The sequence below is a fragment of the Nonomuraea sp. NPDC000554 genome (genome assembly GCF_040300065.1).
Classification (GTDB): Bacteria; Actinomycetota; Actinomycetes; order Streptosporangiales; family Streptosporangiaceae; genus Nonomuraea.
The window spans coordinates 1-56,808 of the sequence record NZ_JBEPDC010000043.1; the positions used below are offsets into that span (position 1 = coordinate 1).

A 56,808-nucleotide genomic window follows, 5' to 3' on the forward strand; every position below is an offset into this window, starting at 1 on the left:
GCCCTGACCAGCAGCACGTCGCGGGCCGTCTCCGTGCCGAACGAGGTACGGAACGGCGCCACCAGGGGCATCGCGATCCGGCGCAGCTCAACTCCAGTGATCTTCACGCCGCCTCCAAGGTGCGCTTTTCGACAATGTAGTACTTCTTTCTGTGGAATCCCGTGACGGTGCGGCCTTCGGCCAGCAGCCCGCCCAGGACGTCCCGCATGGCGTGCCGCCACGCCTTGGCCGCTCCGGGATCGGACCTGCGCGACGCCTCGATGTCCTCGGGCACCGCCACGAGCACGGTCTCGCCGTCATCGGGCCTGACGGCCGGCCGCCCGTCCTCGTCCTCCAGCACCACCACCGCGCCCGTGGGCACCCGGCCGGCAGGCGGCTCCCGCCGCACCCGAGCCTTCACGTGCGGCGCGGACAGCGTCCAGACGGTGAGCAACCGGTCGGACTCGTCGCCCTGGTTGATCGCGTCGTCCATGACCCCGTAGAAGGCGGGCAGGTACTCGCGCGGCCGGGCTCCCAGCTTGGCCAGGTTGAAGTGCGCGTTGCGGCGCACCAGCGGGTCGTAGGTCCACGTGACGCGCTTCAGCCCGCGTTCCAGCGCCCACTCGCGCTGGTGCAGCTTGAGCGCGAAACCGATGCCGCGCCCGATGGCGGCCCCGGTGACGTGCGAGTGCAGCGTGGCGTCCGCTGCGAGGAAGGCCACCGACCCGCCGACAAGCCTGCCGTCGTCGAAGGCGCCGACCACGTAGTTGCCCGCGTGCGACAGCGCCCGCATCAGCTCCACCGTGACCGGCCGGCCGTCCGGCCCGAAGTGCCAGATGTCCTCGAACAGCGCGAGGACGTGCTCGAACTCCACGATCTCGCGCAGCTCCCTGATCGCGATCAACGGTCCTCCGGGGGGTGCTCGGGTGTCACCGCGACCGTATGCCACGGCGTGGCCGCCCCGATTCGTGCCGGCTCACCAAGAGCGGCCCCGTCTTCGTCGCGCAGCCCTACCGGCAGGAGGGCCGGACCCGTCCGACGTTCGCCGATGGCCGTCCCGATGCCGAAATGATCACGAAAGCGTGCCAGGTCGGGGACTCTCTTCCGTCCCGCTTGCCGGCCTGGCCATACTGGCGGGCCGTCATCAGCCCCCCGTTGCGAAGGTGTGCACCATGTACTCGCCGCCGTTACCACCGCTACCGCCGTTACGTCCGATACGCGGCATGGCCAACGTCGCTCTCGGCGCGCTGGCCCTCGACTGCCTCGTGGGCGTCGCCGCCGCCGTGATCGACCTGCGGGAAGTAGCGATCATCAACCGCGTCATCAACGACCCCGAATCCGTCAGCGACGCGGAGATCGACACGAGCGACACGATCTACGCCGCGTCAGGCATGGTGGAGACGGCGGTCTTCGTCGTGGCCGGCGTGGCGTTCCTGCTCTGGCTGTTCCGGGTCAGGGCGAACGCCGAGTTGCTGGCGCCCCAGGGGCACCGGCACCCCAAGTTCTGGCTGATCCTCGGCTGGGGAGTGCCCATCATCGCCTTCTGGTTCCCCAAGCAGATCGTCGACGACATCTGGGGCGCCTCCCAACGAGGCGGCGCCGACCGGCCATCCCGCTCCGGCCTGATCACCGCCTGGTGGGCGGCCTGGCTGATCAGCTCCTTGGTGTCCAGGGTGGTCGGCAGCCTGTTGCGCTGGGCCGACGACCTGGAAGGCATGGTCACCGCGGCCCAGTTCGACCTGGTGAGCATCGCGTTGTGGTTCGTCACCGCGGCGCTGGCGGCCGGGGTGATCCTCCGCATCACCAGCGCGCAGGAGCTGCGGCGGTTCGCCCCGTCGGCGAGCCCGCCCGCTGATCGCGGGTACTCCTCGGCGAGCAGCTGACCCGCCGCGGCGGAGCCGCCAGTGAGGGCGGCCGGCACGTCACGGGCTGCGCCGGATGATGTCGGTGGCCAGGACGATGCATCATGGACACCGGCACCGGTCTCCCTACAATGGCCAGGTGAACCACACGTTCCGGTGTTCGCCACCTCGGCCCCGACCATGGCGGAGATCCTCGACCGGGTCTCCCGAATGACGTGCTGAGCGCCGCCGGGCTGAGCGCCGAGGAGGAGGCCGCCTACCGGATCCTGGTCAGAACCGCCGGGGTCGAGCCCGCCGAGCTGGCACAAGAGCTCGGCATCGAGAGCGAGGCGGCGCGACGGGCGCTCGGCTCCCTGCTCGCCACGGGCCTGGCGCGAGCCGTCCCAGGAGAGCCCGACAGGTTCATCGCCGTCGCGCCCGACGTGGCGCTCGCGGCCCGGCTGCACAGGCGGCAGGAGGAGCTGGACCGGGCCAGGCAGGCCGTGGAGCAGCTCAGAGAGGAGTACCTGGCCCATTCACGGCGCCGCGAGGCCGCCGAGCTGATTGACGTGATCACCAGCAGGACGGCCCTGCGCGAGCAGTTGCGCCTGCTGCAGGACAACGCCCGCCACGAGGTCGTCAGCCTCTGCCGGGCCGGGCACGTGGCGATGTCCTCGCAGGAGAACACCGAGGAACTGGCCGCGCTCCGACGCGGGGTGGGCTACCGCGTCCTGTACGAACGCGCCCTGCTTGAGGAGCCAGGCATGCTGGTCAACCTCGCCGACGGGATCAAGCTGGGTGAGCAGGCGCGTGCCCTGCCCACCCTGCCGGTGCGGATGTTCATCGCCGACGGCGAGCTGGGCGTCCTCCCGCTGATCCAGCACGCCGGTGGGCTGACCCAGCTCACCGCGGCGCTGATCAGGCCGAGCAGCCTGCTGGACGCGCTCAAGGCGCTGTTCGAGAGCCTCTGGGAGCGGGCCACCCCCGTCAGTCACACCACGCCGGGCAGCCCGCTCGACTCCGACCACCTCTACCTGCTCTCGCTGCTGGTGGCGGGCGTGCCGGACAAGTCGATCGCCACGCAGCTGAAGGTGTCGCACCGGACCGTCCAGCGCCGGATCACCCACCTGATGGAGCAGGCCGGCGCCCAGACCAGAATGCAGCTGGCCTGGCACGCCGCCCGCGAGAACTGGCTGTGACGGTCAGTACGCTCTGATCACCGTCTGCCTAGGTGACCGGGCGGTGTCCGGCGTGCGCGAGCGTCACGTGCCGGAGGCGGGCTCGGGCACGTGACGGCGCGTTAGACGGCGGGTTGGACGGCGGCTTCCTGGCGGAGGGGGAAGTGGCAGGCGACCTGGTGGATGCCGCCCTGGAGCGGGGGTTCCGTGGCGCAGATGTCCTGGGCCACGGGGCAGCGGGTGCGGAAGCGGCAGCCGGTGGGCGGGTTGACGGCGCTGGGGAGTTCGCCGCGGATGGCCGTGCTCGGGGCGGGCGAGTGCGCAGGGTCCGGCGAGGGGACGGCGTCGATGAGCGCCTGGGTGTAAGGGTGGCGCGCGGCGCGGACCACCTCGCGGGCGGGCCCGACCTCGACCAGCTTGCCGAGGTACATCACGCCGATCCGGTCGGCCATGTAGTCGACCACCGACAGGTCGTGGCTGATGAACACGTACGACAGGCCGAGCTCGGTCTGCAGATCGCGCATGAGGTTGAGCACCTGCGCCTGGATGGACACGTCCAGCGCGCTGACCGGCTCGTCGGCCACGATGAGCCGGGGTTCCAGCGCCAGCGACCTGGCCAGCCCGATGCGCTGCAACTGCCCGCCGGAGAACTCGTGCGGGTAGCGTTCCAGCGCCCGCCGCGACAGCCCGACCTGGTCAAGCAGCTGGCTGATGCGGTTGCGGCGAGCCACGGAGTCGCCGACCTGCTGGATCTCCAGCGGTTCGGAGAGGATGGCGTCGATGCGCATGCGCGGGTTCATGGCCGCGTAGCTGTCCTGGAACATCAGCTGCACCTCGCGGTGCATGCGGTGGCGGGCGCGCCGGTCGAGGGCGGCGATGTCGGTGCCGTCGACGACGATCTGGCCGCCGGTGGGCGTCTCAAGCCCGGCGACCAGGCGGCCGACGGTGGACTTGCCGCAGCCGGACTCGCCCACGATGCCGAGCGTCTCGCCGGCCTTGACGTCGAAGGACACCCCGGCCACGGCCGAGACCCGGCCCGGGCTCCTGCCGAAGCCGTCACCGCCGGCCTCGTACTCCTTGACCAGTTCCCGCACTGACAGGATCGTGCCGGCCTTGTCGGTCACGACCCGAGGGGCCTCGGCCGAACCGGCGATCGTGACGGCCTCGGTGACGGGGTGCAGACAGGCGAACTGGTGCGCCTCCGCGGCATCGACGGCACTGCGGGCCTCGGCGGCAGCGGCGACGTCGGTGATGAGCCGGACGTCGGTGGTGCGGCATTCGTCGGTGGCGAAGCGGCAGCGCGGCGCGAAGCGGCATCCGGTCAGCGGCCGCGACAGGTCCGGCGGCAGCCCGGGAATGCTGTAGAGCCGCCCGTCGGCCGCCGACTCCGGCAGCGCGTTCATGAGCGCCTGGGTGTAGCGGTGGCGCGGCGAGCGGAACAGCTCGGCCGTGCCGGCCGTTTCCACCACCCGCCCGGCGTACATGACGGCGACCCGGTCGGCGCGGCTGGCGATCACTCCGAGGTCGTGGGTGACCAGGATGACCGCCATCTTGAACTCCTCGCGCAGGTCGTCGATGAGTTCGAGGATCTGGCGCTGGGTGGTGACGTCCAGTGCGGTGGTCGGCTCGTCGGCGATGAGCAGGCGCGGGGAGCGGATGAGCGCCATGGCGATGACCACGCGCTGGCGCATGCCGCCCGACAGCTGGTGCGGGTAGTTGTCGACGATTTTGTCGGGACGGGGCATGCCGACCCGACGCAGGATCTCGATGGCCCGCTCACGCGCCTCGGCCTTGCTCAGGCCCTGGTGCACGCGCAGGGGTTCGGCGACCTGGGCGCCGATGCGCATGGTGGGGTTGAGGGAGGTGAGCGGGTCCTGGAAGACCATGCCCATCTCCACGCCCCGCACCCGGCGCAGCTCTTCGGCGGGCAGCGAGCGCAGGTCGCGCCCGTCGAAGAGGATCTGCCCACCGACGACCTGGCCGCCGGGCGGCAGCAGCCCCATGATCGACAGTACGGTCATGGTCTTGCCGCTGCCCGACTCGCCCACGATGCCGAGCGTTTCGCCCTGTCGTACCTCCAGGTTGACCTGGTCGAGGGCGTGCACGGTGCCGCGCCGCAGCGCGATGTCGGTGTTGAGGTCGACAAGCCGCAACAAGCTCATTCGTATCGCTCCTGCTAGCGCCGCCGGAGGCGGACCTCGAAGACGTCCCTCAGCCCGTCGCCGATGAAGTTGAAGGCGAGCACGATGAGGATGATGGCGATTCCCGGCGGATACAGCAGCCACCAGTGGCCGCTGAAGGTGTCGGACAGCCCGTCGGAGAGCATGCCGCCCCAGTTGGCCGCGGGCGGCGGCACGCCCAAGCCCAGGAAGGACAGGTAGGCCACGTACAGGATCGCGTCGGCGATCTGGAAGGTGGCGTTGACGATCACGGTGCCGATCGCGTTGGGGATGATGTGCCTGCGTACGGCGCGTCCGCCGGTGCCGCCCATGCCGCGCATGGCCATGACGTACTCGCGGGTGCGCAGCGTGAGCGCCTCGCCGCGGACCAGGCGGGCCGGGCCGAGCCAGGCGAAGGCGCCGATGATGACGATGAGCATCGGCACGGTCGGCGTGACGATCGAGGCCATGAGCATGAACAGGAACAACGCCGGGATCGACATCATGGCGTCGACCACGCGCATCATGACCGCGTCCGCCCAGCCGCCGGCGAATCCGGCGATGGCGCCCCACACGGTGCCGACGACGGTGGCCAGCAGTCCGGCGGCCAGGCCGACCACGATGGAGGTCTGGCCGCCCACCATCAGGCGGCCGAGCTGGTCGTAGCCGACGCCGTCGGTGCCGAGCGGGTGGCCTGCCGTACCGGGGGACAGGAAGACCTTGGCCAGGTCGGTGTGCACCTGGTCGGTGTGGTAGAAGATCGGCCCGAGGAAGGAGAAGGCGGCCAGCAGGACGAAGATGGCCACGCCGACCAGGGCGAGCCGGTTCTCGCAGAACACCTCCAGGCCCTGGCGCCACATGGCGCGGACCGGTGCTTCGTCTTCCTGTACGGAGGTCGTGGTGGTCATGAGCGGCCCGCCTTGAGTCGCACGCGCGGGTCGACCGCGGCGTAGAGCACGTCGGCCACCAGCGCGCCGAGCACGGTGGCCACCGAGATCAGCAGCGTGACGCCGAGCAGGATCGGATAGTCGCGCTTGAGCGCCGACTGCCAGAACAGCAACCCCATGCCCGGGTAGTTGAACAGCCGCTCCACCACCAGGGCGCCGGAGAACAGCGCGGGCAGGTACATGCCGAGCAGGGTGATGATGGGGAACAGGCCGTTGCGCAGCGTGTGCCCGACAATCACCCGGCCCTCCGACAGGCCCTTGCTGCGGGCGGTGCGCACGTAGTTCTCGTTCAGGTTGTCGACCATGGACGAGCGCACGTAGCGGGAGTAGACCGCAACGGTGAGGATGGCCAGCGTGAGAGTGGGCAGCACCAATCCGGCCGGTTCGCCCAGCACCTCGGCCAGGGTGAAGCCCTGCGGCGCCTCGGGCGGCAGGATCGGCCAGACCTGCGAGAACAGGATGATCATCATGAGGCCCATGAAGAAGATCGGTGTGGCGTAGGCCAGCAGGGAGGCGGCGTTGATGGTGTAGTCGGGCCACTTGTTGCGGCGTACGGCCTGCACCACGCCCAGGGGGATGGCCACCACGACCGCCAGCAGGGTCGAGGCCAGCGACAGCAGCATGGTCTTGGGCAGGCGCTGGCCGATGGCCTCGGCCACCGACTGGTTGAGCTGGAAGGAGTAACCCAGATCGCCGCGGACCAGCCGCTGCAGGTACAGCGCGTACTGTTCCCACAGCGGCCGGTCGTATCCCATCTCGTGGTTGAAGGCGGCGATCTGTTCCAGCGTCGCTTCCTTGCCCAAGATCGCCCGCGCCGCGCCGCCTGGCAGGAAGTGCAGGATCACGAACGTGATCAGCGTCACCAGGATCACGATGACCAGGGCCTGGCCCAGGCGCATCAGGAGGTAGCGGGCCACCGGGTCAGCTCTTCCAGGACCAGTCTTGGAAGTACATCAGGTTCATCGGGTCCTGCGGGTCGACGCCCTGCAGACCTGACTTGTAGGCCGAGATCTGGTAGACGGGGTTGGGCATCCACAGCACCGGCAGGTCCTTGGCCAGGAAGTCGTTGTACTCCTGAAGGGCGCCGGCGTCGGCGGAGAACTGCGCCTTGTCGATGAGCTTGTCGGCCTCGGCGTTGGAGTAGCTGCCGAGGTTGACGGGAGCGTCGGTCTGGAACAGGCGCTCGCCGGAGGCGAAGGCCGGGTAGTACCAGCTGCCCTGGGAGCCGAAGTAGGACATGTCCCACGAGCACTTGGCGTCGGAGGGCTTGCAGGCCGGGGTGACCGCGACCGAGTCGGGCACCTCCTTGATGGCCAGCTGGATGCCGAGCTTGGCCATCTGCGACTTGATCTCGGCGAACATCTTGGACGTGGCGGTGAAGCCGGACTGGCTGGTGACGGTGAAGCTCAGCGGCGTGCCCGCGGCGATGCCGTCACCGCACTTGGCGGCGTCCTGGCAGGTGGTCTGCCCGTCGGGGACGACCTTCCAGCCGTTGGCCTCCAGCAGCTGCTTGGCCTTGGCCGGGTCGAAGCCGTAGGCGCAACCCTGGCCGGCGGGGGCGCCGGGCTTGGCCGGGACGGGGCCGCAGGTGGGGGCGGCCATGTCGGACCAGATGACCTTGCTGATGGTCGGCTGGTCGATGAGCATCTGCAGCGCCTGGCGCAGGTAGGGCTGCTTGAACAGCACGCCCGTCTTGGGGTTGTTGAAGTTGAGCGGCAGGTAGGTGATCGACCACCCGTACCAGGGGGAGATCTTGTAGTCCTTGGACTCCAGGTACGCCTTCTGCGACAGGTTGGCCGGCGGGATGTAGCCATAGTCGATCTGGCCGGCGCGCAGCACGTTGAACTCGGCGTCGTCGCCGGTGAACGGCCGCAGCACGATCTTGTTCAGCTTGGGCTTGTCGCTGCCGGAGTAGGTGTCCTGCTTGGCCAGGACGACCTCGCCGTTGGGGACGTAACTTGCCAGCTTCCACGGGCCGCTGTTGGTCTTCCACAGCGGGTTGGTGGCGTAGGACTTGGGGTCCTTGGCGGCGTCGGTCAGCTCGGTGAAGGTCTGCTTGGCGTCGCCCTTGTCCCAGGCGTGCTGGGGGATCGGGACGATGCGGTTGAGCTGGTTGTCGGCGAACCAGGCGGTGTTGTAGGCCTTCTTGGTGGTGAAGGAGAAGGTCTTGTCGTCCTTGACCTTGAACTCGGCGATGTTGTCGGGGAACCCGCCGGGCTTGTAGGAGGCCCACTTGTCCTTGTTGGCGGTGACCAGGTCCCACCAGAACTGGATGTCCTTGGTGGTGATGGGCTTGCCGTCGGACCAGGTGTTGTCCTTGAGCGTGATGGTCAGCGTCTTGCCGCCGTCGCTGACGGCCGGCGGCTGGGCCAGCGAGCGCTCGGTGTCGATGTTGTCGGCGCTGGCGCCATCGAGCTTGTAGGCGTACAGCTTGCGGTACAGGGCGGTGGAGAAGATCTCGTTCTCGCCCTGGGTGAAGCCAGGGGCCGAGATCGGCAGGATCCAGTTGGGCGTACGGAAGGCCACCGTGACGGTGTCCTTGCCTTGGGCGCCGCCTTGTTGCGAACTGCTTCCGGCGCCGCCGCTGCAGGCGGTCAGGCCGAGCCCGAGGGCGGCCAGGCCGCTCACGATGCGGATTCTCGTCCCCATGGTTCTCCTCGTCGAACGTGCGCGTGCCCTTCTGGGGGCCGCTCAGCGGGAGAATGTATAGATGGGTTTGCAGGAAGTCAATCGGAAAAATCCACTTTGTTCACCGGACTTAGTTCGGTATAGGGTCTGCGGTCGAGACATCTTTCGATGATCTTCGTCGCGCTCGATGATGGGCTCCTGCACCGGGCTCATCAGGGAGGAGAGGCATGTCGGATCCCGCCACCCTGCGCGAGCAGGCGCTCAGCCTTCTGGCGAGCGGCAAGGCCACCTCCCGCGCGGACTTGGTGGAGATCCTGCAGGTCGCCCCCTCGACGGTGTCCACGGTGGTGCGCCGCCTGCTGGAGGACGGCGCCGTCCTGGAGGAGGGCGTCGGCCGGTCCACCGGCGGGCGCCGGCCCAGGATCCTGCGCCTGCGCGACGCGGGCGGCGTCTACGCCGTGGCCGAGCTGGGCGCCAGCCATGTCCGCGTCGGGCTGTGCTCACCGAGCGGGCGGCTGCTGGCGGCCGAGGAGACCGCCATCGACATAGGAGCAGGCCCCGCCAGGATCTTCGACGAAGTGAGCGAGGCCTTCGACCGCATCAGGACCGCCAAGGCGCCCGGCCAGAGTCTGCTGGCCGTCGGCGTGGCGCTGCCGGGGCCGGTGGACTTCCCGCACGGCCGGCTCATCGGCCCGGCCCGCATGCCCGGCTGGAGCGGCTACGACGTGCAGACCGACCTGCGCGCCCGCTTCCAGGTCGGCGTGGTCGTCGACAACGACGCCAAGGCCGCGGCGGTCGGCGAGCACGCCACCCGCCGCGAGGCCGGCGACATGATCTACGTCAAGGCCGGCACCGGCATCGGCGCCTGCCTCGTCTCCGGCGGCCAGGTCTACCGCGGCGGGCGCGGCCTGAGCGGCGACGTCACCCACGTGCGGGTGGCCGACAGCGGCGAGCGCGAGTGCTCCTGCGGCAGCCGCGGCTGCCTGGAGACCGTCGCCAGCGGCGCCGCGCTGGCCCGCCAGCTGGCCGAGCGCGGCCTCGCCGTGGCCAGCACCCGCGACGTCGTCGCCGCCACCGAGAACGCCGACCCGGCCGTGGTCACCCTGGTGCGCCAGGCGGGCCGCCTGCTGGGTGTGGCGCTGTCGGGCCTGGTCAACTTCCTCAACCCCGACAGCATCGTCATCGGCGGCTCGCTGTCGAGCCTGGACGTCTACGTGGCGGCCGCCAAGGGCATGCTCTACGAACGCTGCCTGCCGTCGCTGACCCAGTCCCTGTCCATCGAAGCCAGCCTGGCCGGCCCGGACGCGGCCCTGATCGGGCTCGGCCAGCTGGTGCGCGCATCAACCGCCTGAAGGAGCTCTGCCATCGTGTCCCGCCCCCTCCGCGTCGCCATCGGCGGCATCCACATCGAGTCCAGCACCTTCTCGCCGCACCTGAGCGGCGTCGCCGACTTCGACGTCACCCGTGGTCAGGCCCTGCTCGACAGGTACGGCTGGCTGAACGAGGCGTGGGCGGCCGAGGTGGAGTGGGTGCCGCTGGTGCACGCCCGCGCCCTGCCCGGCGGCGCGGTCGAGACGGCCGCCTACGACGCCTGGAAGGCCGAGATCGTCGACGGCCTGGCGCAGGGCTCCTTCGACGGGATGCTGCTGGACATCCACGGCGCGATGAGCGTGGTCGGCCGCCAGGACGCCGAGGGTGACCTGATCACCGCCATCCGCCAGGTGATCGGGGCCGAACCGCTGGTGTCGACGGCGATGGACCTGCACGGCAACGTCTCCCGCACCCTGTTCGACGGCTGCGACCTGCTGACCTGCTACCGCACCGCGCCGCACGTGGACGTGTGGGAGACCCGCGAGCGCGCCGCCCGCAACCTCATCGACGCGCTGCGCCAAGGCGAGCGGCCGCACAAGAGGCTGGTGCACGTGCCGATCCTGCTGCCCGGCGAGATGACCAGCACCCGCATCGAACCCGCCAAGAGCCTGTACGCCCGCATCCCCGCCATCGAGGCCCGGCCGGGCGTGATCGACGCGGCCATCTGGATCGGCTTCGCCTGGGCCGACGAGCCGCGCTGCATGGGCGCGGTCGTGGCCACCGGCACCGACGCCGCCGCCACCGACCAGGCCGCGCACGAGCTCGGCCAGGCGTTCTGGCAGGCGCGCGAGGACTTCGCGTTCGTGGCGCCCACGGGCTCGATGGACGAATGCCTGGACGCGGCGCTGAAGGACGGCGCGGCCCGCCCGTACTTCATCAGCGACTCCGGCGACAACCCGGGCGCAGGCGGCGCCGACGACGTCACCTATGCGCTGGCCCGGATGCTGGACAGGCCCGAGATCCGCGACGGGTCGGTGCGCGCGGTGTTCGCCTCGCTGTTCGACCCCGAGGCCGTGGCGCGCATCGGGCACCTGCCGGTCGGCTCTCCGGTCAGCGTGCCCGCAGGCGGCCGCATCGACACCCGCGAGCCGGGTCCGCTGCTGCTGGAGGGCACACTGGAGGCGCTGGCCGACGACCCCGACGGCGGCCGGGTGGCCAGCGTCCGCGTCGGCGGGCTGAGCGTGTTCCTGACCTCGCGCCGCATGCAGTACCGCCTGCTGGAGTCCTACCGCCGCCTCGGCGTGGACGTCGCCGACACCGACGTGGTCACCGTCAAGATCGGCTACCTGGAGCCCGAGCTGTTCGAGGCCGCCGCCGACTGGATGCTCGCGCTCACGCCCGGCGGCGTCGACCAGGACCTGCAGCGCCTGCCGTACCAGAACCTCACGCGGCCGATCTTCCCCCTGGACCGGGACTTCACCCTCTGACAGCGTTCCGTGCGCGAGCGGCGCCTCTGACCGAATGCGACGCGCCGTCGCAGCCGGCGCACAAACCCGCGAGGGCGAACTCGACCTCGCGGGCTCCTCGGCTGACATGAACGGGCGCGGTGTGGTGCCGCGCCCGTTCATGGTGGTGCTCAGTCTTGTGCTGTGGTTTCGGCTCTATGGGCGGTGCTGGGCCGGGCGGTGTCGTTCTCGCGGTGCGTGCTGAAGAGGAAGCAGAAGAGGGTGGCGACGACGAGGACCCCTGCGGAGGCCAGGAGAGCGGTCTGCATGGCGTCGACGAAACCGGCCGCGAAGGCCTCGTGGCCGAGGCGTTCGAACAGGGCGGTGTTCGCAGGTGTCAGGCCGTCCGGGGGTGTGGGCGGGCTGAACTGCTGTGCGCCGGCGGTGGTGTTCTCGATGAACTGGGCGCCCAGGTTTGCGGGTAGGTGAGTGGCCTGTGTCGCCGCCTCGTCGTGGAGCGCCGAACTGAGGCTGGCCGACAGGATGGCGCCCAGGACGGCCGTGCCGAGAACTCCGCCGATCTGACGAGTGGTGCTGGAGACACCGGAGGCGGCGCCGGCGAGCCGGGGATCGACGCCGTCCATGGTGGCCTGCTGTAGCGGCGCGAAGGTCGCTCCGCCGGCGATGCCGATGATGATCAGGCCGGGCAGCAGGTGCCAGGCGCTGCTGTGCGGGCCTGTCATCAGGACCAGGACCAAGAGTCCGGCGGCGAGCAGGGTCATGCCCGCCATGAGGATGTATTTGCCGCCGATCTTGTCGGACAGCCGACCGGCGTAGGCCGACCCGATCGCGGTGAGGACGGCGTTGGGCAGCAGGACCAGTCCGGTCTGCAGCGGCGAGTATCCGCGCGCCATCTGCAGATAGAGGACGAGCACGAAGGCGATGCCGATCATGCCGAGCTGGAAGAGGAACCCGATCCAGTTGCCGACAGCGAAGTTGCGTCCGGTGAACAGGCTCAACGGCGTCAGCGGTTCGCCGCGCTGGAGGTGCTGCCAGACGACGAACAGTCCCAGCAGCACGACACCGGCGATGATGATCGAGGTGATGCTGATCGGCCCGGTGATCGTTCCCCAGTCGTAGCGTTCTCCTTCGATCAGGCCGAAGACGATGCCGCTCACTCCCGTGGTGGCCAGGGCCACGCCGATCAGGTCGAGCCTGTGGGTGCGTCCGGAGCGCATGGCAGGGGCGAAGATCAGGGCCAGAACGGCGGTGACCACACCGATGGGGACGTTGATGAAGAAGATCCAGCGCCAGCCGAGGTGGGCGAGGACGAATCCCCCGATGACCGGGCCCACGATCGGGGCGAATCCCACGATCGCGCCGAAGACGCCGAAGGCCCGGCCGCGCATCCGCGGCGGGAAGATCGTCAGGATCGACGAGATCACCTGGGGGAACAGCAGCGCTCCGCCCAGTCCCTGCAGCACTCGCGCGGCCAGTAGCTGTGCCGGGGAGCCGGCGAGGCCGCACAGGGCCGAGGCGACGGTGAAGACGGAGATGCCGCTCAGGAACAGGCGCCGGTATCCGAAGATGTCCCCGAGCCGTCCCGTGCTGATCAGCAGCACCGAGAAGACGAGCATGTAGGCGTCGACGACCCACAACACCTGGTCGTACGAGGCGTCGAGGCTGTGGATCAGTGTCGGGATGGCGATGTTGACGATGGTTCCGTCCAGCAACGACATGAAGAAGCCGATGCAGAGGATGCCGAGAACCAGCCACGGCCGTTGCGTGACCGGTGGCTCGGCGGACTTGTCTTGCAGCACTGCGGTGACCTCCCTGGTGACGCGGCGACCGGTCGTGAGCTGAGAACCGGGCACGCCGCACGCACACCCATGAACTCGAAGCTCCAACCACCGGACGCGCAGCGCGTGACTCTGCCTGATGGCGAGAACAGAACAACGCGACATGGCGCAAGCGACGCGAGAAGGTGCGCTAACGCCGGATCACGGTTTCAGAGCGGATCCTCGGCACGGTGCGGAGGACCAGAACGCCGGGCACCTGGTGAGGAAGAAGAGCGACCAAGCGCTCCTTCGCCAGAGGGCAATCCGGCTCGCCGAACTGTCACCACCATCACAGAGCACCTTTTTCAGGATGTGATGTGTGACTCCCACCTTCCCCGGGTCATCGGGACCCGTAGAAGCTGGTTGGCGAGGCATGAGCCCAACGGTGAGAGATCGTCTGAACCTTAACACAGAGTGTGTGAGGCGATTCGAACGTGCTGCTCTGCGCGCCTGAACGCGAAGGGAGCAGCGCTCCGGGCGGGCTCTGTCGCGCGAGCAGATCGCCACGTTGTCCGACCTCAAGTGTCGGTGCGGACCGACCCGCCTGGCAGGCTAGGGCTGCTGCGGGCCGGCGTCGTGTTCCAGCCAGGCGACGATGTGCCGCACATAGCTGTCTACGTGCGCCAGGGGCCTGCCGTCGAGCGCCGCGACCAGATGCGTGACGCCGAACGTCCGATCCCAGACCTGGGCGCGTCGGTAGGTGGCGTCGTCGACGGCTGCACGGAGGTTGTCCCAGCCGTGTACCCATCCCACGGTGGCGGCGTCGACCGCCGGGTCGAACAGATGGGCCCGATCCCAGTCCAGGACGCCGATCAGCTCGCCGTCCGCACTCCAGTGGATGTTCTCTCCGCCGAGATCACCGTGCACGAGGCAGTCCTGGACCGGTTCCAGGGCGAGCGCGGCTTCGAGGCGCCGCCGGCCTTCGTCGCGCCACTTGCCGGGCAGGCGCGGGATGACCTCTTCGGCCAGGATGTCGGCCCAGTGATGGCCGTCGGTGTAGGTACGCGGTGCGCCCAGTACGGCTCGCAACTCCGGGGTGATGGCAAGCTCTCGCAGAGCCCCGAGAAGCTCGCCGATCCGCACCGGATCGCCTACTCCATCGGGCAGCCCGGCGCCGTCGAGCCATGAGACGGCGACCGCGGCGCGCTCGCCGAACATCATCACCGGCGTCAGCGGCTCAGGCACCGCGAACGGCAGCCCGGCCGCCGCGATCACTCGCAGCAGTTCGGTCCGCTGTGGCAGCTCCGCCGTCCCCAACGGGCGTTGGCTGACCCGCACCGCCGCGACCCCTGGTAGCAGGACGACATCGTGGATGCCGCCGCGGGCGAACCGTGCCGCTTTCAGGGAGGTTCCCGGCATGAGGGCCTCGGCTATCTCCAGCAACTCGCCAGGTACCCGGTCGCTCACTGAGATCCTCTTTCTTCGGCCGGCCCAGGGACGGGGCCGCGCGCCGACGGCCGCCAGGGCGGCGCTCGGCGCCTGGCGTTCCCAGGCACGCCGAGCGGGATCGGCGTGCCCCGGTGGTACAGGGTAGCGACGCCGCCGGCTGCGCGTGGGCACCGTGCCCAGGCGTCGTGAAGGGGGCTTGGCGGTGCGCGGAAGCCGGGCGAAGAGTTCCGGGCGGTGGCCGACGTCACGGTCAAGCGGGGCCGGCGATGCGCCGCACCGGCACTCACAGGGATCTTCTTTAACATCGGCGAGTTCTGTTTTAAGCTCCAGAGATCCGATGTATTCGTACCCCCGGGTGGTGACCATGCCATCACGACGATCCCTTCTGAAGACTGGCGGAGTACTCGCCGCCGCCGTTCTCGTCCCCGGAACGGCCGTGGCTCAGGCAGCACCCGAGTCGGCAGACCCGTGGCACCAGGTACCGAAGATCCTGCGAAAGATCCGACCCCCGCGCTTCCCTGACAAGTGGTGGGACGTCACACAGTTCGGAGCGGCCGGAGACGGCACCACCGACTGCACCGCCGCGTTCAAGGCGGCGATAGCCGCGTGCCACGAGGCGGGCGGCGGGCACGTCATGGTGCCGTCGGGACGGTTCCTCACGGGCGCCATCCACCTGCTCAGCCACGTCGACCTGCACGTCACCGAGGGCGGCGTGATCGCCTTCAGCACCGATCCGAACGCCTACCTCCCGGTCGTCCTCACCCGCTGGGAAGGCGTCGAGTGCTACAACTACTCGCCCTTCATCTACGCCTACGGTCAGCGCGACATCGCCGTCACCGGCAAGGGCACGCTCGACGGCCAGGCGAGGAAGGGGCCGTGGGAGAGCTGGTACGCCAACGGCGGCCCGCAGGGAGCCGACCAGCGGGCCCTGCGCAAGATGGGCGACGATGACGTGCCAGTGGAGCAGCGCGTGTTCGGCGCGGGCCACTACCTGCGCCCCGCCATGGTCCAGTTCGTGAAATGTCAGAACATCCTGGTCAGCGACGTCACGATCCTCGAGCCGGCCATGTGGACGGTCAACCCGGTCCTGTCGACCAACGTCACCGTGAGCGGCATCACCGTGGTCAGCACGCTGTACAACACCGATGGCTGCGACCCTGAGGCGTCGTCCTACGTGCACATCCGCGGTTGCCGGTTCAACACGAACGACGACTGCGTGGCGGTCAAGTCGGGGCGCGACGCCGACGGCCGCAGGGTGGGCGTGCCCAGCGAGAACATCGTCGTCCAGGACTGCTCCTTCTCCGGACGCTGGGGCGGCATCACGGTGGGCAGCGAGATGTCGGGCGGCGTCCGCAACGTCTTCGCCGAGCGCTGCGTGATCAATTCGCCGGACTTCCCCGGCAACTATCCGGTGAAATATCCGGTCTACATCAAGGCCAGCAAGAAGCGCGGCAGCTTCGTGGAGGGCGTGTACGTCCGCACGTTCACCGGCCAGGACGTGGACCGCGAGATCGTCTTCGTCAACCTGGCCTACGCGAGCAACGAGGGTGGCACGCTGCCCGTGTCGGTGCGCGACATCCGGCTGGAGAAGTGCAGGATCGACGGCGCCGACGCGGTGCTCAACCTCGTCGGGCTGGAGAGCGACCACCTGGTCGGTGTGCATCTGGAGAAGTGCCTGTTCACCGGCGTCACCGGCCCCGACAAGATCGCGTTCACCGACGACCTGACGATGCGGCACGTCTTCGTCAACGGGGTCGAGCGATGAAGCGCGTCCTCGCGGCCCTGGTCCAGCTCATGACCGCCGGGGTCGCGCTTCCGGCACGGGCCGAGGCGGGCCAGATCCGCGGACGGACCGTCCTCTCCGACAGCGACGCCGTGATCGCCGCCGCGAAGCCGTACCTGCGGTCAAGGGCGCGCAAGCTTGACGGCGACGAAGGACGGCGCCCGACGCAGCCTGTTGTAAGCCGCCTCGTTGACCTCTCGCAGGCCGGCCACCGGGCGCGGCTCGATGAGTCGCTCCAGGACGAATCCAGCGGCCAGCAGCTCACCCAGGAACGTCTCCAACGGCATCCGCTGGAAACGGATCGAGAACGGGCTGCCGTTCAGGGGAGTTCGACCCAGTCGTCGGCGTAGTACGAGCCGCCGAAGTGGCGCCAGTCGGCTGCCGGATGGGTCGTCGAGACCAGGAGCCGGCCCCGGGCCGCAGCACCCGGCGCAGCTCGCCCAGCAACTGCGCGCGACGGGTGACGTGGTGCAACACCAGCGCGCACACGACTCCGTCGAACGACGCGTCGCCGGCGAAGTCCAGTGGCTCCTCCAGATCGTGCAGAAGGAGCTTGGCCCGCCTACCCGCACGCGCCCGCGCGTGATCCAGCAGCGTGGCACTGCCGTCGACACCCACCACCTCGGCACCACGCGCCAGCAGCTCGGCCGCGTAGTGCCCGGCTCCGCAGCCGACATCGAGGATCTTCGCACCGGCGACGTCACCGACGAGGTCCAGCATCGCGGGCCGATCGGTGTAGGCGTTGTACGGGCTGATGTCGGCGTGCTCGGCGAAGTAGTCTCCGAGCACGCCGTGGTAGGCGGTCTCCGGGAGCATCTACCCATCAGGGCAGCGGTCGTGAGCGGCGCGCAGGCATGACACCAGCACAAGGTGACGACTCCGGCGTGGTGCGGCTTGTCGAGGGTGCGCCGGGCGACGCGCTCGTCGGGGTGCTGCTCGGCGATCTCCGTCTCGAACGCGCGCCTGACCCCGGCGAGTGGTGCGGTTCCAGTAGCCGGCGAGGAAGACCGGTTTAGAAATCTACATTGTAAAGGTCACTCGCGGACGAGGAAGCGGGTGAGCAGTCCGGGCACCGCTTCCTCGGCGAACCGGAGCCCTGCGGAGACGGGCACGTCCCTGACCTTGTAGCAGCCGTCGCCGGCGGCAGTGGTGGCGCCCAGGGTGACCAGCCCGTGGCGGCGCTGGAAGGGCGAGCGGGAGATGCTCCACCCGATGATCCCGTCCCGCTGGAGGACGGCCGTGCGGCGGTCGAGGACGCCGGCCCTGGCGACCAGGTGACGGCCCTGGATGCCGTGGCCGAGGGCACGGTAGGCGTCCCAGGCCAGGGCGACCGCGGCCGGCAGCAGGACGAGCGCCGTGATCCAGGCGGCGGGCCACAGGCCGAGGCACAGGAGCGGCGCGATGATCAGCGCGACGACGACCAGCGCCCCGTTGACCCTCCTGCGCAGAGCGATGCGGGGGTGCGGCCTGAGCGCTGCCGGAGCAGGCTCCTGGATCGCGGCGACGACCCGGAGAGCCTCGGCGCGTGGCCCCGGAGGGGAGAGCAAGCGGCGGCGGCGGTTCTCGTCGCGGTCGCCGAGACCGCTGGCGATGGCGTTCAGACGGGCGCCGCCGGTCCAGCGCATCAGCATCGGCTCGGAGATCTCGACGCCGCGCAGGTGCCGCCCTTCGATGGTGACGGATCGGGAGACCAGCAGGCCTCGCCGTACGTGGAGGTCGCCGTCGCCTTCGCGGTCGAGACGGTAACCGTACCAGCCTTCGACGAAGGCGGCTGTGGAGACCGCCGCCCCGGCCGCGGCGATGACGAGCACGGCGGACAGGACGCCGAACCAGAGGGGGACCGCGCCGAACCGGATCACGACATCCTTGACGATGCCCAGGTCGAGAGGGTCGATCCGCATCTCGCGCAGCGTGCGCCAGAGGGTGCCGGCGGCGGCGAAGACGCTGCCGATGCCCCAGACGCTGAGCGGCGCGTAGCGCAGCCAGGCCCAGTCCAGCTCGGCGACGGGATCGTCGGCGGCGGGCGCCGCGTGTCGCCCGGAGCCGCGGCGGTCGAGGATCTGCCGCCGCAGCGTGGCGGCCTGCTGCCTGCTGATGCCGTTCAGCGACAGGTCACGGCCGGAGCCGGTGCCGATGCGCAGCGAGGTGAGCCCGAAGACCCGGTGCACCGGGTTGGCGTCGAGGTCGACGGTGCGGACGCGATTGACCGGGATCGTGCGGTGGCTGCGGAAGAGCAGCCCCGAGCGGAACTCGACCTGTTCGGGCGTGACGCGGTAGCGGGTGGTGATCAGCCGCATCAGGCCGATCCCGGTGACGGCGAGGATGGCCAGAAGGAGCGAGCCGAGAGAGATGATCGCCTGCAGGTCGAGGTCGCCGCCGGTCACCAGGAGCGTGCCGGCGAGCAGGGCCACGGGAGCGGCGAGCACGCTCAGGTTGACCAGGAGCAGGCGGGCGTCGAGCCGGAGCCAGCCGGCGGTACTGCTCATGTGGCGTCTCCCGGCGTGACGTGGACATGCGCGGCGAGGTACTCGGCCACCTCGACGGCGACCCGGTGGTCCAGCCCCTTGATCTGCACGTGGCCGGCGGCGGACGCGGTGGTCACGGTGATCCCGGAGAGTCCGAAGAGCTGCTGGAGCGGCCCGCGCAGGGTGTCCACGGTCTGGACGCGCGACAGCGGCACGACACGCCACCGCTGCCAGAGCCAGCCCGAGGTCGTGTAGACCGCCTCTTCGGTGATCTCCCAGCGGTGGACGCGGTGGCGCCAGGCAGGCATGACCGCCATGTAGGCGAGGCCGGGCGCCAGGCAGGCGAGGAAGAGCGGGCCGAAGACCGGCCGGGCGGGCGGGATGCACAGGTACAGCACCCCGAAGGTGATGGGGAGGGGCAGTGCGAACAGTGTCGACTGGAGGGTCCACCAGCTGATGGCCCGCCTGTCGAGCTGGTTGCGCGGCGGTCGCAGCCGTACGTCGTCCGTGCGCGGCACCGTGGTCACCCGGCCTCTCGGACGAGACGGCGGCGCTTGGCCATCAGCACCCCGGTCCGGGCCAGCACCATGGCGACCGCCATGAAGACGAAGGTGTTGGCGTAGACGTCCTGCCCGCTGAGCTGGTAGTTGATGCTGAAGCGGACGATGTCCGGGCCGAACCAGTGCTCGGAGCCGTAGGCGAAGACGACCCGCGCGGCGGAGAGCAGCGTCCACAGGAGCGCGTAGCCGACGCCGCCGACGGTGAAGATGTGGCCGGACTCCTCCCGGTGGGCAGGCAGGAGCGTCCCGCCGATCAGCCCGCAGATGAGTCCGAGGCCGATGCCCGCGAGTTGCAGCAGGGGGTCGTTGCCGTCCAGGGGGAGTGACCGGACGAAGAACGCGACCACGACGACGACCGCGAGAACCGAGCGGAGAATCCGCCAGGTGGTGAGGCGGCGGGTGCCGAGATCGGTCGCCAGGATGATGGTCAGGATCGCGCCGCTGGCGATGAGGGCGGTCCAGAACGGGCTCATGCGTTGCTGTCCTTAGCGTTGCTTGTGCTTCTGATCCGCAACGCTAGGGATCGGAGCGGTGCCGGGAGGACAACTGATCGGCGACTTCCTTTGTCCACCGATCGGCTGACAAAAGGCGAAGTGGTAGGGTCTGGCCCGGTTCGCCAAGCCCGGGGGAGACGTGTCGAGAACGCCATGGTTCGGCCTTTGGGACACCTACTTCGCGGTCTCCTACGTCGTCACCACCATGCTGCTGTTCACGTCCGGCAGCGAGCCGCCTCACCGGGTCGTCGCGCTGGCCGCGCTGACCCTCGTGGTGCCCTGGTACGCGGCGCTCGGCCGCGGCCTGATGCTCCAGAGGACCTACGGGCGCAGGAACGTCGTCTTCGCCATCGGGCTCTTCCTGCTGTTCACCGTGGCCGCGGCGGCCGACCTGCAAGCCTCCTACGCCCTGTTCGCCGTGGTCCCGCTGCTGATGATGAGCCTGTCGACGCCCGCGGCCATCGCCGTCGTCCTGCTGGCGAACCTGGTGCCTGTGACGGTGGTGTGGTTGCGCGGCGGCCGGCTCGATCGCGAAGTCCTCGACGTGCTGCCCATCCCGCTGCTGGGCATCGCGTTCTCCGTCCTCCTCGGGCTGTGGATCATCCGGGTCATGCGGCAGAGCAGGGAGCGCGCCGAACTGATCGAGGAGCTGCGCACGAACCGGGAGCGCGTGGCCCGGCTGTCGCGCGAGGCGGGCGTCTCCGCCGAACGCGAGCGGCTGTCCAGGGAGATCCACGACACGCTCGCGCAGGGCCTGACGAGCATCATCAGCCTGGTGGAGGCCGCTGAGTCCGACGTCACGGCCGCACCCGACCGCGCCCGCTCCCACCTCGGCGTGGCCGGGCGGGTGGCGAGGGAGAGCCTGGCGGAGGCCAGGGAGTTCGTCGCCGCGCTGGCGCCGCCCGCGCTGCGCGAGAGCTCGCTCACCCAGGCCGTACGGCGGCAGGTCGACGGCCTGAGCGCGCAGACCGCGCTGACCGCACGGCTGACCGTCGAGGGCCCGGAGCAGGCGCTGCCGATGGCGGTCAGCGTCGTCCTGCTCCGCTCACTGCAGGAGGCCATCGCCAACGTGCGCAAGCACGCGGAGACGGCGCGCCACGTCGAGGTGGTCCTGGCCTACGGCGGCGACACCGTACGACTCCTGGTCCGCGACGACGGGCCGGGCTTCGCCGCACACGACGACAGGCACGGCTTCGGGTTGCGCGGCATGCGGACCCGGGCGCTGGAAGTCGGCGGGACGGCGACCGTCGACAGCAGCCCAGGACAAGGCGCCACCATCGAGGTCACCGTGCCGGTGCCGGAAAGCGGAGAGGCAGCCGATGAGCATCGATGACACGATCGGCGTCCTGCTGGTCGACGACCACCCGGTCGTGCGGGAGGGCCTGAGCTCCATCCTGGAGTCGGCCGACGGGATCACCGTCGTCGGTCAGGCCGGATCCGGGGAGGAAGCCATCGTCCTCGCCGGAGCGCTCACCCCCGACATCGTCCTGCTGGACCTGCGGATGGGCGGCATGGACGGAGCCGAGGCGACCGGCCACATCATGCGGCAGTCGCCGGGCACCAAGGTCGTCATCGTCACGACGTACGACAGCGACACGGACATCCTGCGCGCCGTGGAGGCGGGCGCGGCCGGCTACCTCCTCAAGGGCAGCTCCCGGGCCGAGCTGATCGCGGCGGTCCACGCCGCCGCCCGCGGCGAGACCGTGCTGACCCCGTCGCTGGCGCCCAAACTCTTCCAGGCCCGCGCCAAGGAGCCGCCGCCCCTCACGGAGCGGGAGCGCGAGGTGCTCCAGCTCGTCAGCCGGGGACTCACCAACGCCGACATCGGCCGGCGCCTGTTCATCAGCGAGGCCACGGTCAAGACCTACCTCATGCGCACCTTCAAGAAGCTGTCCGTCTCCGACCGCACGGCCGCCGTGATCACCGCCCTCGAACAGGGCCTGCTGCCGTGACGACGCCGCCCATCAGCGCGTAGGCCGCTGAACGACCCTGGAGGCCTGGCCGACCGCCGGGTCTGCCAGGCCCGCGCGCTGCTCATCCGCCCTGACCATGGGCGACGGTGAGCGCGGTGGGTCCGTCGGTCGCCGCGTCGGCGTAGCGGCGGGCCAGGCGCGCGAAGGCGTCTTTGAGTTCGGTCGGCCCGACGACCTCGATGTCGGCGTCGAACCTGCCGATGGTGGCGGCCAGGCCGGGCCATGACCACGAGCCCAGGACGAGCCGGCAGCGGTCCGGGCCGAGTTCCTCGACGAGTCCCTCGCGGGTGTAGCGGGAGACGACGGCGGCGGGGAGGTCGAGGATCACCTCGCCGCGGCAGGGCCAGCCGGCGGAGCCGTCGGAGCCCTGGAACCTGCTGGTCACGAAGGCGGTCACGTTCCCTCCGGGCAGTTCACGCGGGGTGAAGCGGGGCCCTGTGGGGATGCGCGGGGAGATCCGGTCGGCGCGGAAGGTGCGCCAGTCGTCGCGGTCGAGGTCCCAGGCGACGAGGTACCAGCGTCCGCCCCAGGTGACGAGGTGGTGAGGCTGCACCCGGCGCGGCGGGGTCCGCACGCCGTCGTCTGTTGGGGATGCGGGCGTGTAGTCGAAGCGCAGCACTTCGCGGGCGTGGACGGCGGTGCTCAGCGTCATGAGCACGCCGCTGTCGACCTGCGGGTTCGGTCGGGTCGCGGGCCGTTCGACGGCGGTGACCTGGAGGGTGTCGATGCGGTGGCGCAGCCGCGCGGGCATGACCTGCCGGACGGTGTTCAGCGCGCGCGCCGCGGCTTCCTCAATGCCGGCGCCGGTGGTGGCGGCGATCTGGAGGGCGACGGCGAGGGCGACGGCCTGCTCGTCGTCGAACAGCAACGGGGGCAGTTCCGTGCCGGCGCCGAGCCGGTACCCCCCGTCGGGGCCTTTGCTGGCCACGATGGGGTAGCCGAGCTCGCGCAGGCGGTCGACATCGCGGCGCACGGTGCGTGAGCTGACGTCCAGCCGCTCGGCCAGCAGCGCCCCCGGCCAGTCCCGGCGCGCCTGGAGCAGCGAGAGCAGCGACAGCAGTCGCGCTGAGGTCTTCGGCATGACTCCCATATTGCCCTGAGAAGCGGTCACACCCTGGCCGCTTCCCCCGCGACTGTTGCCTCGTGCCAGGCAACGAGAACGGCCGGAAGGACCCGATCACCGTGACCGCCACGACCACGCCCCCTCCACTCCCGGCGCCGAGCGGGCCGACCTGCTCGCCGAACTCGCCCTTCCTCTAGAGTGCTTCCGTCCCTTTATGCGCGTCTGTGGCCCCGGCCCGGCGGCGCGTGCCGACCTGCCGACGGGCCCGACCGAGGAGCGACCGTGACCGACCTGGCGTCCATATCCCTGCAGCAGGAGATCGCCCGGGATCTCCAGGTGAGCGCGTCCTTCGACGTACAGCAGGAGATCGAGCGCCGGGTGGCCTTCCTCGCCGACCAGCTGACCTCCACGGGGCTGCGCTCGTTGGTGCTGGGCATCAGCGGCGGTGTGGACTCCATGACCGCGGGCCGGCTGTGCCAGCTCGCGGTCGAGCGGGTCCGTGCCGCCGGGCGGGAATCGACGTTCTTCGCGATGCGGCTACCGTACGGCGCCCAGGCTGACGAGAAGGACGCGCAGCTGGCGCTGGAGTTCATCCGGCCCGACCGGGTCCTGACCGTCGATGTGAAGTCCGCCAGCGACGCCGCGCTGGAGGCGGTGCTGGCCAGCGGCATGCTCTTCCGCGACGCGCATCACCAGGACTTCGTGCACGGCAACATCAAGGCCCGGCAGCGCATGATTGCTCAGTACGCGGTGGCGGGCGCGCACGAAGGCCTGGTGGTGGGCACCGACCACGCTGCCGAGGCGGTCTCCGGCTTCTTCACCAAGTTCGGCGATGGCGCGGCCGATGTGGTTCCGCTCACCGGCCTCACCAAGCGGCGCGTACGGGCCATGTCGCAGGCTCTGGGCGCGCCGTCCGCGCTGATTCGGAAGACCCCGACCGCAGACCTGGAGACACTGAACCCGGGCAGGCCCGACGAGGAGGCGCTCGGCGTCACCTACGACGACATCGACGACCTCCTGGAAGGCAAGCCGGTCGATGAGGCCGCCTTCGTGGCCATGGTCCGCCGCTACCGGCTCACCGAGCACAAGCGACAGCTGCCGATCGCCCCCTGAGCTGGTCCCGCCGCCGGCCGGGGCAGGGCATCGAGGCGCGGCGGCCGCGTCCGTGCTGGCCGCCGTGGGCCCCGACCGGTGTCCACGAGTGAGCCCGGCCGATGGCTTCGCGTGCGCGCTCCACCCGTCAGGCGTCGAAGTGGCGGCGGGAGGCCTCGATGTGACCGAGGTACCGGTGGGTCCAGTCGCACATTCCATCGACCGTCTCTCGTAGGGCTTGGCCCGCCTCGGTGAGGGTGTAGTCGACCCGCGGCGGCACGATGGGGTGCACGCTCCGCTCGACCAGGCCGTTGCGCTCCAGCATGCGCAGGTTCTGGGTGAGCATCTTGTGGCTGATGCCCTCGATCTCATTGCGCAACTCGCTGAAGCGCAGGGTGTGTTCACCGAGAGCCTCGATGATCAGGAGCGCCCACTTGTTGGCGACGTCCGAGAAGATTTCCCGCGCCAACGAGTCCGCCCGTGTCAGGTCTGCTTCGTCGGGCGAGCCCCTGAACTGCTTGGTCACCATGAGGTTCCCCAGTCACTGAAAAGTGCGTTCTTCCATGTCAGCGCACACTCTCCTACAGTTTCTGAGTAACCACAAGAGACTACGAGCGTCTTGGTTCGGTGGAAGCGAGCCCACGGCTCTCATGACAAGGAGGCAGGCAGCATGGCCATCACCCTGGTGAACCCCAGCGGATTGCCGAAAATCGACGCCTACCGGCAGGTGTCGGTCGCGACTGGGTCGAAGCTGGTCTTCATCGCCGGGCAGGTCGCCTGGGATGCCGATGGGATCACCGTCGGCGAAGGTGACCTCGCCGCTCAGGTTGAGCAGTGCTACCTCAACATCGGCACCGCCCTGGCCGAGGTCGGTGGTTCCTTCGACGACGTGGCGAAACTGACCGTCTACGTCGTCGACTGGACCCCGGACAAGATGCCCCTGTTCCTGGAGGGGGTTGCTCGGGCGGCGGCGAAGCTGGGGGTCACCCCGGTGCCGCCGGGCACGCTGGTGGGCGTTGCGGCACTGGACGTACCCGACCATCTGGTCGAGATCGAAGCCACCGCGATCATCGACTGAACAGGCGTCCCGCATCTGCCGGACCTTCGTGGGCATCTGGCGGGCGGCGTCACGAACGCGGCCTGGAAGGGCAGAAGCTGCCGCCCGGACCGTCTTCCGGGCGGCATGTTCATGTGCGTTCAGAAGCGGAAGACCGCGCCCGTGGCGGTGTCGAGCTTGCAGGCGTTGTCGAAGGTCTTCTGCCAGGAGGTCGGCCTGCCGCGCCAGGTGCCGGTGGCGCTCGCGGTGACCGGGTTGTGCTCGTCGCCGCAGGCGCGGGGTGCGACGGGGAGTGCGTTGAGGTCGCCGCCGGCGGCGTCGATGGCCGCGCAGGCCTCCTTGGCGTGAGGGTGGTAGCCGCTGGGGGAGGGGACGCAGGTCAGCCGGACGCTCCGGACCCAGCTGTGCCCGTTGCCGCTGACGGTCAGGTTGAGCCCCTGGTCGAGGGCCGCGTGTGCGGGGGTGGCGGCGAAGCCGAGGAGGGGCAGGGCCGCGATGGCGGCGATGGCAGCGGTGGGACTCGAGGCAGGACGCATGACTCTCCCCATGATTGTCACTCTACGTAGCGTTCACATTACATCGAGTCACAATATGCTTGGTCGGGCAACTCTGAACGTCCCCTCCCGATCGGACTGGCACGGCTGATTCAGCGCCGAGCGTCAGCCGGCGCGTTCGGCCGTGCCGAAGATCTCGCCGTCGGAAACGTTACGACCGTCGTCACCCGAGGGTGGAGCCGTCGACGTCCTGACTCGTTGCCCAGTCAAGGCGGGCCAGCACTTCCGCAGCCACCTCTTGCGCCGACCGGCCGTCAGTGTCGATCCGCAGATCGCCCGCTCCAGCACGGTCGAGCGCCTCGGCCTCGCCCGCCGCCTGCTCGGCGACGCGGCGCAGGGCGCTCCGGTCCAGCCCCTTCATCTGGTCACCCGGCAACGCCGGCCCGCCTCCCCGGCCACGCTGCGCGACGCGCTCGAGCAGTGTGGCCGGGGACGCGTGGAGACGGCACACCGTCAGCGCCATGTCAGGAAGCACATCGGCGTAACCGCGGACGATCTCGTCGGAGTCGGCCTCCCCGGAGACGATCAGATACCTGGCTCCAACCGCGCGATATCCGGCCCAGAGAGCCGCGAGATTGCGCGTCTTGAGGCGGCGGTTGTCGGCATCGTCGTCCGCGGAAGGACGCAGTGCGGCGATCTGTTTCATGTCGACATAGGCGGCTCGCACGCCGGTCCGGATGATGTGCGTGAAGACCTCGTAGCCGATCGTCGATTTCCCGACCGCCGTCGCACCGGAGAACCACAGCAGGGGAACCTTCGCCGAAGCAAGGGCGGCATCAACCTGCGGTGTCGGCGCGTGACCCTGGCGGTCAACGAGCCTGCCGGGCGTCGCGGCGGGACGGCCCCACGGCCATCCACCCATCCGCTCACGCACCAGCTGGGCCACCTCGGACACCGCTAAGCCGTCGGTGTCTACGCACACATCGGGGAAGCCGCTGCGATCCAGCGCCTCCGCCTCAGCCACGGCCTCTTCGACCAGGTCCGGACGCCATCCTCGCGCCAGGAACCGTTCCCTCAGCTCAGCGCTGGAGACCCGGAGCCGGCACAAGGAGAACATGGCGTCGGGAAGAAGACCGGTGTACTCACGAACCTCCTCCGGGGTATCGACAAACCCAGCAAGGACCAGGCATTGCATACCTTCCCGCTGCAAGTTGTCCCACAAGGCGGCAAGGTTGCGCGCACGGATTCGATGGGTGCTGCCCTCAGGTGGGGGATAGCACAGGCTGATCTGGTCGCCGTCGACGAAAGCCGCCTTGACGCCACTGCGACTCAGCTGCGCGAATATCTCCCAACCCGCCGAAGACTTCCCAACACCCGAAGGTCCCGACAGCCAGAGCAGCGGCAGAAGATCTGTACTCATCGGCGCGACATTAGCGGGCCGCCCCTGAAATTGGCGAACACATTTCGCCGGGCTCGGGCTGCGTGGTCGCCCTGACGAGCGCCGGGTCGCTGCGCGAGCACGATGATCCAGTTCAGAGCCCGGGGGTATGCGCGCACGCGACCGTTCGCGATGGTACGGACCGTGCCCCCGGATTTGCGCTGCCGGCTGCCGATTCGGACGATGCCGTCCGGCTTCACCAGCGTCGTATCGACGCAGTGAGCGGCCGTCACCCACGTGTGATGCTCTGCAGACGTCGGTGACCGCCGGTCAGTCGACGGTGGGCCCGTCCCAGCCGAGCTGGAAGAACAGGCCCAGCCGGTCGCTGACGGCGCGGATCTGGCTGATCTTGCCGTCCTTCAGGGTGAAGACGAAAATCGCCTCGACGGTGAAGCTCTTCATGGTCGGCTGGGGCATGCGCGGGTGGTAGCCGGTGTGCTCGCCGGTCATGACCAGCCTCGCCATCACCTGGTCGCCTTCTTCGAGTAGCTCCTCAATAGACAGATGGAACGGGTTGAAGGCGTCCAGCTGCATCCTGATGCCCTCGAAGGCGGCGCCGGGCTCATCCGGCTCACCAAAGATGATCTTGTTGTGGTCGATCACGTCGGTGGCCACCGTGCCGGGCAGGTCGGCCAGGCGGCGCTCGTTGATCGCGGTGACGAACTCGCGGATGACGGTCTTCATGGAAACCCTTCTCTTACGGTGTAAGACGCTATCTTACGGTGTATGAAGCGAGCCGGGTTGTCAACCGAGAAGATCCTCGACGCCGCGCTGGAGTTGGTGGACCGGGACGGCGTGGCCGCCCTGTCCATGCGCAAACTGGGCCGTGAGCTGGGGGTGGAGGCGATGACGCTCTACTACTACCTTCCCAGCAAGGACGCCGTCCTCGACGGCATCGTCGAGCGGACGCTCGCCGCTGTCCAGGTACGGCCGGAAGGCCCGTGGCGCGACTGGGCGCGAGCCTTCGCCGATTCCTTCCGTGACACGCTGCTGGCCCGCCCCGCCCTGCTGCCCTTGCTCGCCACCCGGCCCGTCACCACCCCCGGTGGGCTGGAGACCGTCGAACGAGCCGCGCAAGCGCTTGTCAAAGAGGGCTTCACCGCCTCCGAAGCCCTCCACACGATCACCACGCTCGCCACGTTCGTGATCGGCCAGGTGCTCGCCGAAGCAGGCGCCGTTCCCGGCCACAACGAACCGGACCCCGCCCCCGACCTGGACCCCACGCGGCATCCCGTGCTGACTCAAGCGCTGGCCGCCGGTCTCGGAACACCCGACGATCACCAGGCACGCTTTGACTTCGCCCTCGATGCACTGCTGACCGGACTCAAACCGCGCTCTACCAGCGCATGATCGCCAAGCGCCGGTGAACGCGGTGCGGAGCGCGCGGTGGAAGCACCATCGCACGGTCTGGACGGTTGCGGGCTGTCCGCGCGGCCTTCGCCCTTACCCGAGCGCGGCTATGTCGTCCGTGCTCAACCTCAGCGCGCCGGCGGCGATGTTCTCTTCAAGGTGGCCCAGCGAGCCGGTGCCGGGAATGAGCAGGATGTTCGGCGATCTGGCCAGCAGCCAGGCCAGGGCCACCTGCGGCACGGTCGCGTGGTGGCGGGCGGCGACGGCGTCCAGGCGCTCGGCCGTGAGCGGCTGGAACCCGCCGACCGGGAAGAAGGGGACGTAAGCGATGCCGGCCTCCGCGCAGGCGTCGAGGAGCGGGTCGTCATCGCGCTGGGCCAGGTTGTAGAGGTTCTGGACGCAGGCGATCGGCGCGATCTTGCGGGCTTCGGCGAACTCGGCGGCAGTGACGTTGGAGACGCCCAGATGGCGGATCAGGCCTTCCTCGCGCAGCGCGAGCAGGGTTTCCAGGGGCGCGGCCAGCGGTGTCTCGCTCCGGTCGAGGTCGCCCATCCGCAGGTTCACCACATCCAGGCGATCCAGGCCGAGCGAGCGCAGGTTCGCCTCGATGCCGCGGCGCAGGTTGTCGGGGGTGAGGCCGGTCTTCTCCGCCGCCGGAAGGGAGAGATCGGCTCCCTCGACCAGCGCCCCCACCTTGGTCACGATCACCAGGTCGTCCGGGTAGGGGTGCAGCGCCTCCCGGATCAGCTCGTTGGCCGCTACCCCGTCACGCGAGTAGTAGTGCGAGGTGTCGATGTGGTTCACCCCGAGTTCCACGGCCCGGCGCAGGATGGCCAGGGCCGTCTCCCGGCTGGGCCGCTCGCCCCTCGGCCAACCGGTCAGCTTCATCGCGCCGTACCCGATCCTCGCGACGCTCAGGTCGCCGCCCATCGCCCATCGTTCCGTCGTCACGATCATCCGTCCCAGATGTTCCGTTAAGAGCCTGACCTTGTGAAAGCTAACACTGGGCCCTTGATCGGATCCCGGCGTCTACGGAGCGACAGCCCGCCGCACGCTGCCCGAGAAGCACGTCAGGGCTTGTTCAGGTAGGTGAGGACGGCGAGGACGCGGCGGTTGTTGTTGTCGTCATCGGTGATGCCGAGTTTGCCGAACAGGGAGGTGGTGTACTTGCTGATGGCGCTTTCACTGAGGAACAGCCGCTGGCCGATGGCCTGGTTGGACAGTCCTTCGGCCATGAGGCTGAGCACGGCGTGTTCGCGTTCGGTGAGCCGTCCGAGTAGTCGGTTCGAGGACCCGCTGGACAGCAGTTTGGCGATGACGGCTGGGTCCATGGCGGTCCCGCCATCGGCGACGCGTTCCAGCGCATCGATGAACTGGTCGGCGTCGAACACGCTCTCTTTGAGGAGATAGCCGATGCCGCCGGAGCCGTCGGCCAGGAGTTCGCGGGCATACAGCTGTTCGACGTGCTGAGAAAGGATCAGGATCGGCAGTCCGGGTAGTTCGCGGCGGGCGGCGAGAGCAGCCCGCAGACCCTCATCCGACTGCGTCGGCGGCATGCGGACGTCGACGACGGCAACATCCGGCCGCCACCTCAGCAGCGCGTCGAGCGTCTCGGGTCCGGTGGTCGCCGTCGCCACCACCTGGTGTCCGTACGCCTCGATGAGGCGGACCATCCCGTCGCGCAGGAGGTACAGGTCTTCGGCTACAACGATTCGCATGGCACCACCATCCTCACACGGGTCGGACCGCCCGCCGGACTGTCGATCTCCAGAGTGCCGTCGAAGACCGCGAGACGGCGGCGCAGCCCCGCAAGTCCACCGCCGGCTCGCGCACTGGCCCCACCCCGGCCGTTGTCTTCGACATCGACGACGAGGTCGGTGTCGTCCCGGGTGATGGAGATCCGCGCCAGGGTCGCATGGGCGTGCTTGACCGCGTTGGTCAGCAGCTCGGCGACTCCGAAGTACACGGCGGACTCGATCGGCGGGTCCAGGCGTAGCTGAACGTCGGCGCTGACCGCCGCTTCGAGCGGGCTGTCCAGGGCAAGAGCGCGGACGGCGTCGATGAGCCCGCGCTCGTTCAGCACCGGCGGGTTGATGCCCTTGACCAGTTCGCGGAGCTCGGTCAGTGACGTGGCGGCGCCGACTCGCGCCTCCCGCAGCAGCGCCTTGGCCTGGTCGGGGTCGGTTTCCATCAGCTTCTCCGCAGTCGCCAAGGACAGCCCGAGCGCGACCAGGCGGGCCTGCGCTCCGTCGTGCAGGTCCCGTTCGATCCGGCGGATCTCGGCGGCCTGCGCGACCGTCGTGTCCGCGCGCTGGGCCGTCAGCTCATCGACCCGGTCCGCCAGCGCCATCGCGGGCGACGGGCGCAGGAAGCGGACGGCCACCGGCTCGACGGGCCGCCAGGCGTACGGAGCACTGGCGACGGCCACGACCAGGCCGAGTATCCCAAGAAGGGGGGCTGATCGGCCGAATGCGAGGACCGCCGCCGCGACTCCGGCCGGCGGGACGGACGCGATCAGGCCCGCGGTGAGCGGTGCGATCGCCGTGAACCGCAGGTCGCGCCAGTTGGCGGGGTCGCTCCATCGGACCCGCCACTTCTGATCCAGGAGGGCGTCGCGGCTGGTGCGCTCGTAGCTGTAACCGTTCCACCAGAACCCGGTGGACAGCCGCGTCACCGGCCCGGCCTGCCGGTATCCGGCGGGGATGACGGTGGCGGTCCACCTCGCGACGAGGTGGCGGACCATCTGGCAGACCGGGCGGGACAGGGCGAGCGTGCCCACGCACACCAGCACGAACGGCGCCACCCACGACCACGGGTTTCCCGCCCCCCACCAGATCCCCAGCGCCACGGCAGCGGCCCACACGGCCGGGACCAGCATGCTGACGATCATCACAACGCACGCTCGTACGAACCCCACGCAGGCACTCGCCACCCACGACATCAGCTGTCGCATGATCCTTCCTTCTCACTTCATCATCCGGCCGTGGCACCCGCGGTTCCTGCAATGCGCCGATCTGGCCGGTACGGCTTGGTGTCTCCACTGTGCACCGCACGGAGCCTGGCCCCCGCCGGATCGGCTCTGAAGTAGGTCTGGCCCCACCCCTCCATACGGCCAGGCCCATACCGCACCACCCGAGCGCTCCCTAACGTCGACACCGCGCCAGACAACACAAGGGAAGAAAGAGACATGGAACCCACCAACCACACCACGGCCGAGGCCGCCCACCTCAACCATCCAGACACCCGGCGGGCCTTCGGCAAGGTGAAGATCCTCGTCGCGGTCTACGGCGCGCTGAGCGCCGCGGTCCTCATCACGGTCGCCATCCTCGCGATCAACGAACAAACGGTGACCTCGTTCATGTGGGGCCGATCAGCCGGGGTGTTCGCGAGCGCCGCGGTGACCTACTGGCTGACCGTCCTCGCCTCACGGGGAAAACGATGGGCCTATGTACGCGTGCGCATCATCTCGATCGTCATGCCGCCCGCGATCATCGCCATCGACGTGATCCCCGGTGTCCTCCCGGCGTGGTTCGTCATGATGCAGGCCACATGCGCCCTCGCCATCGCCGCAGCCGCTTTCATCATCAACGGATCACGGCTGCGCGCCGCCTTCCCCAAGTCACGCTGACCACCTCGGTACCTGGAACTGCGTCCAAAGGTACACACGGTCAGCCCCCCGCCATCGGCGGCCCTCCTGTTCGGGCCGGGTCACCCTGAAGTCCCGATGCGGCCGGTTCAGGGAAGCCTGATGAGACGCCGCTCGACCGCGGCGGTGACCGCGGCGGTGCGCGTCTCCACGCCCAGCTTGCTGTAGATGTGCACCAGATGGGTCTTGACCGTCGCCTCGGTGATGAAGAGCCGCCTGGCGATTTCGCGGTTGCCCTCGCCGCTGGCCAGCAACTCCAGGATCTCGACTTCGCGGGCGCTCAACGCGGTGCCGGGGTCGCGCATCCGCTTCATCATCCGGGTCGCCACCTTGGTGGACAGCACGGTCTCGCCCCTGGCCGCGGCCCGGATGCCCTGGAACAGCTCGTCCGGCGGGCACGCCTTGAGCAGGTAACCGGTGGCCCCCGCGTCGATGGCCCGCATGATGTCCGCGTCGCTCTCGTACGTCGTCAGCACCAGGACCTGCGGCGGTGCGGGCAACTCCCGGATCCGCCGGGTGACCTCCACCCCGTCGATGCCGTCGCCGAGTTGCAGGTCCATGAGCACGACATCCGGCTCGCGCGCCGTGATGCCCCGCAGCGCCTCCGCCCCGCCGGCAGCCTCGCCGACGATCTCCATGTCGTGCTCACCGCTGAGCAGCGCCACCAACCCCGCCCGGACCACGGGATGGTCGTCCACCAGAAACAGCCTCATCGCGTGTCCACCCGACCTGCCGCGTCATCCTTGCCATGCGCTCGCGCCCCGTGCGGGACAGGAGGTGCCTCGGCGGTCCACTTGACGGGGACCGTGGCCGCAACCGCCGTGCCCTCGCCGGGAACGCTCTCGACGACCAGGAGGCCGTCCACCTCCGCCAGCCGGTCGCGCATCGCGCGCAGCCCGTATCCCCGGCCGGGGGCCGGGGTGGGCTCGGTGAACCCGACGCCGTGGTCGAACACGTCCAGCGTGACCTCGCCGTCGAGGTAGGACAGGGTCACCACGGCCGTTCCCGCGCCCGAGTGGTCGCGGACGTTGGCCAACGCGCCCTGGACGACCCGGAGCAGCGCCGCCTGGACGTCCGGCTCCAGCGGGTAGGGCTCGCCCTCGCGCCGGAAGCGCACGTCCAGCCCGGCATCGTCACCGGTGCTCGCGCACAGCCGGGTGAGCGCCTCGGGCAGTGAGGCGTCCACCAGAGCCGGGGGCTGGAGGTCGCGGACGAAGCGCCGGGCCTCGTCCAGGTTCTCCGCCGCGGCCGCGGCGGCCCGCCGTACGTGGACGTGGGCCAGCCCCGGATCGGACGCCCACATCCGGTCGGCGGCCTGGAGGAGGATGCCCATGCTGGTCAGCCCCTGGGCGAGGGTGTCGTGGATCTCCCTTGCCAGTCGCTCGCGCTCCTCCAGGACCCCGGTCTGATGCCGGGAGTCGGCCAGCGTCCCACGCGTGCTGATCAGGTCGTCGATGAGGAGCTGCCGGGCGGCGCTCTCACGCTGGAGCTCCCAGAAGATCACCGTGGTCATGGTGGCGATGCCGATCGGCGCGAGAATCAGGCTGGGGTCGACCTCCTGGGCGATCTTGAGCTGCGCCGCGATCACCGTCAGCGTGAGAGCCGCAGTGGCCACCGCGAAACCGCGGGCGTTCAGCAACCGCAGACACAGGAAGAGCAGGGGAACCGCGCACCAGCTGAACGACGGCGCGAGTACCACCAGCGCGAGCCAGACCGCGGCCACGGCCCCCAGCCAGACCAGGCTACGCCTGCGCCCGAGGTGGCTCCAGAAGGCGATGCCGGCCGCGTAGACCAGGGCGAGCAGGCCGCAGACGGCCAGCGCGGCGACGGTCCGCGGGTCCACGCCGTGCCGGGACACCAGCCGCAGGGCGGATGCCACGATCAGCAGGTAGAACCCCACATGCATAGCCCAGTTGAGCCAGATACGCTCCCTCATCGCCCTCCTTGTCCGGTCTGCTCCGACGTTATCTCCTGCCGGGCATCGGACCCACCGGGACGGCGGCGCATCAACCGATCGGTTGACCGCGGTCTCAACCGCTCGGTGCCCGGCAATCGTCCATGCTCGCGATGCCCTGAGGCGACGCTGCGGGAAACCTTGAGTGTGCCCGATCCACCACGCTGAACTGGAGAAACAATGACGGGTTCCGCCCGCTCCCGCCTGATCGCCGGCTCTCTTTCTGGGCTGGCCATCATGGCCGGCACCCTCGGCGGCGCCACCGCCGTCACCTCTCCCGCGCAGGCCGCTCCCGCCACGAGCGGACGCGCCGCGCCGGCCGTCGTGCAGACCGGCGTGCTCTCCGCCGACGCCGCCCTGAAGATCGCCGATGCCGCGATGAAGGAGGCCGTCAAGCAGAAGCAGCGCGTCACGGTCGCGATCGTCGACCGATCCGGCGCGACTCGGCTGGTGCTGAAAGGCGACGGCGCAGGCCCGCAGACCGAGGAGTCGGCCAGGCGCAAGGCCTTCACCGCGGTCTCGTTCGGCAGGACGACCAGTGAACTCGGCAAGGGCGTGACGGGCGGGGGTGTGACCATCGCCGACATCCCCGGCACCCTCTTCCTCGCCGGCGGCGTTCCCGTCGCCTCCGGTGGCGCCCCCATCGCGGGCATCGGTGTCGGCGGAGCGCCGAGCGGCGACATCGACGAGGCCATCGCCCAGGCGGGTCTCAAGGCGGTCGCCGACCAGCTCCGCTGAGAAGGCCGCCGCGAGCAGCCGTCCGGAGGAGGGGCTCAACCTTGACACCGATGAACCGCCGAACGACGCCGGTGTTCCGCTGCAGCGTCCGGTGGCGTCACGGAAGGACGATGTGGATGACCCGCCGAGCTATCCTGGCCATCGGGCTCGGCCTGCTGCTCGCGGCGTGCGGTGGCCGCAAGGTGAGAGGAGAAGCTGTGCTCAACAAGGAACTGCTGGCGTGCGCCGCGCGAGGTGACGCCGCAGGCGTCCGCGACGCGCTCGCGGCCGGGGCCGACGTCGAGGCCCGCGACGGGCTCCGCCGTACCGCGCTGCTGCTCGCCGCGGCGGCCGACCACGTCGAGGCCGCCGACGTGCTGGTCGCGGCCGGCGCCGACCCGAACGCCCAGGACTCTAATCGGGACACGCCCTGGCTGGTCACCGGCGTCACGGGAAGCGTCGCGATGCTCAAGACCCTCCTCCCGGCGCGGCCGGACCTGACGATACGGAACCGCTACGGAGGCGTCTCGCTCATCCCCGCCTGCGAGCGCGGGCACGTGGACTACGTCCGCGAGGTGCTGAAGACCGGCATCAACGTCGACCACGTCAACGACCTCGGCTGGACCGGCCTGCTGGAAGCCGTCATCCTCGGCAACGGCGGCACCCCGTACCAGGAGATCGTCGGGCTGCTCGTCGCCGCCGGCGCCGACGTCAACCTCGCCGACCGCGACGGCGTCACCCCGCTCGCCCACGCCCTCGCCAAAGACCAGACCAAGGTGGCCGACCTCCTCCGCGCAGCCGGAGCACGCTGAAGCAAGCGGCGGGCGCTCAGGCGGTGGGAGCGCCGGCCACCCGCCGCTCGCCGCCGTTGCGCTCCTGCCAGAACCGGTAGACGTCGGTGGCGGCCTCGTTCGGCTCGTAGCGCATCGGCAGGCGCCGCTCATCCCAGTTCTTGGCGAACTCGGCGTAGAAGGTGTCGAGTTCGAAGTACTTGCGGTCGTCCACGTAGTGAGGCTCGTAGGCCTCACGAGTGGTGAGGAAGACGACCTCGTCCGGCGAGCAGTAGTACAGCGATCCCAGGCACATCGGGCACGGATGGGCCAGGACATAGATGGTGGTGCCGATCAGGTGTTCGGTGCCCAGCTTCATACACGCTTCGCGGATGGCAAGGATCTCCGCGTGTGCCGTCGGATCGGATGTCTGGGCGACCCTGTTCGCGCTCTCGGCCAGGATCTCGCCGTCCTTGACGATGACGGTCGCGAACGGACGGCCGCCCTCGGCGACGTTCTGGCGGGCGATGTCGACGGTGCGTTGTGCGAAGTCCATGCGAAGTCCTCCATGAGAGAAGCGGGTGTCCTCCACCGAGCGGACCGGCGGAAGGCGGGCAGCGAACGGGCGGGCCTGGTGTGAAAGGAGCGGTCCGGCCCGCCACGGTCTCGTAGATCGGTCAGAACGGCTTGGTGGGCAGGTACTTGCCGTCGAGGGTGATGATGGCGCGCTCACCGCCCTCGGGATCGGCGACCTTCTGCACATCGAGCTTGAAGTTGATCGCGCTGATGATCCCGTCACCGAACTGCTCGTGAACCAGGGCCTTCAAGGTGGTGCCGTAGACCTGGAGCATCTCGTAGAAGCGGTAGATGGTCGGGTCGGTGGGGACGGAGCCGGGGATGGAGCCGCGGGTCGGGATGGTCTGCAGCAGCATCACCGCGTCGTCGTCCAGGCCGAGCAGCTCGGCGACCGCCTTCGCCGCGGCCTTGGGCAGGGCGTGCTGGCCGAGTACGGCGGCGGTGACGAAGGCGACCGACAGGCCGGCCGCGTCGGCGATCTGCTGCCAGGTCAGGTCCTTGCGGGTCTTGGCCTCGACGGCGGCGGCGGCCAGAGCCTGGCGGGCGGTGGGGTCGAACTGGGCGTGTGCCATGAGAGTGTTTCCTTTTCTTATGTGTCGGTCGTGTGCGCCGGTCCGGGCACAGCGGCGGGGGAGCGTGTCGATCCCGGGCGCGGGATGTCAGGCGTTGGGGGGCAAAGGTCACACCGCGAGCGCGGAGAGGCGGCCGGTGGCGTCGAGTTCTGCGACGGTCCCGGTGCCGATGTCGTAGATCCAGCCGTGCAGGGTGACCGTCTTGGCGGCGAGGGCGCGTGCCACCGAGGGGTGGGTGGCCAGGTTCGCCATCTGCGCGAGCACGTTCTGACGCACCAGGGCGGCCACCTTGCCCGCGCCTGTCTCCGCGGTTGTGGTGCGGTTCCGGGAGGCGTCCGCGTGCCGCAGCCAGTCGGCGAGTGCAGGTAGCGCGGCCGGGTCGAGGCCGTCGGCCACAGCGGTCATCGCGCCGCAGCCGGAGTGCCCGCACACCACGATGTCGGAGACGCCGAGCACGGCGACGGCGTACTCGATGCCGGCGGCGACACCGTCAGGGGAGCCTGGGGCGTAGGCCGGCACGAGGTTGCCGGCGGTGCGGATGACGAACAGCTCGCCGGGCTCGCTCTGGGTGATCAGCTCGGGCACCACTCGGGCGTCGGAGCAACTGATGAACAGCGTCGCCGGCTGGTGAGCGGTCGCCAGGCGCGTGAAGAGCTCCGTCTTGGCGGGGAAGACGTCCCGCTGGAATCGCGCGACTCCCCGTTCGAGGTCCTGCATGGGTCACTGCCTTCTGCTTGGGGACGGCCTCATGGGCTGACTTATCCACCATGCATGACCTGCATTCATAGTGTCCAAGACGCATTGACCATGATCTCGATAGACTTCGCCTATAGTTGTTGTCGTGGGTCCGGAACTGCGTCACCTGCGCTATCTGATCGCTGTGGCCGAGCACGGCAACTTCACCCGCGCCGCCGAAGACCTGCGCGTCTCCCAGCCCACCCTCTCCCAGCAGATCAAGCAGCTCGAACGCGCTGTGGGGGCGCAACTGCTCGACCGAAGCGGCCGCAGCGTACGGCTCACCGACGCCGGCGAGGCCTACGTCCACTACGCCCGGCGTGCCCTGCGGGACCTGAGGGCCGCCGAACGCGCCGTCCTCGACGTGGCCGACCTCTCCCGTGGCAGCCTGCGGCTGGCGGTGACCCCGACGTTCACCGCCTATCTCATCGGACCGCTGATCGCCGAGATGCACGCCCGCCACCCCGGCATCACCCTGGATGTCAAGGAGATGACGCAAGACCGCATCGAGGCAGGGCTGCTCGCCGACGAGCTCGACCTCGGGATCGCGTTCCACGACCAGCACCTGCCCGGCATCAGCGGCACGGCCCTGTTCATGGAGACACTCAGCCTCGTGGTCAGCGCCGACCACCCCGCCGGCGAGCGGCCCCGGCCGATGCCCGCCCGAGATCTCACCAGGCACCGGCTCGCGCTCCTCAGCGGCGAGTTCGCCACCCGAGGGCACATCGACGCCTACTTCAGGCGACAGCGCGTCAGCCCCCGCATCGTGGTGGAGGCCAACTCCATCCAGGCCCTCATCGAAATCGTCCAGCGCAGCTCTGCCGCCACCGTCCTCCCCGACGCCATCACCCACGACCACCCGAGCCTGAGCCCGCTCCCGCTCACGCCGGCCCTGCCCACCCGCACCGTCACCCTGCTGCGGCGGGAAAACGCCTACCAGAGCGCCGCCGCCCGCGCCTTCAGCGCCACTCTCGACGACCATGTTCGCGCCCGCGGCTACACTCTCGCCTGAGCGGGCGGACGGTACCCAGATCCCACAGCCACAGTGAACGGTCCACACCCGCGACCGCCACGTCCCGGCCGTCGAGCCGCAGGTAGGCCACCGACCCTACGTCCAGCCCGTCCCCGTCCTCGTCGGGCAGCCAGGCCATCGGCTCCCCGAGGGGTGTTCCGGTGGCCAGGTCCCACACCCGCACGATCCGATCGTGACCGCCGGTCACCGCGAGGGGCCGCATGTCCAGCATGGAGACATCCAGCGCGGTGACACCGCCCTCATGGGCCTCGTCGATCTCGTTGCCGGTCGCCCACTCAGTCACCCAGCCCGGCGCCGCCCCCGTGATCGGCACCGAAGCGAACGCACTCGCGATCGCCCAAGCGCGCCGCGTCGAGGCTGAGGACCTGGCGACGAACCTCGGCGCTCGCATCACGGTGCTGCCACAGCGTCGCCCGATAGACCGCCGCCGCCAGCCGGGCCTCGCGGCTCCGGGCCTGGCCGAGCAGCGGTAGCACCTCCGCGGGCGCGGCCGTCACCAGATACGCGCAATTCCGCAGCACCGCGTCGGCGTCCATGTCCGCCACAGGATTGATCTTGCTGGTTCCGGGCCGGTGCGTAAACCGAATTGTCACACGCGCAGGCCGAACGAGTACTGACGGCGATCAAGGACGCCACCCAGGAAGCTGCCGGGTCAGGCGGCGCCGAACAGTTCCAGGCAGGCGGGAGTGATCCCCTCTACTGAGACGCCGGGCGCGCGGTGCGGCCCCCAGGACGCCGCCTCCAGCACCATGCAGTGCTCGATCACGCGGCCCCCGTCCCGGTTGTAGGTGCGGCGGCCGTTGTCGACGTAGCCGAGCTTGCGCGACACGGTCTCGGAGGCGATGTTGCCGTCCATGTACGAGGTGTGCGCCTCCAGCGCGTCCAGGTGGGTGAACGCGAACTCCAGGACGGCAGCGCGGGCCTCGGTGCCGTAGCCCTGCCGCTGGTGGCTGCGGGTGATCCACGAGCCAGTCTCGACACCGCGGACGGTTCCGAAGTCGCTCGCCCACATGTTCTGTACGCCGATCGCGATACCGCCCACGCGGATGGCCAGATGGAGATCCCAGCTCTCCGGCCGCCAGTTAGCCAGGGCCCGCCAGTGCCGCTGCAGCAGGTGCCGCTCCCTCTCAGGGGACGGCTCGTACAGGTACGCCTTTTGGTAACGGGGTTCGCCGGCGGACTGGATGTCGCCGGAGACGCAGGCCAGGCTGAGCAGGTCCGAGGTGTCGGCGATGGCGAGCTCCAGCCGCGGGGTTCGCACGCGCAGCGCGAACAACGGCCACAGCCCGGCCAGGTCCTCACTCAACGGCTCACCGTCCCCTCCGAGTAACAGCTTTCCGGTGACCTACTTCGTGCACTGGAGCCTCACGAAGCTCGGTGGGGCCCGGGAAGCAGACCTGATTCGCCATCGCCCGCGGATCGCCGAGGGCGACCAGCTCAGTCTCCTCCCTCCTTCGATGTGAATGACGGAGGAGACCCTGGCGGTGGCTGTCCGAGTCGGGCGCCGCGATGGTCGACCGGATGGGCGGCCAGCACCAGACGGCCGGCGATCAGCATGCCGAGACTCGGCGCGGCCAGGCAGAGCAGCGCGCCCGCGGCCAGGACGGACGCGCCGAAGAGCTTGGTCTTGCGGACGCCCCAGGAGTCGGCCAGCCGCCCGAACACCGCCGTGCCGATGCCCAGCGCGAGCGCGTGGGCGATGAGCACCCAGGCTACGGCGGGACCGGCGTGCGGGGCGAGGGCGACCTCAGGCAGCGCCACACCGGCCGAGGTGACGCCGAACACGGCGGGTCCGAACAGCATGCCCAGGCGTACGGCGGTCGAGACCGCGCCGAACGACACGGGCCCGCCGGAGGCCGGCGGGGTGGTGAGAACGGAGGTCATCACGGCTTCCTCCGCCTCAACGCGTCCGGACACGCGGCCAGGCCGCACTATCGGCGAAGTGCACATCGAAGCGGTCCTGCTCGGGCAGCAGGCTGTCGGGCGCAGCCAGCTCCTGAGCGATGCGCCCGAGCTGCCGGAAATACTCGAACCGTTCGACACCGGGCGCCATGATCACCAGCACGTCGGCCGTGACATCCGGGGCCGCGCCGAAGGCGTGGACACGCGGCGGAACAACGATCAAGCTGCCCCGTGCCGCGGTGACGAGCCGCTCGCCGAGAAGGAACTCCATCTCCCCGGCGAGCACGTAGAACAACTCTGACGACGCCGTGTGGAAGTGCGGCTTGGCACCATCGGCACCTTCGCCCAGGGTGAGCCGGTTGGCGCTGAATGTTCCGCCGGTAGGACCGCCGTCCACCAGCAGGTGGAACGCGCCACCATGGGCCAGTTCCACCACCTCCGCCGCCCCCTCCCGCACGACCACCACATCATGGCCATAAGCGCTGATCACATCCATGCTTGCTCCCTACGCGAGTTCCATCCCATGGGAGCGCGAACTCTTCACCGCGAACCAGACGCAGTCTGAGCCGGCAGAAATCTGCGTTCGCGATGAATTTGCCCCTGGCGCCGGAGGCCCGTGCGCTCGCCCTTCCGCGGCGTCCGACGGGGGTGGCCAACGTGGTGGGCCTTGACCTGGGGGGACACGCGGGTGTGCCACACGAGGCGCTCCCGCCTGGTGTCCGGCTCGCGCGCGACTGCCCGCTTGTGCGGGCCTATGATGATCACGGAACATGATCGTGGCCCGGTACCGGGCCATGTGCTGGGCTCGGGGTTGAGCGGGTTCTCAACCACCGGGGCCTACCAGGGGCCACGTAGTGCTACCGGCTGAGCGGGAGCGTGCGGGCGGCCGAGCACGACCGCGGCGGAGCGCTGCTGCCGGCCGTCACCATGCGCGTGACGGCCGGGGATGCCTCTGCCGCAGCGCCAACAGCTGGGCCGCTGATGCCGACACGGAATGAGGAAGAGCGGATGGAGACCTACCGGCCTCGCGCGCGCGGCGTCACGATCGAGGATGTCGCCCGTGCGGCCGGTGTGTCCCGGCAGACCATCTCCAACGCGCTCAACGCCCCGCACCGCCTCAAGGCCGAGACCCTCGAACGGGTCACCGCGCTCATCGAGCAGTTGGGCTACCGACCCGACCAGTCGGCACGCAGCCTGCGCTCCGGCGCGCGGCGGATCATCGCCTACCCCACCCCCGAGGACGACCCGGCCAACCCCAACCCGCTCATGGGGGGCTTCCTGGAGGCGGTGGTCTCCGCAGCGGGCGAGGCCGGTTACCACATCCTGCTGGTCCGGCCGAATCCCGAGCAGGAGCAGACCCGGGCGCTGGACGAGCTGATCGCGGCCAGGACGGTGGATGGCTTCCTGCTGTCGGACGTCCTGCCCGACGACGCCCGGGTGCGGCACCTGGCACGGCAGGGCATCCCGTTCGCGGCGTTCGGCAGGACGGCCCCCGACCAGCCGCAGAACTGGGTGGACGTCGACACCGTCCAGGCCGTCAACGACCTGGTCGGCCTGCTCGCGGCGGCGGGCCACCAGCGGATCGCGTTCCTGGCCTCGGCCTCCGACCTGCCGTGGATGGGTCACCGCCGTGACGGCTTCCACAGCGGCGTGCGCCGGCACGGTCTGCGCGGACGGGAGATCTCCGTCCCGGGAGACGAGCCCGGCGCGATCGTCGAGGTGACCCGCCGGCTGCTGCGCGGGCCGGACAGGCCCACCGCCGTGGTGGCCGCCAGCGACTGGCTGGCGCTCGGCGTCTACGCCGCCGCCCGCGCCGAGGGGCTGGACATCGGCGCGGATCTGGCGGTGACCGGCTTCCACGACATGCCCGTCACTGCGCGCCTCGAGCCGGCGTTGACCACCGTGCGGCTGCCGCTGCGCCGCATCGCGGACGTGCTCGTCCGGCGCCTGCTGCGGACCGTCAAGGACGGCGTCGTTCCGCAGGCGGGCGTGTTGCTACCCTGCGAGATCGTCGTCCGCGCCAGCTCCGGCGAATGCGCCCCGCTTGTTGAACGTTCATATGACTCGATCTGAGCCGGACGATCCTACGCAGCGTGACGCCGACGAACTGGTGGCGTGGCCGGACGCCGCTGCCCCGGTGTGCGACTGTGGCCCGATTGTGGCAGGTTGCCGCCCTGTGAATAGGCGGTTGCCCGATCAATCCGCAACCGCCGAAGCGGTCGCTGTCGGTGACCATATGCCTTTCGAGCCCGGTATTTCATGGGAAGAGGGAGCGCCATCATTACTGTGCGCGATTGTGACATGGACTCGGAGGAGGGCCCTTATAGGCACAGCACGCATCCATGAAGGGGAATGACATGGAGAAATGCTAATGATCTCGACCGATTTGAACGTTCATGACATCCTCCTCATTCGAAGGTCCATAGGGGGACGGGGAGCCTGTGATCACCGACGAGCTGACGCGCTGCGGGCCCATGACCCACGGTCAGATTGCTCAGCTCATGGAGTACCGCGAAGTGCTCGAACACGCTCCCGAGCTCGCGTGGACGCGAAATCTCGGTCTTCGCTGGAAGCTTTCCCGCCCCGCGCCTCAGCAGATCGTCACTCGCGCACTCGCCGTGCTGTCAGCTCGTTTGCGTCCACGCTCATCGGAAGCGCGATCCAGACGGCCGCGAGGTCCGAGCAATGCTGTCGGCGGCTCAAGCGGAATCTGGAGTCAAGGTGATCGCCCACAAGGGTCTGCGTCGCATGCTGCTCTCCCCGGAATCCAGTGAATCCTTCCTCCCCGTGGACAGCGCGGAAAGACTCCTGCGCTCCATTGAATCCCTGGCGCACAACCTGACCTCCGATGAGTCGGCCACCTGGACGACCAGTCTGGAGGGAGTCGCCCCCACGAGGCCCGCCGCGGCTTCTTCGGCTCCCTACAGACGTCGTGCCGCTGCCGCCCACGGTGCTGATCGCTGGTGCGTCGCCCCTCCGCGCGGCCGCCTCTCGTATCCGCGTGGCCAGGAGGTTTCCTGGATCAACTCCAGCGGTGGGCACCGCCCACCTCCTGTGTGATGCGCTCGGCGGCTCGGGCGACCCCATCGCGGTCTCCGACGGAGAGGGTCCAGGAGAAGTGCCCGATCATGACTCTGAGAACGGTCAGATGGCGGAGCACGGACAGTCTGGAGGGGTCGAAGGACTTGCTCAGCTCATACCCCTCGATCACCCGGCCGACTGGTGTGGCGGGAGTCTCGAAGAAGCAGTCCCACCAGCCGATGTCCAGCTCGGGAGGCCCGCTCTTGGCCGCCTCCCAGTCGATGACCGCGCTGACGCGTCCGTCTGCGGCCAGGATGTTGTCAGGACTGAAATCGCCGTGGGCCAGGCCTGCGGGGGAGTCGTCGAGCAGGTCCCGATGCGCGTGCAGCAAGTCCATGGCCTGGTCCAGGATCGGCCCCGCGTCGGGTTCGATGCGGCGAGCCTGCGCCAGCTTGCCGTCCAGCGAGTCGACGAACCACGCTCCGAACGTGGTCGAGGGCCCTCGCAGGTCGGCGTTGAGCGAGCCGAATCCCTCGGTGGGCACGCAGTGGATGCTCGCCAACACCTCACCTGCCTGGCGCAGTATCGCCGCCGCGGCCTGCGGGCCCAGCCGTCCGGCGAGACTCGACAGCGTCTCACCGGCGGCCTTGTCCTGCACCATGACGGCGACTGCCTCTTGCTCCATCTCCTCGACGCCGACATGCCGTACCACAGGGACAGGCACGCCGGCTTCCGCACAGGGGCCGGCCAGCGCGAGTTCGAGGTCGAAGCGAGCCCGCCGCGCGTCTGCCAGGCGGACGATGGAGACGCGCCCGTCGGAGTCCACGCATTCGTAGACCCGGTGACTGCGGCCTGGGAGCTTTCGCATGTTCACCACGATGGCGTCGCCGAGGCGGGCCCACGCCCTGGTGATCACAGCGGCGTCAGGCGGAGCCACCGTTGCAGAGTGCTTCATGGTTCCCCATTTTCCGATGGAAGATCGCTGGATGACACGGCGACAGCCGCATCCGTCGCCTTCGCGGTCGGTGAGTACTGGGCGATGTAGGCCCGACGCGCTGCGGAAGGTGACACCGGAGCGACGCTTACCGTGACGGCCGCTGGCCCTTCAGCGTGCACTTTCTCCTGCCTGGGGAGATCCCGGTGACTCGGCTGGGCAGATCTCGCGATACGCGACGTCGCCCAGGTGCTGCTTCCACTCTGCCGGGGTCAGGGTGCGCCCGGCTCGTCGGCATACAGCCGTGGCGATCCGATCGCCGGAGACCGGGAGCGTGGTTACGGTGCCCTGCTGGTCGGTGACGATGAGCAAGGCACTGTCGCCGGTGAAGCCCAGCGCGGTGGCGAAGTCGACGTAGAGCGGGATCGCGGCCAGGCGGCGCTTGGTGCCGACGTCCCAGAGCTGGGCCAGCTTGGTGGTGTCGGAGTCGGTTACGGCGGCCACGAGCGTGCCGTCCGGGGAGAAGACGAGATGGCCCGGGGTGCCACCTGGCGTTCCGCGCAGCATCGGAGACAACGCGGTCTGCTGCCGGGAGTCCCACAGTGCCACCGTTCCGTCGACGCCGCTGACGGCCATCAGCGGCCCGGTAGGGCTGGTGGCGATGACCGAGTTCTCGTCGGTGGTGTTGAAGCCTGTGCCCACGGGCCTGCCGGTGCGTGGATCGAGGATCCTGCCGTAGACCGAGATCAGCGACTTGCCGTCTGCGGAGAAGGCGATGGCCCCCGCGTCGGTCTCCAGTGGCGCCTTGCTGATCGGCCGCCCGCTCGCAGCGTCCAGCGTCAGCAGGTGCCGGCCGTGGCCTGACGAGTTCGGGGCGCCGATCGCCGCGACGAACGTCTTGCCGTCCGGGCTGAAGGCCATCCCGGACACCTCGCTGTCCTTGGGGACGGGGCGTTTCCACCGAAGCGTGCGTGTCGCGACCTCCCACGCGCGAAATTCGCCGTTCAACTCCTCGGTGACCAGCATGCGGCCCTGTCTGTCGAAGACCGCGTCGTCTGCGGCTTTCTCGGAGCCGGGCAGCGTCCCGGTGAACCTGCGTGCCTGGACGTCCCAGATACGCATCGGAGAGCTCTCCCCGCCTGTGGCGATCCAGCGGCCGTCGGGGCTGATCGCCTGTCCGGAACCGCCTTGCGGCATCCTTGTCGCCATGACGTTGGGCTGCACGTCGAGGCTGATGACAGCGTCGTCCTGGAGGTAGCGGATCGTCCGCCCGTCGGGGTCGAGCCAGGCATCGGACGCCGTGCCCTCGGTTCGATGGGTGAACACCACGGCGCCCGTCGTCGCGTCCCACAGCCGGATCGACTCGTCGGCGAACCCGAGAAGCAGTTTGCCGTCTCGGCTGAACCGCACACCGGTGTGCGCCGCTTCGTCGAGCTCGGCCGACGAATCCGTTCCCGTCCACCGCCATTCGCCGTCGGGCGAGGTCACCCTGGCGCCGCTCACCAGGTCGTATGTGGTGATGGCGCCTCCCGCGCAGAGCAGGTGCCTGCTGTCGGGGCTGAACGCGACGATTCTGCCGCATGTTCTGCGAAAGCGCGTGTCCTCTGTCATCTCCGGCAACCGCAGCACGTGGAGCCTGCCCATCCGGACCGCTGCCAGCATGCGGCCGTCGGCGGAGACGCTCATGCTCTCCAGCGACTCCAGCAGGACCTTGACCGCCCTGCCGGTGCGCACGTCCCAAAGGGAATCGATCTCGCGCTCGCTCGTGATCGCGACGATCCACTCGTGATCGCCGAAGGCCACCCGGACCAGCGGCGCACCCTGGCGGACCGTGTGCTGCCCGCGCCTCCTGCCTGTCAGCGCGTCCCACGCGGTGACCCGGCCTTGCGCGGCCGTGACGAGCAACCTGCCGCTCGGGCTCAGCGCGGCGCCGGTCGGGAAGCGGCCATGCCCATCCGGCCAGGCCCAGAACGCGGTCCGCCGGCCCGTGCGCACGTCGTATACCCGGACGCCGTCCTCGCTCACGCTGGCCAGTCTGCGCCCGTCGCCACTGACCGCCCGCAAGGTGAGGCCCTTGGCGGCCGGCTGACGGAAGGCGGCGCTTTCCGGCCGATAGAGCGAGGCCGTCATGCTGGACCTGGTCTCGGCACCGGGCGCGAGCCGCCATCCGGCCACGCTCAGCAGCATCGCCTTGACCGGGTCGGTGGTGCGCAACTGGTCGGCCTCGGCGGCGAGCTGTCTGCCCGTCGCTGTGTCACGCTGCTCGGCGGCGACATCGCTCTGCCGTACAGCCAGGCCGCCCGCCACCAGGGCGACCACCAGAAGTCCCCCCAACGCCACGATGGTCGCCCGCCTGCGGCGGGCACGCTTCCTGGTCAGCAGCGTGCCCGCATTGAGGAAGTCGCGCTCCTGCGGGGTCAGCGTCAGATGCCTGCGGCCCGTCGTCGCCCAGCTCAAGGCGTGTTCCAGGCGGCTGCCCTGCAGCAGATCGCCGATCCTGCGACCATGGTCCGCCCAATACCGCGCCGCTGTGGTGATCTGATTGAGGACGGGCAGGCCGTCACGGTCGGCGTCGATCCACTGCCGGAGCCGGGGCCAGGCGCGCAGCAGGGCGGGACGGGCCAGCGCGACGTCGTCGCCCTTGCGCGTGACCAGATAGGAGAACGCCTGCAAGATGTGCTCGACTATCACGATCTCCCGCTCGGGCCGCCCCTCGAGCAGTTCCTCCATGGACACGCGACGGCCGGACTCGCGCCCGTCCTCGTCGACGGAGACGAACCGCAGGAACACTTCGGGCACGAGCTCGCGCGTCTCAGGAGTGAGCGCGCCATAGGTGTCCTCGGCGAGCGTGCCGAGTGCCGGGTCGACCGTGCCAGGCACGTACAAGTCCTTCGCGGTGCGGCTGCCCTCGGTCAGCAGCCCGCGCGTGTCGGCGCCGTCGCCGCTGACCAGGGCGAGCAACAGGTCACGTGCCGACGGGCGGGCGGCCGGATCCTTCTCCAGCGCGGCCTCGACCAGGGGACGCAGGTTCCGCGGCATGGTGCTCAGGTCGGGATGGACGGACAGCACGCGGTGCATGACGCCGCCGAGATTGTCGGCTCTGAACGGGTCCTCCCCCGTGGCGGCGAACACCATGATCGCGCCCCAGGCGAACACGTCGGCCTTGGCATCGGCGCGCTGACCGGTGAACACCTCCGGCGCCATGTAGGTCGGCGTACCCGTCACCAGTCCGGTCGCCGTCAGCGACATGTCCTGGGTACGCGCGATGCCGAAATCGATCACGCGCGGGCCGTCAGGGGAGAGCAGGACGTTGTCCGGCTTGAGGTCACGGTGCGTGACACCCGCCTCGTGGATGGCGGTCAGTGCGGTCGCGATCGCCGTGCCCAGGCGGTGCAGGTCGTCACCGGTGAAGATCCGCTGCGCCGCTCGGAGGCTGGGACCCGCCACGTACTCGCTGACGATGTACGGCTTGCGCGCGTCGGTCTGCACGGCCAGCACCCTGGCGGTGCAGAACGACGCGACCCGCTGGGTGACTGCGGCCTCCTTCGCCAACTGGTCGCGCATCTTCTCCTCGGACGAATGAAGCACCTTGATCGCGACCCTGCGTCCCTCGCCGTCGTAGGCGTCATAGACGACCCCCTGGCCGCCCGAGCCGAGACGTCCGGCCAGCCAGTACCCCTCGATGTGTTGCGGGTCTCCCGCGATCAGTTCCTGCACAGCGGATGTGACGCCTTCCGTGTCGCCGAGGTTCTCCAGCCGTGACGTGGTCGCGATCACGGTGACAGCACCGCCGGTACCACTGCACATGCCAAGGCCTGCAAGTATGATGGGCCGCGGCCGGCGAAGGAGCATGCCCTCGGCTGAGCCGCAGAGGCCCATGATCTCCATGCTGCTCGGCCAGGCCTCGGGGGGCGAAGGCAGGCACCTCGAGAAGCGGCGGCGTTTGCGGTGGTGCGCCGCGAGGTCGGGTCCTACGTCACTGCGCGGTGCGTCAGGCCGTCCAGGATGAGGGTCAGGCCCGCCTCGAACGCCGCCTCGTGATCGATCGGCGGCACGTCGGGCGGGAGGTCCGTACTGTCGCCGGGGGCGACGTCCGCCTGTTCTTCCAGGACGCTGCCGACCGTGAAGCGGCTGGCGGCCAGCATCGCCATCCGTGCGTCCTGCTCGGGCACGCCGGAGGCGACGAGGAAGTTCATCTTGCGGCGGATCCGGTCGAGGTCTCCGATGGGGGTGCTGCCGGCGTGGAGCCGTGCGCCGTCGCGGCGCATCAGCAGGGTCCGCCGGAAGCTGCGCGTGTTCTCGCGGAACCAGTCGCGCCAGTCGTCGCCGGGCGTCGGTAGCGGTGCGGTCGCGTGGGGTGCCATGGCGACCTCCGCCATGGCACCGAGAAGTTCCTTCTTGGTGCGGAAGTGCCAGTAGAGCGACGGCTGCTCGACGCCCAGCCGCTTCGCCAACTGCCTCGTGCTGACGGCGTCCAGCCCGACCTCGTCGAGCAGGTCGAGCGCCGTGGCGATGACGGTCTCACGGTCCATCTTTGTCACGTTGACAATCTATCGCTGATAGGTGACGCTGGGACAGAGCCATTCACTGATAGATTTTGGGGTGATGGATATGGCACAGGGCTTCGGAACGAAGTCCCTGCGGGTCCTCATCGCCGGCGGCGGGGTCGCGGGGCAGGCGCTTGCCTTCTGGTTGACCCGGGGCGGTCACCGGGTGACCGTCGTCGAGCGCTTCCCGGCGCTGCGGGCCACCGGAGCCCAGGTCGACCTACGGGGCCAGGGCATCGAGGCCGTCAAGGCCATGGGGCTCCTCGACGCCGTCCGCGGCAAGCTCGTGGACGAGGCGGGCGTCGCGTTCGTCGACGCCCGCGGCAAGGCGAGGGCGACGATCATGGCCAACACCTCCGGGCAGGGCCGGCAGACTCTGACGTCCCAGTACGAGATCATGCGCGGGGACCTGGTGCGCATCCTGAACGATGCGACGAAGGACGACGTGGAGTATGTCTTCGGCCTGAGCGTGGACGGCTTCGAGCAGGACGAGCACAAGGTCGTCGCGCACTTCTCCGACGGGTCGTCCGGCGAATTCGACCTCCTGGTCGGCGCGGACGGACAGGCGTCGCGCATCCGGCGGGCGATCCTCGTGGAGGGCTTCGACCCATACTGGCGGGTCGGCATCCACATGGCCTACTGGTTCGTCCCGCGCATCGCGTCCGACAGTAACATCCGCGACACCTATATGGTCCCGGGCGGTCGCCAGATCATGCGTCGCAGCCACAATCCGACCGAGACGCAGGTGTACTTCGTGATACGGGAGGACTCCGCGGAAGCCTCGGCGATCCACCGGGAACCCGTCGGGCGCCAGCAGGAGTTCTGGGCCGACAGGTTCCGCGACGCCGGATGGCAGACCGAGCGCTTCGTCGAGGGCATGAAGGCGAGCCCGTTCTTCTACTCCCAGGAGATCCTCCAGGTGCGCACCGACACCTGGTCCAAGGGCCGCCTGGTCCTGGCCGGTGACGCCGCGCACTGCGCCTCCCCCTACAGCGGCATGGGAGTCTCCGGCGGTCTGGTCGGCGCCTACGTCCTGGCCGGCGAGATCAACCGGCACCCGGACGACCTGCCGACCGCGCTGGCGAACTACGACACCGTGCTGCGGCCCTTCGTCAACGAGATCCAGGCCGAGGTGAATCCGCGCATTCTGCGCCTGGGCATGCCGATGACCCAGCGTGCGATCGACGCCTTCCAGTCCCTCACCGCGCTGGCCTGCTTCCTGCACGTCCCCGACCTCGTCGCGCGCTACTCGAAAGAGGACCGAGGTGGCGACTGGCAGCTCCCCGAGAGTCCGGCACCGCTGAGCGCCGTCTAGAAAGCGGCGCCGGCCCGCCCACCCGTACATCGAGCTTGTCGGCGTTCAGCTTCACCCGGCCGCTGCCGGTCGTCTCAATGCTGACCTTCGCGGCCCACCTCCACTCGGCGCCGTCCAGCAGCCTCGCGGGCGGGTCGGACCAGCGGTGCTCGCCTCCATCGTCACGCCCCTGGAGTCACCATGTCGCGCCAGGCCCGCATGGCGGCCCAGCTGAGGTGGCCGTGAGGCCTCTGGTCTTGGGTGACGCACCCTCTACCGGAGGCCTCACGGCATGTCGGTCACGACCCCTGACTAGTGGTGGTCGTGGTCGCAGGAGACGCGGGCCCTTTCCAGCTCGGCTGGGTCGTTCCACCAGAAGCCGGCGGTGCTCGGGTGGGCGGGGACGCGGGCCTTGACCTTGCCGCGGGGCGCCGAGGCGCGGGGCGCGACCTGTTCGGTGGCTGTGGAGGACGGGTACGGCGCGAGCAGTTGCTCGACCGTGTGGTGCCTCCCGCCGACGACGACAGCGGTGACGTTCGCGGCGTCCTCGATGCGGGTCAGGGGATCGCCGTCGACGATGGCCAGGTCGGCATACATGCCCTTGCCGATCCTGCCCAGCTGCTGGCCGAGGTACGCCCCGGACGTGCTGGTCGCGGTGGTGAGCGTCTCCAACGGGGTCAGGCCGTACTTGACCATGGCTCTCAGGTTCATGTGCAGGCTGACGCCGAGGTGATCGATGGGTGCGTCGGTGCCGGCGGTGACGACTCCGCCGCCGCGGACCATCGCCACCAGCTGCGCGACCTGGTTGGCCAGGTTCGCCCTGGTCACTGTCTGGTCGGTGGTCTGCGCGGCGGTGACCGACGCCTGGAGCTTGGCCATCCGCCAGTTCGGATAGAGCCTGCGGGTCCGTTCGTCGGTGACCAGCGAGGTGTCCTCCTTGTACAGGGTGCTGGAGCTGAACAAGGTGGGGGTGCGGGCCATCTTCGACGCGTTGAACATGGAGATGACGTCCGAGTATGCGGAGCCGACATTGGTGACGGTGCGTGAGTAGCCGAACCGGTTGGTCGCGCCGACATGCTCGGTCTGGTCGCCGCCCATCGCGATCGCCGGGTAGTGGTAGTGGGACGTGACCTGCTTGCCGTTACGGTGGGCCCAGTCGATGACCTCCTTGTGCCACACGACCGGCAGCCGCACGTAGCACTTCATCAGGTCGTAGTCGAGGCTGGCGGCCCGTTCGAGCTCGAGGCGCAGCTGGTCGTGGGAGAACGTCGGGCGCATGAAGTTGTAGTAGATGCGCGGCCCGTCGATGGCTTCGCCGGTTCCCAGATAGCGCGGCGCCAGCCTGGCGCCGGACTGGACCGACTCACGCTCCTCGACCATGTGGTAGGCCGGCGAGCCGGGGGAGCGGGTCGTCGTGATGCCGAGGGCGAGCCACAGCGGCCCCTGCCGGGACCCGTAGGCGTAGCCCTGCATTTCGCGGTGGTGGTGGATGTCGATCAGCCCGGGCATGACGAACTTGTCGCTGGCGTCGATCAGGGTGCCGGGTCGTCCGTCACGGTGCGGCTCGATCGCCGTGATGCGCTGGCCGCGTACGACAATGTCGACGTTTCGGGCGACCGTCGCGGAGACGCCGTCCCACATGCGGCCGGCGTGGACGACGACCTGGTCGGGGCCGGGGGCGTTCCGCCAGGACAGCTGCACCGGGACGGACCGGCCGGCCTTCCCGTCGACGCGGACGGTCTTCAGTCGTCCGCCGTTCAGATAGAGCAGGGTGGTGGAGTCGCCGGCCCAGCTCGGGGCGTCGGACAGCTCCCGGGTGACCTGACGGGCCGGGCCGGTGGGACGTCCGGTCTTGTCGACCGGCAGGACCCACAGGAGCGACTCCATGGCGAAGGCGAGCATGGTGCCGTCGGGTGACCAGACGGGACCGTCGTCGCCGCGGGTTTGCAGGGACCGGTGCGGGGCCGGGTCGACGTAGGTGCCCGCACCTGTCGCCCGGTCGACAACCAGGATCTTGGACAGGCCCTCACGGTAGCGTCGCGAGTACGGCACGACCGCGGCTAAGGCGATCGTCTTCCCGTCCGGCGACCAGGTCGGCCGGCCTGGTTCGAAGGTGGCGTCGAAGACCTTCTGGATGTCGCCGGTGGCGACATTGAGGACCCACAGCGCGCCGTCCTCGTCCAGGTAGGCCATCTCCTTCCCGTCCGGGGACCACCGGACCGACAGGGCGGCGGAGTCGGTCAGGTGGGTCAGCTGCCGGTCGGTGCCGGCGGCCAGGTCGCGGACCCAGATGTTGAGGGTGCCGGTGCGGTCGGTGACGAAGGCCAGCTGCCGCCCGTCTGGGGAGAAGTCCGGGTCGGCCTTCCACCATCGGTCGCGGAACAGGGGGATCGGCTTGTCCCCGATCCGCATCAGGTAGATGTCGTTGAGGGCGCGGAAAGCGACGGTGGACCCGTCCGGGGACACCGTCGGGCTGCCGATGCCGACGACCGGGAACGAACCGGGCGCGTCGAAGACGCGGACGCTCTTCTTGTAGGCCGGCGTGGTCGCGGTCAGCGCGGCGGTGAAGCCGATCGTGCTGGCGGACGTGGAGCCGAGGCGGCCGGCCCGGATGGTACCGGCGGAGGTGTAGAAGTACCGTCCATCCGGGGTGAACCGGGCGCGGAACGGGAAGACCTCCTCGCCGGTGACGAGCGCGCCCGCGGTGCTGGCCAGGTCGTTGGCCCCAGCGCGGAAGAGATGGTAGGCGATGTCGGTGCCGTTCGGCATCCAGGACGGCTGGTGGATGACCTGACCTGCGGGGACGGTGACCGCGGTGCTGCGGGCGCCGGTGGCCACGTCGACGACGTCGATCCTGGTGTCGGCGACGACGAAGGCGACCTTGGTCCCGTCGGGTGACCAGGCCGGCTCGTACTCCTCGGCGGACGTGTCGGCCAGCGCACGGGTCGCGCCGGTGGCGACGTCGAGCAGGTGGATGCCGTAGCTGCCGCCGGCATCGGACGAGTAGACGATGGTGCGCCCGTCCGGGCTGTAGCGGGGCTCGCGGTGGTCGAACGGGCCGGTGGTCAGCTGGGTGATCGCGGAGCCGTCAGGCCGGATCGTCCACAGGTTGAAGACTCCGTCGCGGTATGACTGGAACACGATGGTGGACCCGTCCGGAGCCCAGTCGGGTTGGGCGATGTCGTACAGGTCGCTGGTGAGCCGGCGGGCAGTGCCGCCGGAGGCTGAGCAGATCCAGAGGACGCCGAGCATGTCGAGGGCGAGCCTGCGGCCGTCGGGGGAGGGGGCGACGGCGAAGTCGGTGCCAGACGTGACGGAGGTGTTGCCGCCATCGCGGAGGACATCGTCGGCCCGGGCGCGCGTGGCAGTGGCGGGGATGAGCGCGGCGGCAAGGGCTCCGGCGCCGCCGGCCAGGACGGCCCGGCGAGACGGACGGAGCGCGAATCCAGTGGGGATGGGTGCGTCGGGGGAGGTGGAGGCGGGGGGCATTGGGACTTTTCCTCCTATACCGCACTTCGTCGGACAATTTTGCGGTCTTTGGATCATGGCCTCGAAGCGGACGTCCAGCAGGACCCGGTGGCGCTCGGTTCGGCGAGTGGACGCCGGTTGCCGCCCAACGGCACATGGAGCACGCCGAGCGGTTGATACACGCCTGTGAGCGGTCGGCCGGCTACGGTGCTGCGGGCCCTGGCGGCCGGCGAGCGGGGCCCTGGTTCCGCAACCGCGGCGGCTGGAGGTGCCCCGAGCGGCCACTTGCGCCAAAGCGCGACAGTTGGCACCGGAGGGCCCTCTGAGCAGGGCGGGCGGGTCCGATGAGGCACGCTGTGATCCCACCGGTGCAGTCGCCTGGCGGCGGGATCAGAGGCATCGGCCGGGACCCGCCTACATGGTCAGCACTGGACGCCATCACGGCGCGGAAAGTCGAGCGCGGCGAACACCGCGCTGATCAATGACCGTCCTTGATCAACAGCACCAGCTGCACCAGCACGATGGCCACTCCGACCGCGATCGTGTGCCGTAGCGAGAGCACTGTAGGGGTGCACCTCCCGCGGGCAGGCTGCAGAACGCCCAGGCGTGCGCGTGGTGTTGCGTGGCTAGGCCCCGGGCAGCGCGTCGCGGTCAGCTATGAGGTGTTCGGGGCGTTCGCGGTACTGGTCGCGGAGCGTCCGTTTGAGGATCTTGCCCGCTGCGGAGATGGGGAGCTGGTCAACGAACTGGATGCTGCGCGGTGACTTGTAGCCGGCGATGCGGGTCTTGCAGTACTCGCGTAGTTCGGCGCCGGTCAGGTGGGTGCCGGGCTTGGGGACGACGACGGCGTGGACGCGTTCGCCCCAGTCGGTGTCAGGTACGCCGACGACGGCACACGTGGCGATGGCGGGGTGTGTGGCCAGGACGGCTTCGACCTCGGCGGAATAGACGTTCTCGCCGCCGGTGATGATCATGTCTTTGATGCGGTCGACGATGTAGACGTAGCCGTAGTCGTCCATGCGTCCGGCGTCGCCGGTGTGCATCCATCCGTCGCGTAGCGCGTGCGCGGTCTCCTCGGGCCGGTTCCAGTAGCCGAGCATCACGTGTGCTCCGCGGACGACGACCTCGCCGGTTTGGCCGCGTGGTACTTCGTTGCCGTGTGGGTCGACGATGCGGACCTCGGCGTGTGGCGCGGCGCGTCCGGCCGAGGTGCGCAGGGTCGGGTCGGCGTGGTCGGCGGGTCGCAGCAGGGTGGCGACGGGTGCGAGCTCGGTCATGCCGTACGCCTGGGTCAGCGCGGCATTGGGCATGATCTTCTCGATCGCTCGGAGCGTCGGTTCGGAGACGTGGGATGCGCCGTAGATGAGGCGACGGACACCGGACAGGTCGACCTCGTGTGCGGTGGGGTCGTTGACGAGCATGTGCATCATCGTCGGGACCATCAGCACGTCGGTCGCCTGGTGCTCGGCCAGTGCCCTGGCGGTGGCGGCGGGGTCGAACGTGGGCAGCACGATGTGCGTGGTGCCGACCAGGTTTCCCGCCACCCATGCGCCGAGGCCGGCGAGATGGAACAGGGGCGCGACGTGCAGCAGCCGTCCGTCTGGGGTGACGAAATGGCCGGCGGCCGAGCTGCCGAGCGCCGAGGTGACGATGTTGGCGTGGCTGAGTATGACGCCCTTCGGCGAGCCGGTCGTGCCGCCGGTGTAGAAGATGCCGGCGAGCTGGTCGCCACCGCGGCGCGCATCGGGTATGGGCTTGGCGTCGGCGACGAGGTCCTCGTACGGCAGTGTGCCACCGGGCACTCTGCCGTCTCCACAGTGGATGATGGTGCGCAGTCCCGGCCACTGCTCGCGCAACGCCGGGACGAGCGGTGCGAACGTGTCGTCGACGAAGAGCACGGTGGTCCCGGACTCCTCGAGGGACGTGGCGATCTCGGCGGGACTCCAGCGGAAGTTGACCGGGACGATCACGGCGTCGGCCCACGGTACCGCGAACAGGTACTCGTGGAAGCGGTCGGAGTTGAGGGAGAGGATGCCGACGCGGTCATCCTTCGCCACGCCGAGCTGAACGAGCGCGCCGGCGAGTCGCGCGACGCGGTCGGCGCACTCGGCGACGGTGCGGCCCCGGTCACGGGTGATGGTGAACGGTGCGTGCGGACGTTGTTGCAGCGCACGGTGCAGGCCGAGGGTCAGGTACATCGTCGTCTCCTCACCACGTCACAGGGAACGTGCAACCAGTTCCTTATCGTGCCCTCACAGGACGAGCCCGCCGCCGCAGACGATCGTCGCGGTCTCGCCCGCGGCCGCCTCGGTGAGCCGCGTCGTGATGACCGGCATGTCAGCCCACCTTCTCGTAAAGGGTGACGACGCATGCGCCGCCGAGACCGAGGTTGTGCTGCAAGGCATGCCGCGCCCCCTCAACCTGGCGCGCGCCTGCCTGGCCGCGCAACTGCCAGGTGAGCTCGGCGCACTGGGCGAGACCGGTGGCGCCAAGCGGATGTCCCTTGGCCAGCAGTCCGCCCGACGGGTTGGTCACCACCTTGCCGCCGTAGGTGTTGTCGCCGTCGGCGACGAACCTCTCGCCGGTGCCTTCCGGGGTCAGGCCGAGGGCCTCGTAGCTCAGCAGCTCGTTCGTGGTGAAGCAGTCGTGCAGCTCGACCACGGGGACGTCCTCCGGACCGACACCGGCCTGTTCGTACACCCGCCGGGCGGCGGCGACGGCGAGGTCGTAGCCGATCAGCTTCCGCATGCTGGTGCCGGTGAAGCTGCCGGGCTGGTCCGTGGTGAACGCCTGCGCCGCGATGCGGACGACAGGTTCGATCCCGTTGCGGCGGCAGAAGTCCTCGCTCGCGAGGATGGCCACGGCCGCGCCGCTCGTCGGAGGACAGCACTGCAGCCGGGTGAGCGGCCCGTAGATCGGCGGTGACGCGAGCACCTCTTCGACGGTGAGCGGCTCGCGGAACACGGCCCGCGGGTTGTGCGCGGCGTGCCTGCGCGCCTTCACGGCGATCGCCGCGAACGTCGCGGGGTCGGTGCCGTACTCCTCGGCGTATTCCCGGCCGGCTCCGCCGAAGAACTGCGCCGCGAGCGGTGCCGCGTCGTCGATGCCCTGTGCCGCCTCGCGGATCTCGTCGAACCGCGCGAACGGGCTGGTGC

Annotated in this window: 52 protein-coding genes (1 of these 52 only partly in view); 16 read left to right on the forward strand and 36 right to left on the reverse strand. The window is 69.6% G+C overall.

The annotated features are described in order from the left end of the window. Positions 1–103: 103 nt before the first annotated feature. A complete protein-coding gene (locus tag ABT294_RS46830) occupies positions 104–883 on the reverse strand; it encodes a GNAT family N-acetyltransferase (RefSeq protein ID WP_350813001.1) in 780 nt (259 codons plus the stop codon). A gap of 319 nt (positions 884–1,202) precedes the next feature. Here ABT294_RS46830 and ABT294_RS46835 point away from each other — a divergent pair, with 319 nt between their 5' ends. Both ABT294_RS46835 and ABT294_RS46840 read left to right on the forward strand, forming a co-directional pair. Then, positions 1,203–1,862 (forward strand): DUF4328 domain-containing protein, encoded by a 660-nt coding sequence (locus tag ABT294_RS46835; protein ID WP_350813002.1) that lies wholly within the window; start codon positions 1,203–1,205, stop codon positions 1,860–1,862. Positions 1,863–2,056: 194 nt separating this feature from the next. After that, positions 2,057–3,019: a helix-turn-helix domain-containing protein gene (locus ABT294_RS46840; RefSeq protein WP_350813003.1), complete on the forward strand. Its 963-nt coding sequence runs from the start codon at positions 2,057–2,059 to the stop codon at positions 3,017–3,019. A 101-nt stretch (positions 3,020–3,120) separates the two neighbouring features. On the opposite strand, the gene ABT294_RS46845 is transcribed toward ABT294_RS46840, so the two are convergent. Genes ABT294_RS46845 through ABT294_RS46860 form a run of 4 tightly spaced genes read right to left on the reverse strand, consistent with a single transcriptional unit; the run spans position 3,121 to position 8,753 of the window. Next, entirely contained in the window at positions 3,121–5,160 is a 2,040-nt protein-coding gene (locus ABT294_RS46845; RefSeq protein ID WP_350813004.1) for an ABC transporter ATP-binding protein, read from the reverse strand. Positions 5,161–5,174: 14 nt separating this feature from the next. After that, the gene (locus ABT294_RS46850) at positions 5,175–6,065 is read right to left on the reverse strand and encodes an ABC transporter permease (protein WP_350813005.1); all 891 of its coding nucleotides are present in this window, start codon (positions 6,063–6,065) and stop codon (positions 5,175–5,177) included. After that, positions 6,062–7,021 (reverse strand): ABC transporter permease, encoded by a 960-nt coding sequence (locus ABT294_RS46855; protein ID WP_350813006.1) that lies wholly within the window; start codon positions 7,019–7,021, stop codon positions 6,062–6,064. Before ABT294_RS46855 ends, ABT294_RS46850 begins: the two co-directional genes overlap by 4 nt. A 4-nt stretch (positions 7,022–7,025) precedes the next feature. Continuing rightward, positions 7,026–8,753: a peptide ABC transporter substrate-binding protein gene (locus ABT294_RS46860; protein WP_350813007.1), complete on the reverse strand. Its 1,728-nt coding sequence runs from the start codon at positions 8,751–8,753 to the stop codon at positions 7,026–7,028. A gap of 206 nt (positions 8,754–8,959) precedes the next feature. Here ABT294_RS46860 and ABT294_RS46865 point away from each other — a divergent pair, with 206 nt between their 5' ends. Both ABT294_RS46865 and ABT294_RS46870 read left to right on the forward strand, forming a co-directional pair. After that, positions 8,960–10,084 (forward strand): ROK family transcriptional regulator, encoded by a 1,125-nt coding sequence (locus tag ABT294_RS46865; RefSeq protein ID WP_350813008.1) that lies wholly within the window; start codon positions 8,960–8,962, stop codon positions 10,082–10,084. A 15-nt stretch (positions 10,085–10,099) separates the two neighbouring features. Further along, entirely contained in the window at positions 10,100–11,530 is a 1,431-nt protein-coding gene (locus ABT294_RS46870; protein ID WP_350813009.1) for a M81 family metallopeptidase, read from the forward strand. 149 nt (positions 11,531–11,679) lie between these two features. Here ABT294_RS46870 and ABT294_RS46875 read toward each other — a convergent pair whose 3' ends face one another. Both ABT294_RS46875 and ABT294_RS46880 read right to left on the reverse strand, forming a co-directional pair. Continuing rightward, positions 11,680–13,308: a DHA2 family efflux MFS transporter permease subunit gene (locus tag ABT294_RS46875; protein WP_350813010.1), complete on the reverse strand. Its 1,629-nt coding sequence runs from the start codon at positions 13,306–13,308 to the stop codon at positions 11,680–11,682. A 570-nt stretch (positions 13,309–13,878) separates the two neighbouring features. Continuing rightward, positions 13,879–14,733 (reverse strand): phosphotransferase, encoded by an 855-nt coding sequence (locus tag ABT294_RS46880; protein ID WP_350813011.1) that lies wholly within the window; start codon positions 14,731–14,733, stop codon positions 13,879–13,881. 418 nt (positions 14,734–15,151) lie between these two features. Between ABT294_RS46880 and ABT294_RS46890 the strand changes: the two genes are divergently transcribed. Further along, positions 15,152–16,480, forward strand: coding sequence for a glycoside hydrolase family 28 protein (locus tag ABT294_RS46890; RefSeq protein WP_350813073.1), 1,329 nt, complete (start codon positions 15,152–15,154; stop codon positions 16,478–16,480). Between the two features lie 140 nt (positions 16,481–16,620). Here ABT294_RS46890 and ABT294_RS46895 read toward each other — a convergent pair whose 3' ends face one another. The 5 genes from ABT294_RS46895 to ABT294_RS46915 form a co-directional block, all read right to left on the reverse strand. Next, the gene (locus ABT294_RS46895; protein ID WP_350813012.1) at positions 16,621–16,779 is read right to left on the reverse strand and encodes a hypothetical protein; all 159 of its coding nucleotides are present in this window, start codon (positions 16,777–16,779) and stop codon (positions 16,621–16,623) included. Beyond that, positions 16,760–17,314: a class I SAM-dependent methyltransferase gene (locus ABT294_RS46900; RefSeq protein ID WP_350813013.1), complete on the reverse strand. Its 555-nt coding sequence runs from the start codon at positions 17,312–17,314 to the stop codon at positions 16,760–16,762. The genes ABT294_RS46895 and ABT294_RS46900 overlap by 20 nt, the downstream gene beginning before the upstream one ends. 218 nt (positions 17,315–17,532) lie before the next feature. Next, positions 17,533–18,984, reverse strand: a complete 1,452-nt coding sequence (locus ABT294_RS46905) for a PH domain-containing protein (RefSeq protein ID WP_350813014.1) — start codon at positions 18,982–18,984, stop codon at positions 17,533–17,535. Beyond that, positions 18,981–19,490, reverse strand: a complete 510-nt coding sequence (locus tag ABT294_RS46910; protein ID WP_350813015.1) for a PH domain-containing protein — start codon at positions 19,488–19,490, stop codon at positions 18,981–18,983. Before ABT294_RS46910 ends, ABT294_RS46905 begins: the two co-directional genes overlap by 4 nt. Then, positions 19,487–19,996, reverse strand: a complete 510-nt coding sequence (locus tag ABT294_RS46915) for a hypothetical protein (RefSeq protein ID WP_350813016.1) — start codon at positions 19,994–19,996, stop codon at positions 19,487–19,489. The genes ABT294_RS46910 and ABT294_RS46915 overlap by 4 nt, the downstream gene beginning before the upstream one ends. A gap of 160 nt (positions 19,997–20,156) precedes the next feature. Here ABT294_RS46915 and ABT294_RS46920 point away from each other — a divergent pair, with 160 nt between their 5' ends. Then, positions 20,157–21,350, forward strand: coding sequence for a sensor histidine kinase (locus ABT294_RS46920; protein WP_350813017.1), 1,194 nt, complete (start codon positions 20,157–20,159; stop codon positions 21,348–21,350). Then, positions 21,337–21,969, forward strand: a complete 633-nt coding sequence (locus tag ABT294_RS46925; RefSeq protein WP_350813018.1) for a response regulator — start codon at positions 21,337–21,339, stop codon at positions 21,967–21,969. The genes ABT294_RS46920 and ABT294_RS46925 overlap by 14 nt, the downstream gene beginning before the upstream one ends. A gap of 82 nt (positions 21,970–22,051) precedes the next feature. Here the strand turns inward: ABT294_RS46925 and ABT294_RS46930 are convergent, their stop codons facing one another. Then, positions 22,052–23,071: a helix-turn-helix transcriptional regulator gene (locus ABT294_RS46930; protein WP_350813019.1), complete on the reverse strand. Its 1,020-nt coding sequence runs from the start codon at positions 23,069–23,071 to the stop codon at positions 22,052–22,054. Positions 23,072–23,335: 264 nt separating this feature from the next. Between ABT294_RS46930 and nadE the strand changes: the two genes are divergently transcribed. Further along, positions 23,336–24,166: an NAD(+) synthase gene (gene nadE / locus ABT294_RS46935; protein WP_350813020.1), complete on the forward strand. Its 831-nt coding sequence runs from the start codon at positions 23,336–23,338 to the stop codon at positions 24,164–24,166. Positions 24,167–24,293: 127 nt separating this feature from the next. Here the strand turns inward: nadE and ABT294_RS46940 are convergent, their stop codons facing one another. After that, positions 24,294–24,674: a winged helix-turn-helix transcriptional regulator gene (locus ABT294_RS46940; protein WP_350813021.1), complete on the reverse strand. Its 381-nt coding sequence runs from the start codon at positions 24,672–24,674 to the stop codon at positions 24,294–24,296. A 141-nt stretch (positions 24,675–24,815) separates the two neighbouring features. On the opposite strand from ABT294_RS46940, the gene ABT294_RS46945 reads away from it, so the two are divergent. Continuing rightward, entirely contained in the window at positions 24,816–25,223 is a 408-nt protein-coding gene (locus tag ABT294_RS46945; protein WP_350813022.1) for a RidA family protein, read from the forward strand. 119 nt (positions 25,224–25,342) lie between these two features. Here the strand turns inward: ABT294_RS46945 and ABT294_RS46950 are convergent, their stop codons facing one another. From ABT294_RS46950 to ABT294_RS46960, 3 genes are all read right to left on the reverse strand, one after another. Beyond that, the gene (locus tag ABT294_RS46950) at positions 25,343–25,750 is read right to left on the reverse strand and encodes an SSI family serine proteinase inhibitor (protein WP_350813023.1); all 408 of its coding nucleotides are present in this window, start codon (positions 25,748–25,750) and stop codon (positions 25,343–25,345) included. Positions 25,751–25,919: 169 nt separating this feature from the next. Beyond that, on the reverse strand, positions 25,920–27,116 hold the full coding sequence (locus ABT294_RS46955) for a hypothetical protein (protein WP_350813024.1): 1,197 nt from the start codon (positions 27,114–27,116) through the stop codon (positions 25,920–25,922). A 288-nt stretch (positions 27,117–27,404) separates the two neighbouring features. Beyond that, a complete protein-coding gene (locus tag ABT294_RS46960; protein WP_350813025.1) occupies positions 27,405–27,818 on the reverse strand; it encodes an ester cyclase in 414 nt (137 codons plus the stop codon). A gap of 42 nt (positions 27,819–27,860) precedes the next feature. Between ABT294_RS46960 and ABT294_RS46965 the strand changes: the two genes are divergently transcribed. After that, positions 27,861–28,484, forward strand: coding sequence for a TetR/AcrR family transcriptional regulator C-terminal domain-containing protein (locus ABT294_RS46965; RefSeq protein ID WP_350813026.1), 624 nt, complete (start codon positions 27,861–27,863; stop codon positions 28,482–28,484). A gap of 93 nt (positions 28,485–28,577) precedes the next feature. Here ABT294_RS46965 and ABT294_RS46970 read toward each other — a convergent pair whose 3' ends face one another. The 3 genes from ABT294_RS46970 to ABT294_RS46980 form a co-directional block, all read right to left on the reverse strand. Then, on the reverse strand, positions 28,578–29,441 hold the full coding sequence (locus ABT294_RS46970; RefSeq protein WP_350813027.1) for an oxidoreductase: 864 nt from the start codon (positions 29,439–29,441) through the stop codon (positions 28,578–28,580). A gap of 113 nt (positions 29,442–29,554) precedes the next feature. Beyond that, positions 29,555–30,202: a response regulator transcription factor gene (locus ABT294_RS46975; RefSeq protein WP_350813028.1), complete on the reverse strand. Its 648-nt coding sequence runs from the start codon at positions 30,200–30,202 to the stop codon at positions 29,555–29,557. Next, positions 30,187–31,437, reverse strand: coding sequence for a sensor histidine kinase (locus ABT294_RS46980; protein WP_350813029.1), 1,251 nt, complete (start codon positions 31,435–31,437; stop codon positions 30,187–30,189). The genes ABT294_RS46975 and ABT294_RS46980 overlap by 16 nt, the downstream gene beginning before the upstream one ends. Positions 31,438–31,671: 234 nt before the next feature. Here ABT294_RS46980 and ABT294_RS46985 point away from each other — a divergent pair, with 234 nt between their 5' ends. Beyond that, positions 31,672–32,112 (forward strand): hypothetical protein, encoded by a 441-nt coding sequence (locus ABT294_RS46985; RefSeq protein WP_350813030.1) that lies wholly within the window; start codon positions 31,672–31,674, stop codon positions 32,110–32,112. Between the two features lie 107 nt (positions 32,113–32,219). On the opposite strand, the gene ABT294_RS46990 is transcribed toward ABT294_RS46985, so the two are convergent. Together ABT294_RS46990 and ABT294_RS46995 are read right to left on the reverse strand one after the other, a co-directional pair. After that, on the reverse strand, positions 32,220–32,843 hold the full coding sequence (locus ABT294_RS46990; protein WP_350813031.1) for a response regulator: 624 nt from the start codon (positions 32,841–32,843) through the stop codon (positions 32,220–32,222). Further along, the gene (locus tag ABT294_RS46995) at positions 32,840–34,066 is read right to left on the reverse strand and encodes a histidine kinase (protein ID WP_350813032.1); all 1,227 of its coding nucleotides are present in this window, start codon (positions 34,064–34,066) and stop codon (positions 32,840–32,842) included. Before ABT294_RS46995 ends, ABT294_RS46990 begins: the two co-directional genes overlap by 4 nt. A gap of 198 nt (positions 34,067–34,264) precedes the next feature. Between ABT294_RS46995 and ABT294_RS47000 the strand changes: the two genes are divergently transcribed. Next, positions 34,265–34,822, forward strand: coding sequence for a GlcG/HbpS family heme-binding protein (locus ABT294_RS47000; RefSeq protein WP_350813033.1), 558 nt, complete (start codon positions 34,265–34,267; stop codon positions 34,820–34,822). 116 nt (positions 34,823–34,938) lie between these two features. Next, entirely contained in the window at positions 34,939–35,613 is a 675-nt protein-coding gene (locus ABT294_RS47005) for an ankyrin repeat domain-containing protein (protein ID WP_350813034.1), read from the forward strand. A gap of 16 nt (positions 35,614–35,629) precedes the next feature. Here the strand turns inward: ABT294_RS47005 and ABT294_RS47010 are convergent, their stop codons facing one another. The 3 genes from ABT294_RS47010 to ABT294_RS47020 all read right to left on the reverse strand — a co-directional run bounded on the left by ABT294_RS47010 (position 35,630) and on the right by ABT294_RS47020 (position 37,436). Continuing rightward, positions 35,630–36,127 carry a nucleoside deaminase gene (locus tag ABT294_RS47010; protein ID WP_350813035.1) on the reverse strand — a complete coding sequence of 166 codons (498 nt, stop codon included), beginning with the start codon at positions 36,125–36,127 and terminating at the stop codon, positions 35,630–35,632. Positions 36,128–36,248: 121 nt separating this feature from the next. Next, entirely contained in the window at positions 36,249–36,719 is a 471-nt protein-coding gene (gene cynS / locus ABT294_RS47015) for a cyanase (RefSeq protein WP_350813036.1), read from the reverse strand. 108 nt (positions 36,720–36,827) lie between these two features. Further along, positions 36,828–37,436: a carbonic anhydrase gene (locus tag ABT294_RS47020; protein WP_350813037.1), complete on the reverse strand. Its 609-nt coding sequence runs from the start codon at positions 37,434–37,436 to the stop codon at positions 36,828–36,830. A 124-nt stretch (positions 37,437–37,560) separates the two neighbouring features. Here ABT294_RS47020 and cynR point away from each other — a divergent pair, with 124 nt between their 5' ends. Beyond that, complete coding sequence (gene cynR, locus ABT294_RS47025) at positions 37,561–38,466, forward strand: transcriptional regulator CynR (RefSeq protein ID WP_350813038.1); 906 nt, start codon at positions 37,561–37,563, stop codon at positions 38,464–38,466. Here cynR and ABT294_RS47030 read toward each other — a convergent pair. The 5 genes from ABT294_RS47030 to ABT294_RS47050 all read right to left on the reverse strand — a co-directional run bounded on the left by ABT294_RS47030 (position 38,414) and on the right by ABT294_RS47050 (position 40,885). Further along, positions 38,414–38,770, reverse strand: a complete 357-nt coding sequence (locus tag ABT294_RS47030; protein ID WP_350813039.1) for a WD40 repeat domain-containing protein — start codon at positions 38,768–38,770, stop codon at positions 38,414–38,416. The genes cynR and ABT294_RS47030 overlap by 53 nt on opposite strands. Then, entirely contained in the window at positions 38,763–39,032 is a 270-nt protein-coding gene (locus ABT294_RS47035) for a hypothetical protein (RefSeq protein WP_350813040.1), read from the reverse strand. The genes ABT294_RS47030 and ABT294_RS47035 overlap by 8 nt, the downstream gene beginning before the upstream one ends. 107 nt (positions 39,033–39,139) lie before the next feature. Further along, positions 39,140–39,793: a GNAT family N-acetyltransferase gene (locus tag ABT294_RS47040; protein ID WP_350813041.1), complete on the reverse strand. Its 654-nt coding sequence runs from the start codon at positions 39,791–39,793 to the stop codon at positions 39,140–39,142. Between the two features lie 131 nt (positions 39,794–39,924). Then, positions 39,925–40,371, reverse strand: coding sequence for an MFS transporter (locus tag ABT294_RS47045; RefSeq protein ID WP_350813042.1), 447 nt, complete (start codon positions 40,369–40,371; stop codon positions 39,925–39,927). Positions 40,372–40,387: 16 nt separating this feature from the next. Beyond that, a complete protein-coding gene (locus ABT294_RS47050) occupies positions 40,388–40,885 on the reverse strand; it encodes a cupin domain-containing protein (protein ID WP_350813043.1) in 498 nt (165 codons plus the stop codon). Between the two features lie 512 nt (positions 40,886–41,397). Between ABT294_RS47050 and ABT294_RS47055 the strand changes: the two genes are divergently transcribed. Next, positions 41,398–42,462, forward strand: a complete 1,065-nt coding sequence (locus tag ABT294_RS47055; RefSeq protein WP_350813044.1) for a LacI family DNA-binding transcriptional regulator — start codon at positions 41,398–41,400, stop codon at positions 42,460–42,462. Positions 42,463–43,411: 949 nt separating this feature from the next. Here the strand turns inward: ABT294_RS47055 and ABT294_RS47060 are convergent. The 3 genes from ABT294_RS47060 to ABT294_RS47070 all read right to left on the reverse strand — a co-directional run bounded on the left by ABT294_RS47060 (position 43,412) and on the right by ABT294_RS47070 (position 48,876). Continuing rightward, the gene (locus ABT294_RS47060; protein ID WP_350813045.1) at positions 43,412–44,365 is read right to left on the reverse strand and encodes a phosphotransferase; all 954 of its coding nucleotides are present in this window, start codon (positions 44,363–44,365) and stop codon (positions 43,412–43,414) included. Between the two features lie 150 nt (positions 44,366–44,515). Continuing rightward, on the reverse strand, positions 44,516–48,121 hold the full coding sequence (locus tag ABT294_RS47065; protein ID WP_350813046.1) for a WD40 repeat domain-containing serine/threonine protein kinase: 3,606 nt from the start codon (positions 48,119–48,121) through the stop codon (positions 44,516–44,518). Positions 48,122–48,315: 194 nt separating this feature from the next. Further along, on the reverse strand, positions 48,316–48,876 hold the full coding sequence (locus tag ABT294_RS47070; RefSeq protein WP_350813074.1) for a TetR/AcrR family transcriptional regulator C-terminal domain-containing protein: 561 nt from the start codon (positions 48,874–48,876) through the stop codon (positions 48,316–48,318). A gap of 73 nt (positions 48,877–48,949) precedes the next feature. Between ABT294_RS47070 and ABT294_RS47075 the strand changes: the two genes are divergently transcribed. Then, complete coding sequence (locus ABT294_RS47075) at positions 48,950–50,206, forward strand: FAD-dependent monooxygenase (protein WP_350813047.1); 1,257 nt, start codon at positions 48,950–48,952, stop codon at positions 50,204–50,206. Between the two features lie 291 nt (positions 50,207–50,497). Here the strand turns inward: ABT294_RS47075 and ABT294_RS47080 are convergent, their stop codons facing one another. The 3 genes from ABT294_RS47080 to ABT294_RS47090 form a co-directional block, all read right to left on the reverse strand. After that, positions 50,498–53,674: an amidohydrolase family protein gene (locus ABT294_RS47080; protein ID WP_350813048.1), complete on the reverse strand. Its 3,177-nt coding sequence runs from the start codon at positions 53,672–53,674 to the stop codon at positions 50,498–50,500. Between the two features lie 605 nt (positions 53,675–54,279). Beyond that, positions 54,280–55,851: an acyl-CoA synthetase gene (locus tag ABT294_RS47085; RefSeq protein ID WP_350813049.1), complete on the reverse strand. Its 1,572-nt coding sequence runs from the start codon at positions 55,849–55,851 to the stop codon at positions 54,280–54,282. A 139-nt stretch (positions 55,852–55,990) separates the two neighbouring features. After that, a protein-coding gene (locus ABT294_RS47090; RefSeq protein WP_350813050.1) for a lipid-transfer protein crosses the window boundary here: on the reverse strand, positions 55,991–56,808 show its 3' portion. The gene runs 370 nt beyond the window's last position; the window shows 818 of its 1,188 coding nt (coding positions 371–1,188); its start codon lies off the right edge, out of view — the gene reads right to left on this strand; the stop codon is at positions 55,991–55,993.

Bases quoted from the DNA above. Each gene is read 5' to 3' on its own strand.
- ABT294_RS46915 (WP_350813016.1), bottom strand. From the start codon at position 19,996: ATGAGCCCGTTCTGGACCGCCCTCATCGCCAGCGGCGCGATCCTGACC.
- ABT294_RS47010 (WP_350813035.1), bottom strand. From the start codon at position 36,127: ATGGACTTCGCACAACGCACCGTCGACATCGCCCGCCAGAACGTCGCC.
- ABT294_RS46960 (WP_350813025.1), bottom strand. From the start codon at position 27,818: ATGAAGACCGTCATCCGCGAGTTCGTCACCGCGATCAACGAGCGCCGC.
- ABT294_RS46970 (WP_350813027.1), bottom strand. From the start codon at position 29,441: ATGATCGTGACGACGGAACGATGGGCGATGGGCGGCGACCTGAGCGTC.
- ABT294_RS47075 (WP_350813047.1), top strand. From the start codon at position 48,950: ATGGATATGGCACAGGGCTTCGGAACGAAGTCCCTGCGGGTCCTCATC.
- ABT294_RS46995 (WP_350813032.1), bottom strand. From the start codon at position 34,066: ATGAGGGAGCGTATCTGGCTCAACTGGGCTATGCATGTGGGGTTCTAC.
- ABT294_RS47045 (WP_350813042.1), bottom strand. From the start codon at position 40,371: ATGACCTCCGTTCTCACCACCCCGCCGGCCTCCGGCGGGCCCGTGTCG.
- ABT294_RS46850 (WP_350813005.1), bottom strand. From the start codon at position 6,065: ATGACCACCACGACCTCCGTACAGGAAGACGAAGCACCGGTCCGCGCC.
- ABT294_RS46940 (WP_350813021.1), bottom strand. From the start codon at position 24,674: ATGGTGACCAAGCAGTTCAGGGGCTCGCCCGACGAAGCAGACCTGACA.
- ABT294_RS46985 (WP_350813030.1), top strand. From the start codon at position 31,672: ATGGAACCCACCAACCACACCACGGCCGAGGCCGCCCACCTCAACCAT.
- ABT294_RS46965 (WP_350813026.1), top strand. From the start codon at position 27,861: ATGAAGCGAGCCGGGTTGTCAACCGAGAAGATCCTCGACGCCGCGCTG.
- ABT294_RS47055 (WP_350813044.1), top strand. From the start codon at position 41,398: ATGGAGACCTACCGGCCTCGCGCGCGCGGCGTCACGATCGAGGATGTC.
- ABT294_RS46925 (WP_350813018.1), top strand. From the start codon at position 21,337: ATGAGCATCGATGACACGATCGGCGTCCTGCTGGTCGACGACCACCCG.
- ABT294_RS46945 (WP_350813022.1), top strand. From the start codon at position 24,816: ATGGCCATCACCCTGGTGAACCCCAGCGGATTGCCGAAAATCGACGCC.
- ABT294_RS46930 (WP_350813019.1), bottom strand. From the start codon at position 23,071: ATGCCGAAGACCTCAGCGCGACTGCTGTCGCTGCTCTCGCTGCTCCAG.
- ABT294_RS47000 (WP_350813033.1), top strand. From the start codon at position 34,265: ATGACGGGTTCCGCCCGCTCCCGCCTGATCGCCGGCTCTCTTTCTGGG.
- cynS (WP_350813036.1), bottom strand. From the start codon at position 36,719: ATGGCACACGCCCAGTTCGACCCCACCGCCCGCCAGGCTCTGGCCGCC.
- ABT294_RS46950 (WP_350813023.1), bottom strand. From the start codon at position 25,750: ATGGGGAGAGTCATGCGTCCTGCCTCGAGTCCCACCGCTGCCATCGCC.
- ABT294_RS47020 (WP_350813037.1), bottom strand. From the start codon at position 37,436: ATGCAGGACCTCGAACGGGGAGTCGCGCGATTCCAGCGGGACGTCTTC.
- ABT294_RS46865 (WP_350813008.1), top strand. From the start codon at position 8,960: ATGTCGGATCCCGCCACCCTGCGCGAGCAGGCGCTCAGCCTTCTGGCG.
- ABT294_RS47080 (WP_350813048.1), bottom strand. From the start codon at position 53,674: ATGCCCCCCGCCTCCACCTCCCCCGACGCACCCATCCCCACTGGATTC.
- ABT294_RS46835 (WP_350813002.1), top strand. From the start codon at position 1,203: ATGGCCAACGTCGCTCTCGGCGCGCTGGCCCTCGACTGCCTCGTGGGC.
- ABT294_RS46845 (WP_350813004.1), bottom strand. From the start codon at position 5,160: ATGAGCTTGTTGCGGCTTGTCGACCTCAACACCGACATCGCGCTGCGG.
- ABT294_RS46975 (WP_350813028.1), bottom strand. From the start codon at position 30,202: ATGCGAATCGTTGTAGCCGAAGACCTGTACCTCCTGCGCGACGGGATG.
- ABT294_RS46990 (WP_350813031.1), bottom strand. From the start codon at position 32,843: ATGAGGCTGTTTCTGGTGGACGACCATCCCGTGGTCCGGGCGGGGTTG.
- ABT294_RS46905 (WP_350813014.1), bottom strand. From the start codon at position 18,984: ATGAGCAGTACCGCCGGCTGGCTCCGGCTCGACGCCCGCCTGCTCCTG.
- ABT294_RS47060 (WP_350813045.1), bottom strand. From the start codon at position 44,365: ATGAAGCACTCTGCAACGGTGGCTCCGCCTGACGCCGCTGTGATCACC.
- ABT294_RS46955 (WP_350813024.1), bottom strand. From the start codon at position 27,116: ATGAGTACAGATCTTCTGCCGCTGCTCTGGCTGTCGGGACCTTCGGGT.
- ABT294_RS46900 (WP_350813013.1), bottom strand. From the start codon at position 17,314: ATGCTCCCGGAGACCGCCTACCACGGCGTGCTCGGAGACTACTTCGCC.
- ABT294_RS47085 (WP_350813049.1), bottom strand. From the start codon at position 55,851: ATGTACCTGACCCTCGGCCTGCACCGTGCGCTGCAACAACGTCCGCAC.
- ABT294_RS47070 (WP_350813074.1), bottom strand. From the start codon at position 48,876: ATGGACCGTGAGACCGTCATCGCCACGGCGCTCGACCTGCTCGACGAG.
- ABT294_RS47005 (WP_350813034.1), top strand. From the start codon at position 34,939: ATGACCCGCCGAGCTATCCTGGCCATCGGGCTCGGCCTGCTGCTCGCG.
- ABT294_RS46860 (WP_350813007.1), bottom strand. From the start codon at position 8,753: ATGGGGACGAGAATCCGCATCGTGAGCGGCCTGGCCGCCCTCGGGCTC.
- ABT294_RS46980 (WP_350813029.1), bottom strand. From the start codon at position 31,437: ATGCGACAGCTGATGTCGTGGGTGGCGAGTGCCTGCGTGGGGTTCGTA.
- ABT294_RS47050 (WP_350813043.1), bottom strand. From the start codon at position 40,885: ATGGATGTGATCAGCGCTTATGGCCATGATGTGGTGGTCGTGCGGGAG.